The 57,010-nt window shown below is 70.4% G+C and carries 56 protein-coding genes and 1 pseudogene (1 of these 57 cut by a window edge); 33 read left to right on the top strand and 24 right to left on the bottom strand.

Annotated elements, in window-relative coordinates; all coding sequences use genetic code 11:
• Positions 1-238: the end of an FAD-dependent oxidoreductase gene (locus tag ABZ079_RS23645; protein WP_356941430.1), read on the top strand. 995 nt of this gene lie to the left of the window's left edge; the window shows 238 of its 1,233 coding nt (coding positions 996-1,233); its start codon lies beyond the left edge, outside the window; it ends in the stop codon at positions 236-238.
• 327 nt (positions 239-565) lie between these two features.
• Here the strand turns inward: ABZ079_RS23645 and ABZ079_RS23640 are convergent, their stop codons facing one another.
• Positions 566-1,375, bottom strand: a complete 810-nt coding sequence (locus tag ABZ079_RS23640) for an SGNH/GDSL hydrolase family protein (RefSeq protein WP_356941429.1) — start codon at positions 1,373-1,375, stop codon at positions 566-568.
• 380 nt (positions 1,376-1,755) lie between these two features.
• Between ABZ079_RS23640 and rpmG the strand changes: the two genes are divergently transcribed.
• Together rpmG and ykgO are read left to right on the top strand one after the other, a co-directional pair.
• Positions 1,756-1,920, top strand: a complete 165-nt coding sequence (gene rpmG, locus ABZ079_RS23635; RefSeq protein ID WP_356941428.1) for a 50S ribosomal protein L33 — start codon at positions 1,756-1,758, stop codon at positions 1,918-1,920.
• A 276-nt stretch (positions 1,921-2,196) separates the two neighbouring features.
• Entirely contained in the window at positions 2,197-2,319 is a 123-nt protein-coding gene (gene ykgO / locus ABZ079_RS23630; protein ID WP_054244622.1) for a type B 50S ribosomal protein L36, read from the top strand.
• 238 nt (positions 2,320-2,557) lie between these two features.
• Here the strand turns inward: ykgO and ABZ079_RS23625 are convergent, their stop codons facing one another.
• Complete coding sequence (locus ABZ079_RS23625) at positions 2,558-2,899, bottom strand: DUF3140 domain-containing protein (protein WP_356941427.1); 342 nt, start codon at positions 2,897-2,899, stop codon at positions 2,558-2,560.
• A 243-nt stretch (positions 2,900-3,142) separates the two neighbouring features.
• Between ABZ079_RS23625 and ABZ079_RS23620 the strand changes: the two genes are divergently transcribed.
• A complete protein-coding gene (locus ABZ079_RS23620; protein ID WP_356941426.1) occupies positions 3,143-3,349 on the top strand; it encodes a hypothetical protein in 207 nt (68 codons plus the stop codon).
• Positions 3,350-3,611: 262 nt separating this feature from the next.
• Here ABZ079_RS23620 and ABZ079_RS23615 read toward each other — a convergent pair.
• Positions 3,612-3,822, bottom strand: a pseudogene (locus ABZ079_RS23615) (IS5/IS1182 family transposase); the annotation flags it as partial.
• Positions 3,823-4,048: 226 nt separating this feature from the next.
• Here ABZ079_RS23615 and ABZ079_RS23610 point away from each other — a divergent pair.
• The 4 genes from ABZ079_RS23610 (at position 4,049) to ABZ079_RS23595 (ending at position 6,467) form a co-directional block, all read left to right on the top strand.
• Entirely contained in the window at positions 4,049-4,252 is a 204-nt protein-coding gene (locus ABZ079_RS23610) for a hypothetical protein (protein ID WP_356941425.1), read from the top strand.
• Between the two features lie 352 nt (positions 4,253-4,604).
• Positions 4,605-5,561 (top strand): hypothetical protein, encoded by a 957-nt coding sequence (locus tag ABZ079_RS23605; RefSeq protein WP_356941424.1) that lies wholly within the window; start codon positions 4,605-4,607, stop codon positions 5,559-5,561.
• A gap of 113 nt (positions 5,562-5,674) precedes the next feature.
• Positions 5,675-5,821, top strand: a complete 147-nt coding sequence (locus tag ABZ079_RS23600; RefSeq protein ID WP_356941423.1) for a hypothetical protein — start codon at positions 5,675-5,677, stop codon at positions 5,819-5,821.
• 358 nt (positions 5,822-6,179) lie between these two features.
• Positions 6,180-6,467 carry a hypothetical protein gene (locus ABZ079_RS23595; RefSeq protein ID WP_356941582.1) on the top strand — a complete coding sequence of 96 codons (288 nt, stop codon included), beginning with the start codon at positions 6,180-6,182 and terminating at the stop codon, positions 6,465-6,467.
• 78 nt (positions 6,468-6,545) lie between these two features.
• On the opposite strand, the gene ABZ079_RS23590 is transcribed toward ABZ079_RS23595, so the two are convergent.
• From ABZ079_RS23590 to ABZ079_RS23580, 3 genes are all read right to left on the bottom strand, one after another.
• On the bottom strand, positions 6,546-6,770 hold the full coding sequence (locus ABZ079_RS23590; protein WP_356941422.1) for a hypothetical protein: 225 nt from the start codon (positions 6,768-6,770) through the stop codon (positions 6,546-6,548).
• A 320-nt stretch (positions 6,771-7,090) separates the two neighbouring features.
• Entirely contained in the window at positions 7,091-8,284 is a 1,194-nt protein-coding gene (locus ABZ079_RS23585) for an acyl-CoA dehydrogenase family protein (RefSeq protein WP_356941421.1), read from the bottom strand.
• Positions 8,285-8,469: 185 nt separating this feature from the next.
• Complete coding sequence (locus ABZ079_RS23580) at positions 8,470-8,721, bottom strand: hypothetical protein (protein ID WP_356941420.1); 252 nt, start codon at positions 8,719-8,721, stop codon at positions 8,470-8,472.
• A 329-nt stretch (positions 8,722-9,050) separates the two neighbouring features.
• Here ABZ079_RS23580 and ABZ079_RS23575 point away from each other — a divergent pair, with 329 nt between their 5' ends.
• The 15 genes from ABZ079_RS23575 to ABZ079_RS23505 all read left to right on the top strand — a co-directional run bounded on the left by ABZ079_RS23575 (position 9,051) and on the right by ABZ079_RS23505 (position 26,578).
• Complete coding sequence (locus tag ABZ079_RS23575; RefSeq protein WP_356941419.1) at positions 9,051-9,653, top strand: lytic transglycosylase domain-containing protein; 603 nt, start codon at positions 9,051-9,053, stop codon at positions 9,651-9,653.
• Positions 9,654-10,174: 521 nt separating this feature from the next.
• A complete protein-coding gene (locus ABZ079_RS23570; RefSeq protein ID WP_356941418.1) occupies positions 10,175-12,046 on the top strand; it encodes a hypothetical protein in 1,872 nt (623 codons plus the stop codon).
• Complete coding sequence (locus tag ABZ079_RS23565) at positions 12,043-13,326, top strand: CHAT domain-containing protein (RefSeq protein ID WP_356941417.1); 1,284 nt, start codon at positions 12,043-12,045, stop codon at positions 13,324-13,326. Before ABZ079_RS23570 ends, ABZ079_RS23565 begins: the two co-directional genes overlap by 4 nt.
• 30 nt (positions 13,327-13,356) lie before the next feature.
• Positions 13,357-14,157 (top strand): hypothetical protein, encoded by an 801-nt coding sequence (locus ABZ079_RS23560; RefSeq protein ID WP_356941416.1) that lies wholly within the window; start codon positions 13,357-13,359, stop codon positions 14,155-14,157.
• 216 nt (positions 14,158-14,373) lie between these two features.
• Complete coding sequence (locus tag ABZ079_RS23555; protein ID WP_356941415.1) at positions 14,374-14,943, top strand: carboxymuconolactone decarboxylase family protein; 570 nt, start codon at positions 14,374-14,376, stop codon at positions 14,941-14,943.
• Between the two features lie 4 nt (positions 14,944-14,947).
• Positions 14,948-15,814 carry an RNA polymerase sigma-70 factor gene (locus ABZ079_RS23550; protein ID WP_356941414.1) on the top strand — a complete coding sequence of 289 codons (867 nt, stop codon included), beginning with the start codon at positions 14,948-14,950 and terminating at the stop codon, positions 15,812-15,814.
• A 913-nt stretch (positions 15,815-16,727) separates the two neighbouring features.
• Positions 16,728-17,759, top strand: a complete 1,032-nt coding sequence (locus ABZ079_RS23545) for a ParB/RepB/Spo0J family partition protein (protein ID WP_356941413.1) — start codon at positions 16,728-16,730, stop codon at positions 17,757-17,759.
• A 314-nt stretch (positions 17,760-18,073) separates the two neighbouring features.
• Positions 18,074-19,228, top strand: coding sequence for an inositol-3-phosphate synthase (locus ABZ079_RS23540; RefSeq protein WP_356941412.1), 1,155 nt, complete (start codon positions 18,074-18,076; stop codon positions 19,226-19,228).
• Entirely contained in the window at positions 19,225-20,175 is a 951-nt protein-coding gene (locus ABZ079_RS23535) for an SCO3242 family prenyltransferase (RefSeq protein ID WP_356941411.1), read from the top strand. The genes ABZ079_RS23540 and ABZ079_RS23535 overlap by 4 nt, the downstream gene beginning before the upstream one ends.
• Positions 20,172-21,134 carry a sugar phosphate isomerase/epimerase family protein gene (locus tag ABZ079_RS23530; RefSeq protein ID WP_356941410.1) on the top strand — a complete coding sequence of 321 codons (963 nt, stop codon included), beginning with the start codon at positions 20,172-20,174 and terminating at the stop codon, positions 21,132-21,134. The genes ABZ079_RS23535 and ABZ079_RS23530 overlap by 4 nt, the downstream gene beginning before the upstream one ends.
• 10 nt (positions 21,135-21,144) lie before the next feature.
• Entirely contained in the window at positions 21,145-21,765 is a 621-nt protein-coding gene (locus ABZ079_RS23525) for an EboA domain-containing protein (RefSeq protein WP_356941409.1), read from the top strand.
• Positions 21,765-22,613, top strand: coding sequence for a TatD family hydrolase (locus ABZ079_RS23520; protein WP_356941408.1), 849 nt, complete (start codon positions 21,765-21,767; stop codon positions 22,611-22,613). Before ABZ079_RS23525 ends, ABZ079_RS23520 begins: the two co-directional genes overlap by 1 nt.
• Before the next feature lie 3 nt (positions 22,614-22,616).
• A complete protein-coding gene (eboE, locus tag ABZ079_RS23515; protein WP_356941407.1) occupies positions 22,617-23,786 on the top strand; it encodes a metabolite traffic protein EboE in 1,170 nt (389 codons plus the stop codon).
• Positions 23,783-25,165: a nucleotide pyrophosphatase/phosphodiesterase family protein gene (locus ABZ079_RS23510; RefSeq protein ID WP_356941406.1), complete on the top strand. Its 1,383-nt coding sequence runs from the start codon at positions 23,783-23,785 to the stop codon at positions 25,163-25,165. Before eboE ends, ABZ079_RS23510 begins: the two co-directional genes overlap by 4 nt.
• Positions 25,166-25,453: 288 nt before the next feature.
• On the top strand, positions 25,454-26,578 hold the full coding sequence (locus ABZ079_RS23505) for a ScyD/ScyE family protein (RefSeq protein WP_356941405.1): 1,125 nt from the start codon (positions 25,454-25,456) through the stop codon (positions 26,576-26,578).
• 252 nt (positions 26,579-26,830) lie between these two features.
• Here ABZ079_RS23505 and ABZ079_RS23500 read toward each other — a convergent pair whose 3' ends face one another.
• From ABZ079_RS23500 to ABZ079_RS23430, 15 genes are all read right to left on the bottom strand, one after another.
• A complete protein-coding gene (locus ABZ079_RS23500; RefSeq protein WP_356941404.1) occupies positions 26,831-27,904 on the bottom strand; it encodes a methyltransferase in 1,074 nt (357 codons plus the stop codon).
• A gap of 102 nt (positions 27,905-28,006) precedes the next feature.
• On the bottom strand, positions 28,007-28,549 hold the full coding sequence (locus ABZ079_RS23495; RefSeq protein WP_356941575.1) for a TetR/AcrR family transcriptional regulator: 543 nt from the start codon (positions 28,547-28,549) through the stop codon (positions 28,007-28,009).
• 71 nt (positions 28,550-28,620) lie between these two features.
• On the bottom strand, positions 28,621-30,189 hold the full coding sequence (locus tag ABZ079_RS23490; protein WP_356941403.1) for an FAD-dependent monooxygenase: 1,569 nt from the start codon (positions 30,187-30,189) through the stop codon (positions 28,621-28,623).
• A 35-nt stretch (positions 30,190-30,224) separates the two neighbouring features.
• A complete protein-coding gene (locus ABZ079_RS23485; RefSeq protein ID WP_356941402.1) occupies positions 30,225-30,752 on the bottom strand; it encodes an ACT domain-containing protein in 528 nt (175 codons plus the stop codon).
• Positions 30,752-31,366 (bottom strand): NADPH-dependent FMN reductase, encoded by a 615-nt coding sequence (locus ABZ079_RS23480; RefSeq protein ID WP_356941401.1) that lies wholly within the window; start codon positions 31,364-31,366, stop codon positions 30,752-30,754. The genes ABZ079_RS23485 and ABZ079_RS23480 overlap by 1 nt, the downstream gene beginning before the upstream one ends.
• Positions 31,363-33,249 carry an FAD-dependent monooxygenase gene (locus tag ABZ079_RS23475; protein ID WP_356941400.1) on the bottom strand — a complete coding sequence of 629 codons (1,887 nt, stop codon included), beginning with the start codon at positions 33,247-33,249 and terminating at the stop codon, positions 31,363-31,365. Before ABZ079_RS23475 ends, ABZ079_RS23480 begins: the two co-directional genes overlap by 4 nt.
• A complete protein-coding gene (locus ABZ079_RS23470; RefSeq protein WP_356941399.1) occupies positions 33,242-34,207 on the bottom strand; it encodes a PQQ-binding-like beta-propeller repeat protein in 966 nt (321 codons plus the stop codon). The genes ABZ079_RS23475 and ABZ079_RS23470 overlap by 8 nt, the downstream gene beginning before the upstream one ends.
• Entirely contained in the window at positions 34,177-35,454 is a 1,278-nt protein-coding gene (locus tag ABZ079_RS23465; RefSeq protein ID WP_356941398.1) for a hypothetical protein, read from the bottom strand. The genes ABZ079_RS23470 and ABZ079_RS23465 overlap by 31 nt, the downstream gene beginning before the upstream one ends.
• On the bottom strand, positions 35,451-35,942 hold the full coding sequence (locus ABZ079_RS23460) for a hypothetical protein (protein WP_356941397.1): 492 nt from the start codon (positions 35,940-35,942) through the stop codon (positions 35,451-35,453). The genes ABZ079_RS23465 and ABZ079_RS23460 overlap by 4 nt, the downstream gene beginning before the upstream one ends.
• A gap of 31 nt (positions 35,943-35,973) precedes the next feature.
• Positions 35,974-37,254, bottom strand: a complete 1,281-nt coding sequence (locus ABZ079_RS23455; protein WP_356941396.1) for an AMP-binding protein — start codon at positions 37,252-37,254, stop codon at positions 35,974-35,976.
• Positions 37,251-38,021 carry an amidohydrolase family protein gene (locus ABZ079_RS23450; RefSeq protein WP_356941395.1) on the bottom strand — a complete coding sequence of 257 codons (771 nt, stop codon included), beginning with the start codon at positions 38,019-38,021 and terminating at the stop codon, positions 37,251-37,253. The genes ABZ079_RS23455 and ABZ079_RS23450 overlap by 4 nt, the downstream gene beginning before the upstream one ends.
• The gene (locus ABZ079_RS23445; protein ID WP_356941394.1) at positions 38,011-39,285 is read right to left on the bottom strand and encodes a 3-dehydroquinate synthase II; all 1,275 of its coding nucleotides are present in this window, start codon (positions 39,283-39,285) and stop codon (positions 38,011-38,013) included. Before ABZ079_RS23445 ends, ABZ079_RS23450 begins: the two co-directional genes overlap by 11 nt.
• 43 nt (positions 39,286-39,328) lie before the next feature.
• Positions 39,329-40,159 (bottom strand): 2-amino-3,7-dideoxy-D-threo-hept-6-ulosonate synthase, encoded by an 831-nt coding sequence (locus ABZ079_RS23440; RefSeq protein WP_356941393.1) that lies wholly within the window; start codon positions 40,157-40,159, stop codon positions 39,329-39,331.
• A 115-nt stretch (positions 40,160-40,274) separates the two neighbouring features.
• The gene (locus ABZ079_RS23435; protein ID WP_356941392.1) at positions 40,275-41,690 is read right to left on the bottom strand and encodes an AMP-binding protein; all 1,416 of its coding nucleotides are present in this window, start codon (positions 41,688-41,690) and stop codon (positions 40,275-40,277) included.
• A gap of 142 nt (positions 41,691-41,832) precedes the next feature.
• Entirely contained in the window at positions 41,833-42,261 is a 429-nt protein-coding gene (locus tag ABZ079_RS23430; RefSeq protein WP_356941391.1) for a nitroreductase/quinone reductase family protein, read from the bottom strand.
• A 321-nt stretch (positions 42,262-42,582) separates the two neighbouring features.
• Between ABZ079_RS23430 and ABZ079_RS23425 the strand changes: the two genes are divergently transcribed.
• From ABZ079_RS23425 to ABZ079_RS23410, 4 genes are all read left to right on the top strand, one after another.
• Positions 42,583-44,109, top strand: coding sequence for an MFS transporter (locus ABZ079_RS23425; protein ID WP_356941574.1), 1,527 nt, complete (start codon positions 42,583-42,585; stop codon positions 44,107-44,109).
• Positions 44,110-44,182: 73 nt separating this feature from the next.
• The gene (locus tag ABZ079_RS23420; RefSeq protein ID WP_356941390.1) at positions 44,183-45,790 is read left to right on the top strand and encodes an FAD-dependent monooxygenase; all 1,608 of its coding nucleotides are present in this window, start codon (positions 44,183-44,185) and stop codon (positions 45,788-45,790) included.
• A 72-nt stretch (positions 45,791-45,862) separates the two neighbouring features.
• On the top strand, positions 45,863-46,702 hold the full coding sequence (locus ABZ079_RS23415) for an SAM-dependent methyltransferase (protein ID WP_356941389.1): 840 nt from the start codon (positions 45,863-45,865) through the stop codon (positions 46,700-46,702).
• A 38-nt stretch (positions 46,703-46,740) separates the two neighbouring features.
• Positions 46,741-48,078, top strand: a complete 1,338-nt coding sequence (locus ABZ079_RS23410; RefSeq protein ID WP_356941388.1) for a carotenoid oxygenase family protein — start codon at positions 46,741-46,743, stop codon at positions 48,076-48,078.
• Positions 48,079-48,233: 155 nt separating this feature from the next.
• On the opposite strand, the gene ABZ079_RS23405 is transcribed toward ABZ079_RS23410, so the two are convergent.
• Both ABZ079_RS23405 and ABZ079_RS23400 read right to left on the bottom strand, forming a co-directional pair.
• Complete coding sequence (locus ABZ079_RS23405) at positions 48,234-49,313, bottom strand: helix-turn-helix domain-containing protein (RefSeq protein WP_356941387.1); 1,080 nt, start codon at positions 49,311-49,313, stop codon at positions 48,234-48,236.
• Positions 49,314-49,371: 58 nt separating this feature from the next.
• Complete coding sequence (locus tag ABZ079_RS23400; RefSeq protein WP_356941386.1) at positions 49,372-50,121, bottom strand: VOC family protein; 750 nt, start codon at positions 50,119-50,121, stop codon at positions 49,372-49,374.
• Positions 50,122-50,409: 288 nt separating this feature from the next.
• Between ABZ079_RS23400 and ABZ079_RS23395 the strand changes: the two genes are divergently transcribed.
• Positions 50,410-50,814 (top strand): hypothetical protein, encoded by a 405-nt coding sequence (locus tag ABZ079_RS23395; RefSeq protein ID WP_356941385.1) that lies wholly within the window; start codon positions 50,410-50,412, stop codon positions 50,812-50,814.
• A 287-nt stretch (positions 50,815-51,101) separates the two neighbouring features.
• Here the strand turns inward: ABZ079_RS23395 and ABZ079_RS23390 are convergent, their stop codons facing one another.
• On the bottom strand, positions 51,102-52,949 hold the full coding sequence (locus ABZ079_RS23390) for an acyl-CoA dehydrogenase (protein ID WP_356941384.1): 1,848 nt from the start codon (positions 52,947-52,949) through the stop codon (positions 51,102-51,104).
• Between the two features lie 493 nt (positions 52,950-53,442).
• Between ABZ079_RS23390 and ABZ079_RS23385 the strand changes: the two genes are divergently transcribed.
• The 5 genes from ABZ079_RS23385 to ABZ079_RS23365 form a co-directional block, all read left to right on the top strand.
• Entirely contained in the window at positions 53,443-54,153 is a 711-nt protein-coding gene (locus tag ABZ079_RS23385; protein WP_356941383.1) for a ScbR family autoregulator-binding transcription factor, read from the top strand.
• A 153-nt stretch (positions 54,154-54,306) separates the two neighbouring features.
• Positions 54,307-55,545, top strand: coding sequence for a cytochrome P450 (locus tag ABZ079_RS23380; RefSeq protein WP_356941382.1), 1,239 nt, complete (start codon positions 54,307-54,309; stop codon positions 55,543-55,545).
• Positions 55,546-55,739: 194 nt separating this feature from the next.
• Positions 55,740-56,375 carry a ScbR family autoregulator-binding transcription factor gene (locus ABZ079_RS23375; RefSeq protein ID WP_356941381.1) on the top strand — a complete coding sequence of 212 codons (636 nt, stop codon included), beginning with the start codon at positions 55,740-55,742 and terminating at the stop codon, positions 56,373-56,375.
• A gap of 75 nt (positions 56,376-56,450) precedes the next feature.
• Positions 56,451-56,693 carry an acyl-CoA carboxylase subunit epsilon gene (locus tag ABZ079_RS23370; protein ID WP_356941380.1) on the top strand — a complete coding sequence of 81 codons (243 nt, stop codon included), beginning with the start codon at positions 56,451-56,453 and terminating at the stop codon, positions 56,691-56,693.
• Positions 56,694-56,810: 117 nt separating this feature from the next.
• A partial coding sequence (locus ABZ079_RS23365) for a carboxyl transferase domain-containing protein (RefSeq protein ID WP_356941379.1) occupies positions 56,811-57,010 on the top strand: 200 nt, incomplete at its 3' end.

Here is a 57,010-nt window from a genome sequence, read left to right as displayed (position 1 = left end):
GCGCGGTGTGCAGCGCCGCCGCGGTCCCACCACGGTCACCACACAGGCGCTCCAGCGGATGGCCCACGCCCGCTTCATCGCACCCGTCCTGCAGGGCCGTTCACCCTTCGGCAGCGCCGAACGGGCCGAGCGCGTCGCCCGCCTGTTCACCGGCTCACGATGGACGCGCCGCCTCCCCGCGTACTTCATCGCGTACGGCGCACTCCGGGAACGTCCCCCCGACGCCGCCGTCCGATAGGTACGGCCGTGCACCGGGTGCGTGAACCGACCGGTACCGCCTGGCCACTGCCCGTCGGCGCGCGGCGCCCCCCGTCGTGGGTGAGGGCGTAGAGCCCGACCGGCGCGCTCGGGCAGGTGGGGCGGCCCGGACATGGCCCTGGCGGCTTGAGCGTTCCGATGGTGCCGGACAGGCCGCTGACGCCGTCGGCTTCCCTGCTGCCGATGAGGCCGGGCACCAGCGCGTCGGCGGCCGGATCGCCTTCCTGGTTCGCCCTGCGGCTCGGCTTCCCTGTGCATGGGCGGCACCCAGCCGCTCTGCCCGGCACCCAGCCGCTCTGCCCGTCCGTCACCAGGCCGTGTCGGCGAGGAGGGGAAGGTAGCCGAGGGACTGCCCGGATGCCGTCGGATGGTACGACTCGGTGAGGTTCAGCCAGTCGACGCTGCGCAGCCAGGGGCTGGATGAACAGATCTCGTGCCCGGTGAAGGCGGTCCGCACGTCGGCGAACGTGAACCCGTGCTCGGCGGCGCGCTTGGCGATCACGCTGTTGAGATGGTCCACGGCCTCGTTGAGCGCGGCCCTCTCCGTGTCGTGCAGGCCACCCCGGCAGGCGCCGTGGAGCTGGTAGAAGTGCGGATAGCCGAGCACCACGACGCGGGCGGCGGGTGCCTTGGTTCTGATGGCTGAGTAGAGACGGTCGAGGTTGGCCGGGAGAGCCCCGTCCATGACGGAGTGCGCGCGGGTGACGGCGGACTTGCAGGCGGTGGTGCCCGGTAGTACGCACGTCGCCATGACACCCGCGTAGCCCGAGTCGCTGCCGCCGACGCTGATGCTGACCAGGTCGGTACGGGGACTGAGCGGGCCGAGCTGCTTTGCCAGGACATCGCTGGTCCCAGCGCCGTTGCACGCGGTGAAGCTGAACGACGAGGCATGGGCCGCGGCCCACAGGACGGGGTACGCCCGGCGGCTGCGCAGGCAGCCCGTCCCGGAGGAGACGTAGCTGCCGGCTCCTACACCGGCCGAGTAGGAGTCGCCGAGGGCCACATAGTCCAATGCGGCTCTGCTGGGCGCCGCCGGCGCCCTCGTGGGACCGGCGAACGCGCAGGCGGCCGCGAGCAGGAAGGCGGACGCGGACGAGGCTATTCGGGACCGTCTCATACCTCTGCTATAGCGCGGACGGATCGCTCCCACCCGCCGCGGCCGTCCGCCCTGCTCAGCCGTCTTGACGAACCGCTGAGTAACCGCCTCTGGTGAAGCGGCCCCTACCGGAAGGGACGCCGACTGCGCAGAGGGCGCGGCGGCGTGCCGTGCCCTCGTCGGCGTTCACCCGGTGAGCCGTCACCCGTCCGGCAGGGGACCGCCTTCAGCCGGGTCCAGCCCAGCGTCTGCTTCACCGTTCACCGACACGATGGTCGAAGTGCCGCTGGAGGTGGGACCGCCCGAACGGCCATGACGGAACCGGGAATGGCGCGGCACCCCGCCTTGTTCGTAGCGATGACATGCCCCGGGCAAGACAGGGTGTGTGAAGGGAGAACCTCATGGCCCGCAATGCCGTGCGTCCCGTCGTCAGGCTGAAGTCGACGGCAGGGACCGGCGTCACCTACGTGACCCGGAAGAACCGTCTGAGCGACCCCGACCGGCTCGTGCTGCGCAAGTACGACCCGGTCGCCGGCAAGCACGTCCCCTTTCGCGAGGAACGCTGAACCACGACGCCGCCCTCCGAAAGAACCCGCAACCAGGAGGCAAGCCCCCTGAGGCCTGACATCCACCCGGCATCCCGGCCGGTCGTCTTCCGCGACCGTGCGGCCGGCACGCTCTTCCTGATCCACGGGTACCGCGCGGGTCGTGGACACCGCCGGCCGTATCGAACGCTTCCAGCGCCGCTACGACCGCCGTCCCGCCACGTCTCGCGGCTGACCGGAATCCGCACCCGAGGACGCTGACCGGAATCCGCACCTGAGTACGAGGAGAACCCACCCATGAAGGTGCGCAAGTCGTTGCGCTCGCTGAAGTCAAAGCCCGGCGCCCAGGTGGTGCGCCGCCGAGGCGTGGTCTTCGTGGTCAACAAGAAGAACCCCCGCTTCAAGGCACGCCAGGGCTGACGCCCGGCGCCGAGAAGACAACCGGCCCGGTCCTGCTGCCCGCGGACCGGGCCGGGCCGTGCGGGTCCAGCGTGCCGCGGGGGCACTGTGCCGGCCGGCAACCGGTCGACGGCGCCGGCCGCCCGCGTTGTGGCTGCCGGAGCACTCCGCTCACCTGTATCGCGCCGGTGGTGCCGTCACCGCCCGTCGGCCACGCGTGCACCTGCCGCCTGGCAGCGGCGCGAGCACGGCTGTGTACTCAGTTGCCGGCAAGGGGGTCGTGACCCCAGTTCATCAGCGAGTGCCGCCACCGCGTGTCGCGTACGTCTCCCGACGGGCGCTGTGCGAGGTGGCGGCGGATGTATCCGTTGACCTTGCGCATGTGGGCGTAGTCCGAGTCCGAGAGGTCGCCCTTCTTCTTGCGCAGGATCTCGACGATGGTGCGACCCGAGGCGTGTCCGGTCGACTCGCCGCCGTCCTTGTGCTGCCCCGCCGCCTGTGACTCGTCGGTCGCCAGCCATTCCTCCAGGGCGGACGGTGTCATGTTGACCAGTTCGCGGAAGGTGTCCCGGATCGCGCGCTGCTCGTCGTCGGTCGTCACATCGGCCACTGTCTCTGCCTCTTCCTTCCGGGTGTCGACGCCCCTTCCACCCTGAGGGAGGCCCGTGTGCCCCGCACTCCGGGAGAAGTGACGAGCGGATGGCCGGCCACCTCGGCGGATCAGGGCCGCCTGGCAGGCGCGCGGCCCGCCCCGGAGCAGGTTTCCCGAGCGACGACCCGACGGCTGGACCCGTACGGCTGCCCTCTGAGTGCGCCACAACCGGCCCGGGGAGAGGGTGGCGCTATGCCCCAGGTGATCGTGTACCCGCCCGCGGAGGACGGTGGCCGCCGCGTCCGCGTCGGCCACTCGTTCGCAGGGATGGCATACACGATCATCGACATCGTCGAGTTCCTGCGGGCAGCCGGTCTGGAGGACGTCGAACCGGATGACGTGTCGAGCGCCGGCTGGATCGAGTGGCGCGGCGGCGGCCCGGAGGCCTGGGAGCACTGAGCGCCATGGACGGGGGCGGTGCGTCTACCTGTTCGCTGATCCGGGAGGACGCGATGCCGTGGCGGTCGAGCCGCTGGCCGATGAAACCTTCTTAGTCCACGACCTCGGCCCGCCGTGGGGCGGAGCGGGTGCAGCCGGTCGACGTTCATTGAGCGCCCCCGGCCGACGACGGTAGCGAACGCATCGAACCGGAGCCGCCCGCAGCGCACTGAGGCCTCGTCCGACGGGTGGCTCGGCCCACGAACAGGTTCTGTCTCTTCGGTCAGCGGCGGTCGGTTCGTGTGGCCAAGCCGCGCCACTGCTCGAGGCGGTTGATGCACCGCTCGACGGTGTTCCGCTGCTTCCGGCCGGGTCCTCGGTCTCCGACGTCCTCTCCGCGGAACACGGATGCCTGCCATCACGGCCTCGAAGGCCGGTGCGACCCCCGCCTGGCTGGCGGTGATGACGAGGGCCAGGGGCCGTGCACATGAGCGGCCGACTCCCTGAGAACCGCCTCCGCCGGCCGGGGCTGACGGTGACAATGGACGTCGATGCACCCCGACACCCGCCCCAGGTCCGGACTGTGACCAACCACCGTGTCCGCTCGGCTCCAACTGGTCACCGACCCCGTCCGCGGCATCGGATACTCGACTACGTCCATGATCGGCAATGCGCCAGGCGATTGCCGTACCGCACCAGCCTCGGAAGGCAGATCTCAGCGTGTTCCAGGAAACCCCGATCTTCAACCGCCTCGTCGCAGAACGCGGTGACGTCCCCGCCCAGGTCCGTGGCGAAGCCGACCGCCTGCGCCATCAGCTGGCGCAGGTCCTGCCCTCCGCGCCCTGGCCTGTCGCCGGCGTGCCCCGGCAGCAGGCTCACTTGGCCGGCGGGAACCTCCCCTCAGTCGGCGGTCAGCACGGGTAGGTCCAAGCCTGCGGGCTGCCTCGGTGGTCGGCGCCTGCGTTCGCTCGCACTCACCTCCTGCTCCGGGGCCGGACGGAGGACGGCCCGGCCCGTCGGTTCACATCCTGAGTGGACTGCGAGCCGTCCTTGGCGCCCGGAGCGGAGATCGTGCGGGTCCCTGGCGCAGGAGGCCCGAGCCTGCCTTGCGCGCACCCCACCGGGTGTGCCCCGTCGCCGGGCAACCAGCCGCTTCCGCCCGCATGCTCTCCCAGTCATCTCACTGTACGAGCGGGTAACCGCGGGCGAGTCGTCTAATCAGTAACGATCTTGGCGTAAACCTTGTGTGCCGTCCTGCCCCCTCTAGCCTCCCGACATGGGATTTCTTTCGAGTCGCCGCAAAAAGTCACGCCTTGCCCCGGAGCTGGACGACCAGGACCTGGGCAAGCTTCTGAAGTCGCTGATGGCGACCACGAAGACCGGGATGATCGCGACGACGGACCTGTGCGTGGCGCAGATCTCCCGTCTCCTGCACCAGCACCAGGGAGACTGGGACCGCCGGACGCACCGGATGGGCGTACTGGCGGACTACCTGGCCGAAACACATCTGTCACGGTCCTGGGCCGCCCGCGAGCCGCGCAACGCCGACGCACTCGAGCTCCACGCCTGGACGCAGGTCGCGCGCGCCCGCCGCCAGGGATCCCTCGAAGAGGCGGCCGGGGTGGTGGACATGTGCCTTCGGGCAGCCGAGATCGCCCCGGACGACCCCACACCCTGGGTGATTCTCCTGGAGGTTGCCCGCCTGGAGGGCTGGGAGCGGTCGCAGGTGTTCGGAGTGTGGAACGAGGTGCTCGCGCGCGACCGTTGGAACCGCGAGGCCTACATGAGCATGCTGGGCTATCTCAGCCCGGAAGAGGCGGGATCACGCGTTCAGGTACTGGATTTCGTGGACTCCCTGGGGCTGCGCATGCCCGCGAACGTGCCCTGCGCGGCCACAGAACTCACCGCTCAGGTCTTCCAGTACCACTGCCTCATCGGCCGGGGCGGAGTCGAAGCACTGGTGGCGCGGAACCACTGGTCCCAGACGATGGCCACGCAGGCTCTCGACCGCGTGGCCCACACGTGGGTCCAGCCGGGCTTCCTCCGCCATGCCAAGGCTCTCGCCGACCTCAACATCCTCGCCTACGCGCTGATGGCCGCCGACCGGCGCCGGGACGCCGCCGCGGTCTTCGAGGTACTCGGAGGCGTGGTCACCCCGTGGCCCTGGCAGGTCGGCGGCGACCCTCTGACCGAGTTCGACCAAGCACACCGGAGAGCCGCGCCCGGCATGTGACACGCCCGGTACCGCAGGACGTCACCCCTGCGCGAGCCGGCCGCGCCCTGGCGTGAAGCGTCCCCGGCGCCGTGAGTGGACAGCGTGATCACGCCGGCGTCAGCATCCCAGCGATGGAGATCGCCGACCCGGCACCAGCGGAGCGTCGTGTCCGGCAGGCCTTCTCGCTCGGCCAGGAAGCCGACTTCCGTGAAGGTGCCGACGATGCCCCCGAGGCCGGCGCATCCTGGGGCCCGAGCGGACCATACGTGCCACCGTGATACGCACGCTGCCGGTCAGCGGGCCGGTCCGCGACGGGGAGACGACCGGACTGGAACCCAAGGGTTCACGTATCACCGGACGGGCGCACCTCGCCCATGGAACGAGCACCATCCGGTACGTCTGCGGTGCTGTCACCTCGAACAACCTCCGCGGTTGTACGGGGAGCAAACAGGGCGGAATTCGGTCGCCCGGCTGCGGCAGGCGACTCGGCCACGCCGGATCCCGCGCTCAACGAAGCAGCCGAGGAGCCGACCCTCCAGCGCGCCGGAAGGTGTCCGGCGAGGCGCCGTCCGCACAGGAGGCCGAGCAGCGGAGCGGCAGGGGGACCGACGAGTCCCCCCCGGGGGGGCGTCCCCGGTGACCGAGACGCAGCCTCATTTCCAGGATCGGTCAACGCGTGCCGGGTCCGGGGAGGGGCATGCGCAGTACACCAGAGAGAGTTACCGCGGCATCGAAGGGATCGACACTGTGTTGTCCATCGTCTCAGCGGTTCTGTTCTTCATCGCGTTTCTGATCAATGCGGCTGACATCTCGACCAATCAGACGTTCACCTCCACGAACATCATGCTCCTCGGTCTCACCCTGCTTGCGCTGCACCTCGCAGGGGTGGGAGGCGGCTGGTCGGCTCGGGGCCGCAGACGCTGAGGACCGCACTACAGGGGCCGCTCCGCACCCCGGGGCCCGTGCGATCGCTACCGGGGTGCGGTGGTCTGTCCCCGCCTGTCAGGGCGGTGCGCATGGTCCGCAGGCGCCGGTGTGCCGCACATTGCTGTGGTAGCCGTTCCAGCCGACGAAGAGCGCGGTGAGTACCGAGAAACCGATCGCCTGACGAGCCGCCCCGGTCAGCACCATCAGCCCGGTGACGGCCGTGAAGAGCACCGCCAGGCCGGCCAGGGCGGGCACCCGGTGGCGCATGCGGTGGAGCCGCTGTGCCACGAGGTCGCGCATGGCCCGACGCTCCTGCGGAGCGGTAGGTACCTCGCCGTGCGCAGCTTGAGATCAAGTGACACGAGATCGTACGCCGAGCCACCGGCGGCATGTATCTCCCTGCGTCGCTGGACGAGCAGGACGCCGATCGCTCCGAGGGACATGACCGCCGTGCGCACCAGGACCGACAGAGCCGATCGCCCCGGGAACAGCAGCACGCCGCAGTACGCCCAGCGCACCGATCCGTGCACGGAACCGGTGGATTCCGCAGGCGAGTCGGGAGCCCCTCCTACCCGCCCACGGCCTGCGTTCCCCCCCGTCCGGCTCCGTGCCCGCGGCGGTCAGACGAAGGCGCTCTGCCCGGTGATCGCCTTTCCGACGATCAGCGTGTTCATCTCCCTGGTGCCTTCGAAGGAGTAGATGGCTTCCGCGTCCGCGAAAAAGCGCGCGACCTCGTAGTCGAGGACTATGCCGTTGCCCCCGAAGATCTCCCGGGCCCAGGCCACGACCTCGCGCATGCGGCCGGTGACGTGGGCCTTGGCCAGTGACGAGTGTTCGTCCCGGAACACCCCGGCGTCCTGCAACCGGGCGAGTTGCAGCAGCATGCCCCAGCTCGACGTGATGTTGCCCAGGCTCTTCACCAGGAGGTCCTGCACGAGCTGGAAACCCGCGAGCGGTCGGCCGAACTGCTGCCTCTCCGTGGCGTAGCGCAGGGCCAGTTCGTACGCACCGATCATGACGCCGAGGGCCTGCCAGGCGACACCACTGCGCGTGGCGCGCAGGATCTCGGCGACATCGCGGAAGGAGGACACGTTCTGCAGCCGGTCGGTTTCCGGCACCTCAACGCTGTCGAGTGTGATGTCCGCGTTCTCGACGATGCGCAGCGACGTCTTGTTGGCTATCTTCTCGGCCTTGAATCCAGGTGTGTCCCTGCCGACGACGAACCCCTTGACCTGATCGTCGGCGACATCCCGGGCCCAGACGACGACGTGGTCGGCGAAGGTCGCGTTGCCTATCCAGCGTTTGGCGCCGTTGAGCACCCATGTGTCGCCGTCGCGCCGGGCCGTTGTGCGCATGCCGGCCGCGATGTCGGAACCGTCGAGCGGCTCCGTGAGCGCGAACGCCCCGATGGTGTCCATCTTTGCCATACCGGGCAGCCAGCGGTCGCGCTGGTCCTGGTCGCCTCCGAGGTGGATCGCGTACATGGCGAGTCCGTTGTGGACGCCGAAGAAGGTGGCAACCGAAGCGTCGACGCGGCTCATCTCCATCGCCATCATGCCCGTCAGCACATGGCTGGCAGCGGGACCGTGGTCGCCATAGCCCTCGTACGGCAGCCCGGCCAGTCCGCTCTCCCGGAAACGGGTGATCAGCTCCCTGGGAAACGTTCCGTCGGCCCAGTGCCCGGCCACCAGGGGCTGAACCTCCTCACGCATGAACGTCCGTGTCTTGAGCAGGACTTTGCGCTCCTCCTCTGTCAAGGCGGCCTCGAAGTCGTAGAAGTCGGCGGCGTTCTGTTGTTCCGTGGGAGAAGTCATGGGGCCCTTCTTCCACGCGTGCGGCGTGCGATGCGTGGGCCGGAAGGAGCTCTGTCCGCAGGACCCCGGATGCGCCCGTCGGCCTGCGAGCCCCACCCGGGCATTCCCCTGCCGTACAAGCCCGCACCGTGCCGTACAAGCCCGCACCGTGCGTACAAGCCCGCACCGTGCCGGCCGTCGCCCCGCTAGATCCGCTCGATGTGCGTGGTCGCCATGCCCTCGGCCCGGTCCGCAGGGTGGTGCGTCCCGGCCTCCCAGAGGCACCAGGTCGACCACAGCAGAAGGACGAGGAAGACGGCGAGCAGCCCCAGCAGCAGCACGGATTGCCGTGCCGACCCGTCGCCCCGGACCATGCTGAGCAACAGGCAGAAGGTCCAGGCGGCCACACCGCCTGCGTACACGGCCCTGAGCCGTCGCAGCTGACTTGTCGGCCTCATCGTCATCCTTCCGAGCAGTCGCGTCACGCGTTTCCCTGCCGATACCCGCGCCACACGACTTCACCGCACGCGATCGCCGCCGCCACGGTTGCGGGCGCGCCGTACCGGCAGACGGAAGAAGGTGTGCGCACCGACACCGAGCGGGGCGCGGGCGTGTCGGCCCCAGGGCCGCACGACCATCAACCGAACGTGTTGCCGTCGCGTGCACGCCGGGCAGGTACCGGGCACGGCGGAGTGAGGCTCCCTCGCGCGGGCACGCGCACCCCACGGTGGACGCCCGTGCGGGCCACCGCACCGGCAGGTGGCGATCAGGGAGGCTGGGGCAAGGGATGACCGAGGAAGCGACCGCGGCGTCAGGGGAACGGCCGGGGCCGGCCGACCACGGCAGCGTCCGGACCCCGCCGTTGCGGCCGGGCGCGTACGATCCGGCCGACTACGCCGCGTCCGTGGTGCGCAGCGCCGAGGAGACGGGGGTGTCACCGCTGCTGCTGATGGCGGTGCTCCACAACGAGGCGTACAAGCCGCACCATCCGCTGCTGGAGCGGCTGTGGCAGTGGTGGAAGCCCGATGCGTCCTTCGGCGTCGCCAACATGCACCGGGCGACGTTCGAGCAGGTGCGGCGGGCGCACAGCCTGGCCGGCCGGTGGCAGGACCTGCGTGACGACCCCGCGTTCGCCGTCCACGTGGCGGCCCTGCACCTGAGGGACCTCGACCGGAACCTGCCCGAGCGGCACACACGCCGCTACACCCGGGACGAACTCCTCGCCCTGGGCTACAACGCGGGTGAGCGCAACATGCGGGCCTTCGCCCGTGGCGTTCCCCCGGGGCCCATGGCCCGTTCCTACCTCCGCCGCCTCCGGGCCAACCGGCGCCGGGCGGCCGAGGCTCTGCCGGCCACCGGCAGACCGCACCCGTGCCGCCCACCGTGGTGACGACCGTCGTGGACGGCCGCCCGACGGCGGTGACCGCGGAAGACGACGGGAACCTTACGGATGTGGGCACTTGAGGATGCAACGGGTGCCCTTCGGCCTCGGTCAGGCGAACGATGTCGCCGCCGGTGGCGTCGAAGGCCGTCCCCGTGCTCCCACCGGCGACCTCGTCCCCTGTTGCTCGCTCTGCCATGTGCCCCGGCCGGCGACCCGCACCGACACAACAGAGCCGCCGGCCGGCTGAGCGCTCAGGGCCACACCGGCCGGCGTTCGAGCGGGGGCCGTCCGGCCTGGCGCGCGGGGGCAGGACGGCTGTGCATCGAACCAGGCCGGAGGCACGTGAGGCGGCACAGGACGGGGCGGCACAACCCGGCATCGCTGGCCGCGACGTGTCCCGACCGAGCGCGGCCGGCGGAGCCGCGCGGGGCCATCATGGAGGTGCGGCAGAGCGGCCGCCGGGAGCAGCTGGATCGAGATGGGGCAAAGCCGTCCCCTGCCCGCGACTCCGGCGGCATGATGTACCGGTGCACGCTCCCCAGCCCGGCCGTTTCCTCACGCCCGCCCTGCTTCCGGCACTGCTCGTCGTCTGCTATCTGACGGCTCTGCCCCTCGGCCTGGCCGACGGGCCGGCCGCTTCAACGGACGTGCTGCAACATCGCCTTGCGACGCTGAGCGGTCTGCAGTGGACCGGCCTCGTCGTGCTGATCCTCACGGCGACGCTCTTCCTGAGCCATTGCGCACCGGCCCTGACCCGTCTGGTGGAAGGCGACCGCTGGTGGGGGAGCGTGTCCCGGCTGCTGAGGGCACGTCAGCGCTGGCGCCGGGAGATCGCGAGACGTCGTCTGACGAGTCAGTTCGAACAGGCCCGCGCCACCTCGGACCCCGAGCTGCTCATCGAGGTGCGGAGCATGTCCGCATGGCTGAGTGAACGCTACCCGATGAACGACGGACTGCTCAGACCCACGGCGCTCGGCAACGCCCTGGCGGCAGCGCACGAACAGATCGAGGACGTCTACGGCCTTGATGTGAGGCTTGCCTGGCCCCGCTTGTACCAGGTGCTGGGCAAGCGCATGCGGACCGAGGCGGACGCCAGAAGCGGACTGCTGCACATGTACGTCTCGTTCTTCGTCTTCAGCCTTCCGGCAGCCGCGGCCTCGTTGATCGCCTGGCCGCGCTCGACCGTGGCCGCCATGGTGTTATGGCTGGCGCCCCTCGGCATAGCGGCGATGGCGTATCCCAGCGCGGTCCGCGCGGCGGTGGCCTACGGGAGTTCGCTCCGGGTCGCCTTCGACCTGCACCGCTTCGACCTCTACGAGGCGCTGCACCTGCCGGCCCCGGCCAATCAGGAGAGAGAGCGGGTCACCAACGCAGCCCTGTCGTCACAATGGCGGCACAGCGCCCTCCGCTCCCACGACCTCTCCTATCCACAGCAGAGTCGGCCCACCGCGGGTGCTGACCACTCCGTCCGGCCGACAGGAACGCCGACCACGTCAGAGGGCGAGGAGACACCCGCACCGGCACCGGGCGAGGAGACGTTGACACCCGCACCGGACGGGTCCCGGACCGACCGGAGGCCCTCCGGTGGCTGGGCCGGCGACGTCGGGGCGACTCGGCCGGGCGAACACGCTCCCACGGACGTGGCCGGTGAGAAACTGCTGAAGGCCGGGGCCTCCGGGGCAGGGGTCCTGGCGACGGTGGGAGCGATGGCCACCGCGGCCGCCACCCCCATGGCAGGCAGTCTGCTGCTCACCGGAGTCGGCGCGATCGGGGCCGCGGCGGTGTTCGCGGCGACCGAGGTGCTGCGCCGCCGGAGTCAGCGTGAGGCGCTGCCCGCGTCGGCCGAGGAGGCACAGCCGCCGACGCTCGACTACGACCATCCTTCATCGCACCCGGCACCTCTCGTCCAGGTGGGGGAGAGCATCAGGGAAGCGCTGTCCCCGTCTCCGCCCAAGGCCTTCCGGGGCGGCCTGGCGGTCACTCTGGAGCAGGCGGACAGCGTAGAACGGGTGGATGACGAGCCGGAGTGGCATATCCGGCAAGGGCGGGAGGCCACCGTCGTCATCTGCGTCGGACTCGGCGCCGAACACCAGCAGCGGCCGGAGCGCCTGTTGAGCGGAGCGGAGGGTGTCGCGGACGAACTGCTGGTGGTGTCCGGGCAGTCGGCCGATGTGGTGGACCTCGACCTCACCGTCGACGCGCCGTTCATGACGGTACGCCCGGCGCGTCACTCGGTGCGCGCCCAGGTCGCGGGGGGACAGGCCTGGTTCCGCTCGACCGTCTCGGCGGTGGAGGCCGGTACCTACGACATCCGGGTGGCGGTCTACTCGTCCGGAGGTCTGGTGCAGGCGCTGCCCCTCTCCATCGTGGTCGACGAAGTACCTCCGGCGGGACGATGAAGCGGCAGTCGTCGGCACCCAACGTCACGATCCGGGCCCTCAGTGGCGCGGATGGCTATCGGCTGGAACTCAAGGGTGCCGGAGATCCCGAACCGTTGCCGCTGCCGATCCACGATCCGTCGATCCTGCGTATGTTGCGCGCCCGCTTCGGCAATGATCTGGAGCGGGCCAAGAACGCATGGCAGAGAGCCGGCACGCTTCCTCTCCAGCAGGCGGGCCCGGCGCTGGCCCACCTCGCGAAGTCGGGCAAACTCCTGCTCTCACGCGCGCTGATCAGGGCGCAGGAGTCCGTCTGGGAGCTCGACCGGGCGATGAGGCGCTGGTGCCCGTCGCTCCACCAGGCATCAGGACGCATACCCGTGCTGCACGTCGAGCCGGGCGTCGCCCAGTTCCTGCCCTGGGAACTCATACCGCTGTTCGGCTTGTTCCGGGACGACCGGGCGGAGAACATGGACGGCCTGAAACAGGCAGCGGGCTCCTTCCCCGGCTTCAGTGCCGTCGTCGAACGTGCGCTCGTCGACGAGACCTCCGCGCAAAGCCGGTGGCTGTCCACGCAAGACGACCGGCTGACATTGCGCTTCCTGTGGCACGCGGACTATCCCGGCGCGAGCGGGGAGCTCGCCTTCTTCCGGACCCGGAACTCCATCCGGCTGGAGGGGCCTTGCCCCACCCCTGGAGACCCCCTGCCCGGGCCCGACACGATCGCCCGTTATCTGGCGGACCCCGGGCTCGGACTGGACGGCAGCCGAGTGGAACACCCCCATCAGATCATGCACTTCTCCTGCCACTGCGTGGCGCGAGCGGGCGACTTCGGCGCCGACGAGGGGGAGTTCGCCCTTCATCTGGCGTCGGAGGACGGCGATTCCGTCGAGATCCCCGTCGAGGACATTCTGGGAAAGCTGATTCTGGAGTGGAAGGAGAGGCGCCACCGCCCCCTCGAGAAGCCCCTCGTCTTTCTCAACGCCTGCTCGACCGGTGTCTACGATCCGTGGACACTGGCCTCCGTCATCGAGCCCTTCCACAAGAACGAGAACCGCGGGGTCATCGCCACCGCGGCCCATCTTCCCGACCGGCACGCCCACGCGTTCTCCCGCCGGTTCTACTTCGAGCTGTTGAACGGCAGGACCGTCGGAGAAGCCCTCTACGAGGCGAAGTGGGACTTGCTCAACGCCAGAAAGAACCCGATGGGGCTCCTCTACTCCCTGTACGGCATGTCGGCCCTCCAGGTGGCACCGCTGCCGAGCCGTACGTACACCGATGCATCACCAGCCCACACCTGACCGCCGTACCACCACCGAGGGGACGACATCATGAGCAGCTCCTTGCCGGACGCCTTCTGGCACGAGATCCGTGAACGGTGCAACCGACTGCCCGTCTGGCTTCCCGGCACTCCCATGGCACTCGGCGACGTGGGCGCCTTCCCTTCCCACAACTGGACGAAGTTCACCACGCTCGAGAACCTCACCATCGAGGCGAAGCCCGACACCGTGGGCGTCGAGGGTGACATCGAGTACGCCTCGAGCGACGGTGTGACGCAGTCGGTCGGTCTGACCCGCTCGGGTGTGACCACCGTGGCCGTCGAGGCGCAAGGAGACGTGAGCTACACCTTCACCCGCAAGGGAGCCTTCGTGCTGCGTACGCGGGACGCGACCGTGCACCGGCTCGCCGATCTCGACGCCGTGGAGCGGCGCGTGCTGGACCTCCATCAGCAGGGGAAATGGCAGCCCGACTGGGTGGTCGTCACCGAGGTACTCGTCGGCGGCCCTAGCCTGGTCCTGGTCTCGGCCGGACGCACGGGCGAGGCGACCGTCCGGCTGCGCGGCCAGGCGGCGATCGATCCCACCACCGCGGTGGCCCTGAGGCCCTCGTTCACGGTGGAGAGCCGGCAGGGTCTGGCCGCATCCTTCGCCAGCACCGCTCCCACCCCGCTGATGTGGCGCGGATACCGGGTTCACGACCCGTTGTTCCGCAAGGCGAAGTTCAGCGAGCAACGGGGCACGGAGAAGTCCGAGAAGGGCCCCGCACCCGCCTACACGTCTCCATCCGCCTACTGGGCGGAGATCGAGTACCCGGAGGACTTGGAGACGGAGTCCGCTGGCCCCGCAGTCTGAGAGACACGCGTCCGTCGGGCGCAACGTCATCGAGAGGTGCTCCGAACAGGGCCACTGAGGCCCAAGGCCCGGCGCGTTCCTTCCCGCACAGGGGTTGCCGCGGTGTGGTGGCCGCTCCCGGCGTCAGGGCAGGCCTCGACGCCGATGTCACACTCGCGGCCCTTGCGGTGTCTTCATGTCGAACAGGCCAACAGGCCACCGGATGAGGAGAACACCATGACCCCGCGCATACCCAAGGCAACGCTGCCCACCGAGCTGAAGGAGAACCTGGTCAGGCAACTCGGTGCCGTGCCGGAGCCCGTAGAGGTGGCCTTCAACCAGCCAGACGTCGCCACCTCCAGCCTGGAGTTCTCCGGGAAGGCGGCCCAGTGGAACGCTTGCGACGAGGGCCTCAAGACGTTCGCGCACATGACCGTCGCGGCGCAGGTCGGCTGCAGCTGGTGCCTGGACATCAACTACTTCGCCGCGCTGAACCAGAACCTGGATCTGAACAAGGCCAGCCAGGTGCCGAACTGGCGGAACTCGGATGTGTTCACATCGCTGGAGCGGGACGTGATGGAGTACGCCGAGGCCATGACGAACACCCCGACGACCGTCACCGACGAGCTGTCGGCGAGCCTGCTTGCCCGGCTCGGTCCGGCCGCCCTGGTCGAACTCACCGTGTTCATCGGCTTCGCCAACCTCTCCACCCGGGTCAACACGGCCCATGGCGTCACCTCGCAGGGCTACTCCGACGCCTGCGAGATCCCGCTGGCCAAGCGTCCCGAGACGCCCGTCGTAGCGTGACGTCATGACCGATGATCCGTTCATCGCCCATCGCAGCCTGCTGTTCACCGTCGCCTACGAGATGCTCGGGTCGGCGGCCGACGCGGAGGACGTGCTTCAGGAGTCCTGGCTGCGGTGGGCCGACGTCGACCACACGCAGGTACGCGACCCGCGGGGATACCTCGTCCGGGTCGTCACACGGCAAGCACTCAACCGCCTGCGGACACTGTCCCGCAGCCGCGAGGAGTACGTGGGGGAGTGGCTGCCGGAACCGCTGCTGACCAGCCCCGATGTCGCCGAGGACATCGAACTCGCCGAGAGCGTCTCGATCGCGATGCTCACCGTGCTGGAAACCCTCGGGCCCACGGAGCGCGCGGTGTTCGTGCTCCGCGAGGTCTTCGACATGCCCTACGGCGAGATCGCCGAGGCCATCGGGAAGTCCGCGGCCACCGTGCGGCAGATCGCGCGGCGGGCACGCGAGCATGTGGCGGCCCGCCGGCCGCGCATCCACGTGAGCCGCTCCGAGCAGCAGGCCGTGGTCGAGCGGTTCCTCCGGGCCCTGCGCACCGGGAAACTGCAGGAGCTCCTGGAGATCATGGCGCCCGACGTGGTCCTGGTCACCGACGGCGGTGGGCTCGTGACCGCCGCTCTGGCACCGGTCCACGGGGCCCGAACCGTCGCGGAGATCCTCGCACGCGCCCCTCGTGTGGTGACCGCGTTCCGGACCACGACCGTCTGGCTCAACGGCGCACCCGCCGGCCGCATCGAGTTCGACGGTGAGCCGGCCGCGGTGAGCCTCGAAGTGGAGAACGGGCGGGTCACCCGGATCTACGTGGTCCGCAACCCGCACAAGCTGACCCGCCTCGATGAACTGGCCGAACTCGCCAGGTAACCCCACCCACCGCCGGCGGCAAGTCGTCGCTGGGGGTTCCGGGCGGCTGCGGCCGCCCCACAACCCCCAACGACGACTTGCCCTGGCACTCACCTCATCCGCCACCACGCCCAGCCGGTCGTGCTCAGCGTGCCAGCGGCTCGCCGCCCGCACCGAGCGACCCAGCCGATCACACGGTGGCCGATTTTCTCATGCTGTCGCACCCGTCAGTCGTAGTCGTATCCGGAGCGGCGGCAACACGAACCGCGGCCCGTCGAGAGCCGTTCGGAGAAGTCCTTCGCGTCGCTGACCGAGGAGCGGAAAGCGTGTTCGCCGATCGGTTGCGCAACCAAGAAATGTAATCCCTGAGCCCACTGGAGTTTTCCCTTAGCCGGTTCACGCCATCTTCGCGTACACGGAGTCGGCGTCGGCCATGGATGAGGAAGAGAAGTACGCAAGGCCGGGCGCCGGGGCAAGAAGTACCAAGGGATGGCGCACCACGTGGTGCCGGCCCGCGTCGCGGACACCGCCGCCGTACCTCTCCGCCCCTGACCGTGTGACCGGACGGGACCGGCCCTGTGGCGGTCGGCTTGTACAACCGGTTCTCCCAGATGGCGGCACGTGCCGGCGCCGCGCCCATCCATGACCGTCTCGATCCGTCGAGCCGGTTCGGGGCGGGCCGCCGGGTCCGGCCATCCCACAGACCTCACCTCCCTTGCGGCCGTCGGAACGCCCGCCGTTTTCGGGATGCGAACTCGTGGCTCATCGCCATTAAGACATGTCCCGGCCCGTCTAAATACGGCTGGCGGAAACGAGTTATGGCGCCATCGGGGCCGCACCGGGCTTCCATCCAGACCCGAGTGGACGTCAACCACCGGTGTGCAGAGTGTGCGGCAACGGATTCCGGTTCCGGATCGCTGTCAGGAGGTGCGGGTTGTCGCTGGCCGAGCAGTTGACGTACCCGGCTGTCGATCTCGACGAGATCGAGTTGTCGTCCGTCTGGGTCGAGTCCCGCCCGATCACCCGCGTACCGATCGGCTCGCTTCTCTTCGACGACTCCCCCCGGCTGGACGGGGAGGACCACGACCATGTACGGGTGCTCGCCGAGGCCGGGGACTGCCTGCCGCCCATCATCGTGCACCGCCCCACACTGCGCGTCATCGACGGCGCCCACCGGATCCGTGCGGCCCTGCTCAACGGCCGTACCGAGATCGACGCGCGGCTGCTGGACTGCGACGCCGCCGCCGCCTTCCTCCTGTCCGTCAGAGCCAACGTCACCCACGGTCTGCCACTCTCCCGTGCCGACCGGGCGGCCGCGGCGGCACGCGTCCTCCTGACCCACCCGCAGTGGTCGGACCGCGCGATCGCCACCGCCACCGGGATCTCCGACAAGACCGTCTCCCGGATCCGTTCGCAGTCCTCCGCAGCGGACACCGCGCAGTCCGGAGCGAGGCTCGGCCAGGACGGCCGGGTGCGCCCCCTGGACAGCGGTCAGCGCCGCCGCCGCGCCGCCGCGATCTTCCTCGACCGGCCCGACGCCGGTCTGCGCGAGGTCGCCCGCGCCACCGGGCTCTCCCCGGCCACGGTGCGGGACGTGCGCCTGCGCATCGACCGCGGCGAGGACCCCGTCCCGGGCCGCTATCGCAACGTGACGGGCGCAGAACGTACTTCCGCTGTCGCGAACCGGCAGCGCACGCCCGCCGCCGCCCGCGTCGACGGCGAGGCCGTCCTGGTGGACCGGCAGAAGCTGCTCGCCAAGCTCAGCGAAGACCCCTCCCTGCGGCTCAGCGAATCGGGCCGGCGCGCCCTGCGCTGGCTGCGCCAGTACTCCGTCGACGGCAACGGCATCGAGACCCTCCAGCGCGGACTGCCCGGCCACTGGGTCGCCGAGGTCGCCGACCTGGCCCGCAGCTGCGCGGCCGCCTGGAGCGAGCTGGCCGAGCAGCTGCAGCAGTGCCCCGAGTAGTGCCCCGAAACAGCGCCCCCTCCCCACGACGTACGAGCACATCGCACGCGCATCCCGGGGCACCGGACGCACCGCCACCGCTTCCGCCGCCCAGTAGACGAGGAGCGGCACACGTCGGGGCTACGGCCTGTTCCTCCCACCGGGACACCGCACCACCGGTCCGGCCGCGGGCCGGGCCCGCTTCACCGTTCCGCCCACTCCACCTGCCGACTCCACCCGCCGACGCCGGACACCGGCGAGCGGTCCGCCCCGGACCGCTGCCCCGTCCTCGGCACCCCCGCTTGCCAGAACCGACGCACATCAGGAGGACTTCCGTGTCCGAGCTTGCCCAGACGCCCGGTACCCGTACCAGACCTGAGAGCGGGCCCGGCACGGGCGTGTGGCTCATCGGGGCCCGCGGATCCGTCGCCACGACCGCGATCGCCGGCTGCGCCGCGCTCGCGGCGGGGCTGCGCGCGACGACGGGGATGGTCACCGAGACCGGGCCCTTCGCCGCCGCCGGGCTACCCGCCCTGTCCTCCCTCGTCTTCGGCGGCCACGACACCGTCGACTGGCCGCTGCCCAAGCGCGCCGAAGCACTCGCCGAACAGGGCGTCCTGCCGCACGGACTCCCGCAAGCGGTGCTCGGCGAACTCGTCACCGCCGACCAGGAGATCCGCAGCGGCGGACCGGTGCCCGGCGACACCCGCTCCGACGAGGAGCTGATCGCGGCCTTCGCCGCCGACATCGAGGACTTCACCCTCCGCACCGGGGTGGCCCGGACCGTTGTGGTGAACGTCGCCTCCACCGAGCCCGCGCCGGCCGCGGGTGATGCCCGGCTGCCCGCCAGCACGCTGTACGCGGCGGCTGCCCTGCGCGCGGGTTGCCCGTACGTGAACTTCACCCCGTCGACCGGCGTACGTCACCCGGCCCTGGAGGAACTGTCCCGGTCGGCGGGGGTGCCGTACGCGGGCAGGGACGGAAAGACCGGGCAGACGCTGCTGCGGGCGGTGCTCGCGCCCATGTTCCGGCAGCGGGCCCTGGACGTACGGGCCTGGTCCGGCACCAACCTGCTCGGCGGCGGCGACGGGGCGGCGCTCGCCGACTCCGCAGCCGCCGCGGCGAAGAACGCGGGCAAGAACCGGGTCCTGGAGGACAGCCTCGGCGTGCTGCCCGAGGGCGAGGTGCACATCGACGACGTGCCTGTGCTCGGCGAGTGGAAGACCGCCTGGGACCATGTGGCGTTCGACGGCTTTCTCGGCACGCGGATGATCCTGCAGACCATCTGGCAGGGCTGCGACTCGGCACTGGCGGCACCGCTCGTGCTCGACCTGGCCCGGCTCACCGCCCGCGCCCATGAAGCGGGGATCGCCGGGAGCCTTCCGGAGCTGGGCTTCTACTTCAAGGACCCGGACGGCGAGTCCTCGGCGCTGGCCGAGCAGTACGACGCCCTCCTCGGCTTTGCCGCGCGACTGGGGGAGTCCCGGTGAGTACCGCCCGTGACTGGGCGGAACTCCTGCGGGCCTCGGCCCTGCTCACCGTTCCCGGCGACGCACTGGCCGGGGCCGCGGTGACCGGACTGCGCCCCGGTGCCCGCACCGCCCTCGCGGCCGGTGCCTCCCTGTGCCTGTACGAGGCGGGCATGGCACTCAACGACTGGGCGGACCGGGAGGAGGACGCCGTCGAGCGGCCGCACCGCCCCATCCCCTCGGGCCGTATCGCCCCCGCACAGGCATTGACGGCGGCGGCCGGGCTGACCGCCGCCGGGATCGGCCTCGCCCTCGCCGCGTGCCGTCCCGCCGCGCTCTGCGCCACCGCCCTCGCCGGCACCGTCTGGGCGTACGACCTGCGGCTGAAGCACACCCCGGCGGGCCCGGCGACGATGGCCGCGGCCCGCGCCCTCGACCTGCTGCTCGGCGCCGTGGCCACCGCCGGCTCCCGTGCGGCCGAACGGAGTCCGGCGACCGCCGTCGGTACCGGCAGGGCGGTACGCCGCTCACTGCTGCCCGCCGCCGCGCTCGGCGCCCACACCTATGCGGTCACCACCGTCTCCCGTACCGAGACCCAGGGCGGTTCGCCGGCCCGGCCGCTCGCCGCGCTCGCCACGGCAGTCGTCCTCGCCGCGCTCGCCCGTGGCCGGCAGGGCAGCGGCCCGCTCAGTGCGGAACGCTGGACCGAGCCGCCCCGCTCACCGCGCGAGTTCGCCCAGACCGCGCTCGCCGGCGCCTATGTGGCCACCGCCGCCAAGCCGTTCTGGCACGCCACACTCAACCCGTCACCGCCGCTGACCCAGCGGGCAGTCGGCGGCGGCATCCGCGCGCTGATCCCGCTCCAGGCGGCCCTCGCGGCGCGCTCCGGTGCGCTCGCCTCCGCCGGGCTGCTCATGGGACTCGTCCCCGTGGCCCGCCGACTGGCCCGGAAGGTGAGCCCCACATGAGCATCCGTCTCGGCTACGGCACGAACGGCCTGACCGACCTGCGGCTCGACGACGCCCTCGGCGTCCTGGCCGACCTCGGTTACGAGGGCGTCGGACTGACCCTCGACCACATGCACCTCGATCCGCTCGGCCCCGGTCTCGCCGGCCGCGTCGCCCGGCTCGCCGACCGGCTCGGTGCGCTCGGCCTGGGCGTCACGGTCGAGACCGGCGCCCGTTATGTGCTCGACCCCCGCCGCAAACACGGCCCGAGCCTGCTCGACCCGGATACCGGGGCGCGGGCGGCGCGGACCGCGCTGCTGGTCACCGCGGTGAAGGTGGCCGCGGACCTGGGCGCCCACGCGGTGCACTGCTTCAGCGGCATCCGGCCCGCGAGCGTCGGCGAGGACGCCGCCTGGGAGCTGCTGGGCGACTCGCTGGACCCGGTCCTGGACGCGGCGACGGAGGCCGGAGTTCCGCTGGCCGTCGAGCCGGAGCCCGGCCATCTACTGGAGTCGCTCGCCGACTTCCACCGGCTGCGCACACGGCTCGGCGACCACCCGCTGCTCGGCCTCACCCTCGACATCGGCCACTGCCAGTGCCTGGAGCCACTGCCCCCGGCCGACTGCGTGCGGGCAGCCGCGCCCTGGCTGCGGCACGTGCAGATCGAGGACATGCGGCGCGGTGTACACGAACACCTGCCCTTCGGCGACGGCGAGATCGACTTCCCGCCCGTGCTCGCCGCGCTCGACGCCACGGGGTACCAGGGGCTGACCGTGGTCGAACTGCCCCGCCACTCCCACGCCGGGCCCGAACTCGCCCGGACCTCCATGGAGTTCCTGCGCGCACAGCTCACCGCGGTCGAGGAGAAGCGGCCCGGCGGCCACGGCCCGCCCACCACCGAGCGAACGCCACCGCACCCGGCCCGCCCCGACGCGGCCACCTCCGCGCCCACCCCCGTCTCCCCGGCACCGTCCGCGTAAGGAAGTCCGCATGCTGATCACCCGAGAGGAACTGCTGGCCCGCCTCCGTCCCGAGGGAGCCGCCTGGCTCGACGCCGCGCTCGCCGACGCGCGCGACGCCGCGCACCCCGACCCGGCCGCACCGCCGCGCCGGGGAGTACCGGCCTGGGAACTGCGGTTCGCGTCGGCCGGCCGGGAGTGCGGCTTCCCGGAGGCGGCGGAGGCGGCCCGGGTGCTGCTGCTGCACACGGCCCGCCCCGAGGCGACCGCCGTGACCCGGCTCTACCAGCGCGGGACCGGTGCCGAACGCCGCGCCGTCCTGCTGGCCCTGCCCCACCTCCCGCTCACTCCGGACGCGGGCGTACCGCTGATCGAGGACGCCCTGCGCACCAACGACACCCGGCTCGTCGCCGCGGCCGTGGGACCCTACGCCGCCGCACACCTGGACGCCCACGCCTGGCGCCACGCCGTCCTCAAGTGCCTGTTCACCGGGGTGCCCCTGGCCGCCGTTGCCGACCTCGCGGACCGGGCCCGCGGCGATGCCGAACTCGCTCGCATGCTCATGGACTTCGCCGCGGAACGAACCGCCGCGGGGCGGCCCGTCCCCGACGACCTGCACCACCTACTCGCCCTGACCGCCAAGGAAGCCTGATGCGCATCTTCGACCCGCACATCCACATGACCTCGCGCACCACCGACGACTACCAGGCGATGTACGCGGCCGGGGTGCGCGCACTGGTCGAACCCGCCTTCTGGCTCGGTCAGCCGCGCACCTCGCCGGAGACCTTCCGCGACTACTTCGACGCGCTGCTCGGCTGGGAGCCGTTCCGGGCCGCGCAGTACGGGATCGCGCACCACTGCACCATCGCCCTCAACCCCAAGGAGGCCAACGACCCGCGCTGTGTGCCCGTCCTCGACGACCTGCCGCGCTACCTGGCCAAGGACGGCGTGGTCGCGGTCGGCGAGATCGGCTACGACTCGATGACACCGGCCGAGGACACCGCACTGGCCGCGCAGCTCGAACTCGCCGCCGAGCACGGGCTGCCGGCCCTGGTGCACACCCCGCACCGCGACAAGCTCGTGGGACTGCGCCGCACCCTCGACGTCGTCGCCGAGTCCGGATTGCCCGTCGACCGGGTCCTGGTCGACCACCTCAACGAGACCACGGTCAAGGAGGCCAAGGACTCCGGCGCCTGGCTCGGCTTCTCCGTCTACCCGGACACCAAGATGGACGAGCACCGCATGGTCGCCGTCCTGAAGGAGTACGGGCCCGAGCGGGTGCTGGTCAACTCCGCCGCGGACTGGGGCAAGAGTGACCCGCTGAAGACCCGCGCGGTCGGTGACGCGATGCTCGCCGCGGGCTTCGGCGAGGACGACGTGGACCGGGTGCTGTGGCGCAACCCCGTCGCCTTCTACGGGCTCAGCGGCCGGCTCGTCCTGGACGTCGCGAGGCCCGAGACGCTGCACGAGGGCAACTCCATCCTGCGCGGGGGCGAATGAGCCGTGCGCTTCCGGCACCCCGACGGCTCGACCGTTCACCTCGCGTACTGCACCAACGTCCACCCGGCCGAGACCCTCGACGGTGTCGTCGACCAGCTGACCGCCCACTGCGAACCGGTCCGCCGCCGCCTGGGCACCGAACGCCTGGGCATAGGACTGTGGCTGGCCCGCGACGCGGTCCGCGCCCTGAGCGCCGACCCCGCCGCACCGCGGCGGCTCCGCACCGAACTGGACCGGCGCGGCCTCGAGGTGGTCACCCTCAACGGCTTTCCCTACCAGGGCTTCGGTGCCGAGGAGGTCAAGTACCGGGTCTACAAGCCCGACTGGACCGAGCCGGAACGCCTGGAGTACACCGCCGACCTGGCCCGGCTGCTCGCCCGTCTGCTGCCCGACGACGTCCTCGAGGGCACCATCTCCACCCTGCCGCTGGCCTGGCGCACCGGCTTCGACGAGGCCGCGGCCGAGTCGGCGCACATCGCGCTGACCGAGCTGGCGAGACGGCTGGACCAGCTGGAGGAGACCTCCGGCCGCTCGATCCGCCTCGCCCTGGAGCCGGAGCCCGGCTGCGCCGTCGAGACCACCACCGACGCGCTCGCCCCGCTCGCCGCCCTGCCCGGTCACCGCATCGGCCTGTGCCTGGACACCTGCCACCTCGCGACCAGCTTCGAGGAGCCCGCAGTGGCACTGGACGGCCTGGAGCGGGCGGGCATCCCAGTGCCCAAGGTGCAGCTCTCCGCCGCCCTGCACGCCGAGACCCCTCGGGACCCGGCGGTCCGCGCGGCGCTCGCCGCCTTCGACGAGCCGCGTTTCCTGCACCAGACCCGTGCCAGGGTGGACGGGGTCCTGCACGGCACCGACGACCTCGGCCCGGCACTGGCCGGCAGCGCGCTGCCGGACACGGTGCCCTGGCGGGCCCACTTCCACGTACCGTTGCACGCCCCGCCCGCACCGCCGCTGACCTCCACCCTGGACGTGCTGCGCGAGACGCTCGCCGCTCTGGTCGGCGGGCCCGTGCCGCGCAGCCGTCACTTCGAGGTCGAGACCTACACCTGGCAGGCCCTGCCGGTCGAGGCACGTCCGGCCACCGATGCCCAGCTGGCCGACGGCATCGCCGCCGAACTCCGCCTTGCACGTGACCTGTTGACCGGCCTCGGACTCAAGGAGCAGCCGTGACGAAGACCCCGACACCCCTGCTCGTCCTGAACGTGGTGGGACTGACCCCCACGCTGCTGGGTCACATGCCCCGTCTGAAGGAACTCGGGGGCCGCGGCTCGTACGCCGAACTCGGCACCGTGCTGCCGGCCGTCACCTGTGCCGCCCAGTCCACCTTCCTGACCGGCACGATGCCCGCCGAGCACGGCATCGTCGGCAACGGCTGGTACTTCCGCGACCTCGGTGAGGTCCTGCTGTGGCGCCAGCACAACGGACTCGTGGAGGGCGACAAGCTCTGGGACGCCGCCCGCCGCCTGCACCCCGGCTACACGGTCGCGAACGTCTGCTGGTGGTACGCGATGGGCGCGGACACCGACTGGACGGTCACCCCGCGCCCCATCTACTACGCCGACGGCCGCAAGGAACCCGACTTCTACACCCGGCCCGTCGCCCTGCACGACGAACTCCAGGGCGGGCTGGGCCCGTTCCCGCTGTTCAACTTCTGGGGGCCCACCGCCGACCTGGTGTCCAGCAAGTGGATCATCAACGCCACCCGGTACCTCAACCGCACCCGGCACCCCGACCTGACGCTGTGCTACGTGCCGCACCTCGACTACGACCTCCAGCGTTTCGGCCCCGAGGACCCGCGCTCGCTGAAGGCCGCCGCCGATCTGGACGCGGCACTCGGTCCACTCCTGGACGAAGCCGCCGCCGAGGACCGCACGGTGGTCGTCCTCTCCGAGTACGGCATCACCCGGGTCAGCAGGCCCGTCGACGTCAACCGGGCCCTGCGCCGTGCCGGTTACCTGGAGGTGCACACCCAGGACGGCATGGAGTACCTGGACACCATGGCCTCGCGCGCCTTCGCGGTCGCCGATCACCAGCTCGCGCATGTGTACGTCCGGCGGCCCGAGGACCTGCCCGGTGTGCGGGAGGTACTCGAAGGCATCGACGGTGTCGGTGAACTCCTCGACGGCAAGGGCAAGAAGGAGCACGGCCTGGACCACCCGCGCTCCGGTGAGCTGGTCGCGGTCGCGGAGCCGGACGCCTGGTTCACGTACTACTACTGGCTGGACGACGCCCGCGCCCCGGACTTCGCGCGGCTCGTGGAGATCCACCGCAAGCCCGGTTACGATCCCGCCGAGCTGTTCATGGACCCGCTCGACCCCTATGTGAAGGTCAAGGCGGCCAAGGCGCTCGCCCGCAAGAAGCTCGGCATGCGCTACCGGCTGGCCGTCGTGCCGCTGGAACCCTCACCGGTGCGCGGCAGCCACGGCAGGCTTCCCGACCGCCCCGAGGACGGACCGGTCCTGCTCTGCTCCCGCCCCGGCGAGGTCTTCGGGCAACTCGCCGCCACGGAGGTGAAGTCGCTGTTGCTGCGGCTGGCGGGAATCGGCTGACGGGCCTGATTTCACCGAAAGACCGGATTCCGTGCCCCGGTGCGACAACGACCACGGCAATGCGGCCGTGCGTTCCGGTGTGCAATTGCGGAATTCCGATGTCGCACACGATGTCGCGGCCAACTCCGTTCAAGTTCGAGGGGTTTTCCGCGGAGGACGAATGAGGTTTCCGGCGTCTATGGTGACGCCGGTTGGATTCGCCCCCGACTGCGGGGGCGTGCCAAGTTGAGGAGAGACATGTTAAGAACACGCAAGTCTTGGGCGGGGGCCTTCCTGGCAGCGGCAGTCGTGGGCAGCCTCACGGCCACCGTGATCCCGAGCCAGGCCACGCCCCAGGCGGCGTCCGGCACCCACGCGCTGAAGATCTCGCCGACCCCCGAGGTCCTGGCGACCGGTCTGCACAACCCGCGTTCCGTCCGGATCCAGGCCGACGGCTCACTGCTGGTCGCCGAGGCCGGCACCAGCTCCGAGACGTGCACGGTGCCGAACACCCAGTGCCTCGGCTTCACCGGCTCCGTCTACCGGGTGAAGGGCACCAAGAAGGGCCGTGTCGTCACGGGTCTGCCGTCGGAGACGGAGGTCCGGGCCAACGGTGAGAAGGCGATCATGGGAGCGACCCAGGCCCAGGCCGCCTGGGACGGAACCTACCGTGTGGTCAGCGGTCTGAGCGGCAACCTCGACACCCGTGCGACGCTCGGCCCGGGCAGCGACCCGCTCGGCTCGCTGACGGTCGCCAAGGGCAAGATGCTGGGCGACCTGGTCAAGCACGAGGTCGAGCACGACCCGGACTCCGTGACCGGCAACGGCCAGGTCTATTCCAACCCGTGGTACTTCGCCCGGGACGGCCGGGACTACCTGGTCGTCGACGCCGGTGCCAACGACCTGATCCGGGTGCACCCCGACGGCACCACCGAGACCGAGGCCGTCTTCCCGAACAACCTCCTGCCGACCCCGCCGGCCGTGTCCTCGGCCGTCAAGTCCTCGCTGGTCCGTCCGCTGACCCCGGCCGGACAGACGCAGGCGGTACCGACCGGCATCGTGCGCGGCTGGGACGGCGCGTTCTACATCTCCGACCTGAGCAGCATGCAGCCGAACCTGAGCCGCATCTGGCGCTACGTGCCCGGCGGCAAGCCGACCGTCTTCGCCACCGGTCTGACGAACACCATCGACCTCCGGGTGGCCCCCAACGGCGACCTGATCGCGCTGTCCTACGCCACCGGCTACTCGTCGACCGGCCTGCTGCCGGGCGGCCTGACCCGGATCGACAGGCACACCGGTGCCCTCACGCCGATCGACACCGGCGGCCGCCTGGCCCAGCCCACGGGCCTGGAGGTCTCCTCGAACGGTGACGTCTACGTCACCAACAACACGACCACCAGCAACGGCGAGCTGCTGAAGTTCCCGGCCTCCTGACCGGTTCACCAGCACACCAGCACCACCCGTGTCCGGTGGACGACCGCCCTCGAGGCGGACGTCCACCGGCGCGGCCGTCAGCGGCGTTCGCCGACAACACACAAGCCGGCGGGCGCCGCTGACGTACACCGGGCACAGCGAGAGCCCACCGCCGCGCGCCCGGCACAAGCCGGCCGAGGGGCGGCCCCGTACGGGACCGCCCCTCGAGAGCGGTTGTGCGCCTGGTCAGCGCCGGACGGGCACGTCGCCGGCTCAGTCCCGCTTCGTCGCGCACATGACGACGCGGGTGATGATGGCGTCCGCCGGTATGTCGGCGGGATCCTTGGCGACCACCTTCGTGACCTCGAACCCGCACTCCTCCAGCCAGCTCCGGTACGTGGACAGCTTCTGCAGGCCGCCGCGTCCCATCACACAGCCGAGGATGTAGGCCGGGAAGAAGTCGGCCTGGTAGTCGTCGGTGTCCGTGATGTCCTCGGGATACACCGGCGCCAGGACGACGATCTGCCCACCGGGTTCCAGGGCCTGGTGGGCGTTCCTGAAGATGGTGAGGACCTCGTCCTTGTCGTACATGTCCACGAAGTGCTTGAGCAGCAGCACGTCGAAGCCCCCCGGGAGGGCCTCCAGGACGTCACCGCCCACGAACGAGCAGTGCTCCGCGACGCCCTGGGCCTCGAAGTTGCGCAGGCACTCGGCCTCCAGGGCGGGCCGGTCGAAGGTGGTCACCCGCAGACCGGGGGACTGCTTCGACCGGTAGGTCATGATCGCGCCGAGCCCGTTGCCGCCCAGCACGTCGAGCACCCTCGCCCCGGCCGGAACGTCGAAGCTCCGGAAGAACCAGGGATAGACGCTGGCGGTCTCGCTCTGCGCCAGCGGCCCCCACGCGGCGCGCACCTCCGGGACATGGGCCGCGGCCTCGAACATCGTGCCCTCGAAGCCGTAGAGCTCCTTCAGGCCGACGGCGCTGCCGCTGCGCACGCTGTCGGCGAGGTAGTACAGCTGCCGCAGCATGCCCGTCTTGATCATGCCCATGAAGGTGAGGACACGCTGGAGGTCTGCCTCGGGGACGTCCGCGAGCGCATCGAGGGTGTATCCGCCGGTGGCTTCGTCCCGGGCGACGAAGCCCTCCTTCACCAGCAGGAGCAGCAACTGCTCCACGGCATCCGGCTTGGCGCCGACGGCCGCGCCGAGGTCGGCCGCGGTCTGGCCGGCCTCCTTGCGCAGCGCCTCGACGATGCCCAGCTCGAAGCAGGCGTAGAGGTTCATGAACCGCGAGGGTCCCACCATGTACTCGCGCATCCGGGCGAGTGAGGCTTCAGGGCTTGTCACAGCAATACCTTCCGATCGGCATACCGGGCGGGCGCCCCGCCCCAGTGCTCCCGAGCCCGAGTATCGGCACGGGTGGTGGAGTTGCGGTGGAGCCGGTGCGGATCACCCGGGCGCCTGCGCCCCCAGCCCTGCCAGCAAGGTGTCCACGACACGCTCCGGCAGGTCGGGGCAGAGGGCCTCGGGTGGCATGAGGACGCTACGGACCAGGACAGGACTGATCAGGAGGTCGTTGAGGAGGGTCACGTCCACGTCGGACCGGATCTCCCCGTCGGCGACACCGCGCCGCAGCACGGCGAGGGCCGACCGCTGCCATGGCTCGATCACCTCCGAGGTGTAGACCTCCCAGAGCCTCGGCAGCGTCTTGAGGTGTGTCAGCACGTCAAGGACGAGAAGCGGAGCGCGATGTGCGGTGTGGTGCCGCCGCACGTTCTCCAGCACGGCGACCAGATCGTCGCGCACCGAGGTGCCGGGCATCGGCACAGGGTCCGGCGCCATGCTGCGTATGACGTCGACGCAGAGGGACTCCTTCGTCGCCCACCTGCGGTAGACGGTGGCCTTGCCGACACCGGCGGTGCGCGCTATCCGCTCGACGGAGAGATCACCGATCGTCACCCCGTCGTCCACGAGACGGACCACGGCCGCCATGATGGCCCGGTCCGCCGCCTTGCTGCGCGGCCGCCCACGCACCGCCGAGGGTTGGCCCGCCGGGCCCGCGGTCATGCGCCGTGGAGGCCGGCCAGAGCGTCGGCCAGCCGCGCGGCGGGGTCCGGGCCGGCCGCTTCCGCACGCCAGCCGATGAACCCGTCGGGGCGGACCAGTACGGCGCTCCGCGGCCCCATGCGGTACGTCTTCAGGAAGTCGCCCTCCGGGCAGTGCAGAGAGTCGTCGGCCCCGATCCGGTAGGCGGCCAGGGACACCCCGGTGCCGGCCGCCGGGATTGTCCCGGCGGCCCGGATCCAGTCACCCCCGTCCGGGCCGGTGAGCAGGGTGAATCCGGGCCCGAAGAGATCCAGGACGGAGATCGGGGTCCCGTCTCGCCGTAGTGTCACGTGTGGTGCCCGGGTGCCGGGCCGCGCACTGGGGTGGAAGGGGTCCTCCGCGATGTCCGGCCGTGAGGCGGGGTCGTGGGCCGCCGCCGGGTAGGTGTAGCCGAGCTGTACCGTCGCCCGGTCCGCCGCCTGGGCGGTCTGCCCCAGCCGGGCGAGCGTCTGATGCACGGTGAAGTCCGCCACGGGCCGCCGTTCCGTGTCGTAGGAGTCCAGCAAGGCCTCTTTCGCCGCCCCGCGCAGCACGGCTGCCAGCTTCCAGGCGAGGTTGTGCGCGTCCTGGACCCCGGTGTTGCCGCCGAAGCCGCCTGTCGGCGGCATCGCGTGGGCCGCGTCCCCGACGAGGAACACCCTGCCGGAGCGGAACCGGTCGGCGACCAGCGCCGCGCTCTCCCACGCCATGGCGCTGTGCACGTCCACCTCCAGCCCGGGCATGCCGGCCGCGACGCGCACCAGGTGCCGGACGCGCTCGTGCAGCGCCTGCGGGCTGTCGTCCGTGGTGCCGTCGTAGGGGAAGCCGATCTGCCACAGCCGGGAGTCGCGATTGCCGCGGGCGAAGAGGAACGCACCTGCCCGCTTGACGATCACCGCCATGGCGCGGCGCCCGCGCAGCACCGGTGTCAGGTCCGCGTCGAAGATCGCGCTGACGGAGCGGCCCATCGCCCCGGGCCCATGGCGGTCGATGCCGAGCCGTCCGCGGACCGGGCTGCGGATGCCGTCCGCCGCCAGCAGATAGTCGCACTCCACGGTCCACGTCTCGCCGGTGTCTCGACGCCGGAGGGTGGCCGTGACCCGGTCGGCGTCCTGCTCGAAGCTCACCAGCGTGGTCCCGAACCGGATGTCCGCGCCCAGCTCCACGGCGCGGTCGACCAGTAGCGGCTCCAGCAACTGCTGGTCGCACAGCCGCATTCCGGTGGGGCTGATCGCCAGCGTCTCGTCCTGGTGGTCCCCGGTGGGCTCGTAGTGCTCGTCGGCCAGAGTGTCCGCCACGACGAACCCTATGGGGCCGGGGTCGCCGGCTTCGCGCACTCGCTCCTCCAGGCCCACGGAGCGGAAGAGCTCCATGGAACGCGCGGTCACCAGCCGGGCACGGGGATGCACGGACGTCCCAGGGTGCTGCTCGACCAGCAGGCAGTCGACGCCCTGGGCGGCGAGGAAGAGAGCCGACGACAGGCCGCTGAGACTGCCGCCCACCACCAGCACGGACACACGTGACGTACGGCTGGGGGCCTGAGCCATGGGAGAACCTCCACCAGGTGATCGGATGCCTCGGGTCATGCTTCGGTCAGACGATAACGTGGTTGCCTGGCAGAGGAGTTGACGCCATCGCGACCGAGGCCGAAAGCGAGGGCGAGAGCCTGGGCGGCCGCGGCGGCCCGGTGCCGCGGGGTGACCGCCGTGATCCGGGTGTCGGTCACCGACACGAAGTGGACCGGAACCCCGCCCTGGGCGAGCGCCTCGAAGAACTGGGCGATGATCCGGGTGTGCGTGGCCAGGGCGGCACCGGACAGGGTCACGGTTCCGATCCCGGCGTCGTGGCTCAGCGCGGTGTACCCGATGGCGGTCCGGGCCCGGCCCAGGGCGGTGACCACGGCGAGCGTGTCGGATTCGGGCACGACCAGGGTGAACTGGCGCAGCCCCGGCGCCGGGCAGCCGTGCCGGATGGGGTCCGGCCGGATCCAGGCGTCCGCGCAGCACCGGAAAACCGCCGCCACCGCGGCGGGCCGGTCCGGCACGCCGTCCAGGGTGACCTTCACGACCCCGGTGTCGTAATGGGCGCCGCGGACGATGGGCTGCTCCATCAGCCCACCGCCTGCCGGGGGAGGGGAGGGGACGCGTTGTGAGCCGCCCGGCGGATCCGGGCGAACTCGAACAGCTCGGCCCCCAGCGTCTCCAGCTGCCCGACGACCTTGGCGCTGAGCCCGCCGGGCGTGCCGAGCCGTTCTGCACGGTCGTGCTCCGTACTGACGGCCACCCCCAGAGGGGTGGGCCAGCCTCGCAGCGCGTGCACGATCTGGCGCAGGCCGTGCAGGGTGGCCGCGGCGCCCTGCGCGCCCGCGCCGACCCCGATGCAGCCGACCGCCCGCTGCTCCAGGTAGGGCCGGCTGTCCTGGCGCAGGCCCTCGAGGTAGTCCAGGGCGTTCTTGACCAGCCCGGAGACCCCGCCGTGGTAGGCGGGGGAAGCGACGAGCAGCGCGTCGGACCCGGCCACCGCGGCGAGCATCCGGGACACCGCCGGTGGGGGAGCGGCGGACGGGTCGTAGGGCGGCAGGCGCAGCCGCTCTCCCGTGAAGAACTCCACCTCGGCGCCGAGCGCCGTGGCCACCGAGGCCGCGCACCGCAGCGCGGCCTCGGTGGTGGAGGCTCCGGAAGGCGAGCCGAGGCTGCCGCCGATCGCCACCATGCGGACGGTCATGACTTGACCCCGACCGCGAGGCCGTCGCCCAGCGGCAGGAGCGTGGTGAACAGGGACGGCTCGGCGAGCATCTCGTCGAGCATCTCGCCCACCGCGCGACCCATCGGTTCGTCGCCGTAGCCGTTCAGGCAGGCCCCGTTCCAGAACACGTTGTCGGCGACGAACAGACCACCGTCGCGCAGCCGCGGCACCGCCTCGCGGAGCACCGTCGGATACAGCCGCTTGTCGACGTCGCACAGGACGAGGTCGAAGTCGCCCTCGACGGACCGGAAGCTCTTCACGGCGTCCCCGATCAGGAACTCCACGCGGTCCGCCACCCCCGCCTTCTCGACGAACTCGCGGGCGCGCTCGGCGAGCGTCTCGTCGGACTCGGTGTAGTAGACCTTGCCCTCGGGGCCGACGGCACGGGCCAGCCAGATGGTGGAGAACCCGATCGCCGAGCCGAACTCGAAGACGCGGCGGGAGCGGGACATCGTCGCGAGCTGCCACAGCAGACGGCCGGAGAGCGGGCCGATGATCGGCACCTGGTGCTGCCAGGCGTACATCCCCATCTCGGTCATGACGGGATCGTTCTTCGGGGTCTTGCGCCAGGCCCAGTTGAGGATCTCGTCGTAGCGGAAGCCGAAGTTGTAGATCCGGTCCGGGATCGCGGCGGACCCACTCTGCGCCGCACCGGCGGCCGGCGCGGCGGCCGGCGTCTGCCATGCCTCGGGCCCGAGCGCCATGGAACGGAACATCTGCTGCAGACCCGCGGCCACGGCCTCGGCCGCCGGACCGCCCGAGCCGTTCGTGTCCGGAGCGGCCGCCTGGGTCTGGAACTTGGCGATGTTCTCGACCAGCGGCCTGCGCTCCTGCTCGAACTCCCGCAGCGACGCCGCCGACAGGTCGTCGGCGTCCAGCGCCCGCAGTGCCGTCCGGGCGGCGGACGCGGCGTCGTACAGGGCCAGGTTCATGTTCTGGCCGCCGAACGTCGTCAGGCTGTGCGCGGTGCTGCCGATGAGCATCACGCCGTCGGCGACCCAGGTGTCGGCGATGTGGCCCGGGAAGGAGTGGTGCCGGACGTCCTCCCAGCCGCGGATGCCCGCGAGGGAGGGCTCCAGTCGCGGCTCCACGGACAGGATCCGTTCCCGCAGCGCGTCGAAGCCCTCCTCCCGCACCTCCTCGAACGAACCGCTGCGGATGCCCCACAGCACGCTCACCTCGTCGGGCGAGTACGCGGCCAGGCCCAGGTAACGGTTGCCGTCCGAGCGGTAGTTGCTGAGTACGGAGGGCCAGCCCTCGGGACGCGGGGCCAGGAAGGTGATCGCCTCGTAGTCCCAGGTGGTCGGCTGGACGGTGATACCGGCCAGGGCGCGGGTCGGCGAACCCTCACCGTCCGCCGCCACGACGAGGCGGCACTCCACGACCTGCTCCTCGCTCCCGTCGCCCGTGGTGAACGCCACGCCGTTCAGGGCGCCGTAGGCGTCCTTGAGCAGCGTGGTCACCGTCGCCCCGTCGAACAGGCGGAAGCCGGCGTGCCGTCCCAGCTCGTCCAGGAACACGTGCTGCATGGTGCGGTAGGGCACCCCCAGCCCGTAGGGGTAGGGGCTGTCGTCGAGGTCCGCGTAGCGCAGGGCGGCGATCCGCGGCCCGTTGACGTAGTAGTCGTAGCCGTCGAGCTTGTGCGTGGCCGCTTCGATCGCCTCACGGACGCCGAGCCGGTCGAGCGCCTTGATGGCACCGGGCTGGATCAGCATGGTCTGCCGCTTGCCCGTGCGGTCGGTCTCCCGGTCGACGACGGCGATCTCCCGGCCCGCGTCGATGAGAGCCTTGGCCAGGGCCAGTCCGTGCGGGCCGGCGCCGATGACGCAGACGTCCACCTTTGCCGCGATGTGGTCAGGCATGTGCGTGGTTCCTCACGTGTGGTGTGTGCCGCAGGAAATACAGCTGTTCATCGGCCGAGCCGGCCGCGATGTCGGATCCTGAACGGTCCGTCCTCAGAACCGTGTGGCCGGCCCGGTGACGGCCGAGTTCGCGGCCCTGGAGATCGAGGAGGTACAGGTGGTGGTCGGCCGAGGCCACGGCGATGGTGCTGTCGTCCACCGCGGTGCTCTTGACCCACGACCCCGTGGTGAACCGCCACTCCTCCGCGAGCCGCGCCGAGTAGGCGCGCAGTGTGCCGTCGACGCAGGCCACCAGAACGCCCGGACCGAAGGCCGTCACCTCCCGCACGGCGGGGGTCGACGCCCGGTGGACGAGCACGCCGTCGTCGTCCAGGAGCAGCAGCGAACCCTCGGCGGTCCCCGCCACGAAGCCCTCGCTCACGGCGGCGCACCCGTAGACCGGCAGATCCTGTGCATAGCGCCACAGCACCTCTCCGGAGTCCGCCGAGCGGCAGGTCACCGACCCCTCCATGCTGGAGGTGACGACCAGCCCCCGGGCGCAGGTGATGTTCCAGCCGGAGTCGCCGTCGTGCCGCCAGCGCGTCGCCAGCCCCTCGTCGAGCCGGGCCACCGAGCCGTTGCGGCCGACCGACAGCCAGCCGTCCTCGCACCGGGCCAGCCGCCAGCCGCCCAGTCCCGGGTACCGGCCGGCGATGGCGCCCGACGGGCCGGCCAGCGCCAGCTCACCCGACTCCAGGGACACCAGCCAGCCCTCGGCGTGGGCGGCCAGATCGGAGACGGGACAGCCGAGACCCACCCGGTGCTCGGGCCGGTCCACGCCCCACCGGCCCAGGACCAGCTCGCCGGCCGACGTCGCGGCGGCCACCCGGTCGCCGTCGAGCAGCACCGAGGTGACCCAGGCGCCGAGGTCCCAGCTGCCCAGGAGGGTCAGCTCCGTACGACGTGTGTGAGTTTCCAATTCTTGAAGCCCCCTCCCCGCTTGGTGAGTTCGTTGAAGTCGAAGGTCAGCTCCACGTCCATCGACAGGTCCCGGGACCGCAGCCCCTCCTCCGCCTCCCGCCGGATGCGCGCGCACTCGGCGTCACTCTGGTGATCGCGTTCGACCTCGAGGCTCAGCACCGCCCGGCCGTCGTCCTCGAGCCGGATGCAGTAGCCGAGCAGCCCGCGGATCGCGAACACCAGCTCCTCCACCTGGTACGGCCGGACCGTGCGGCCGGCGACGACGAGTTCGTCGGAGACCCGGCCCAGCACGCGCACCACCGGGAGATCGAGCCCGCACGGACAGGCGCCGGGTTCCCGCCGCACCAGGTCGCCGGTGCGGTAGCGCAGCAGCGGGCGGGCGTCCGCGGTCAGCGTGGTGACCACCAGCTCGCCTTCGTCGGCGTCCGTGATCCGGCCGGTCCGCGGGTCCAGCCATTCGAAGTGGTACATGTGCTCCAGCAGATGCATCCGCTTCTCGGGGCAGGACGTGCAGCAGGTGCCGAGTTCGGAGGACCCGTAGGAGTTGATGTAGACCTCGGCGCCCCACAGACGTTCGAGCATGCCCCGCATGGGCTCGGTGAGCAGCTCGCCCAGCAGCAGGATCTTCCCGATGCCGAAGTCCCGCGGCTCCAGACCGCGGTTCTTCAGCTCGGAGTACAGGTGCAGGCACAGGCCAGGCGTGGTCAGGACCGTGGTGATGCCCGTCTGTCCGCAGATACGGACGATCTGGTCCCAGCCCGACACCCCGCGGGTGAAGGGGAAGGCACGGACGCTGAAGACCTCCATGGCCTCCAGCCCGTAGACCATCGCGTCGGCGACCGGGGCGATGTCGGAGGGGACCATCAGGATCGCCTTGTCGACCCGAGGCTCCAGGATCCCGCGCCAGTTCAGCAGCAGTCCCTGGGTGTTGGTCTCGATGTCCCGCCTGGTCTTGGGCGTCGGCGTCGGAGTGCCGGTGGTGCCGGAGGACTCGTAGTAGCGGACGGTGTGCTCCAGCGGCACGGACAGGATGCTCAGGCCGGCCTGGCGGAGGTCGTCCTTGTCCGTGTAGGGCAGCCGCTCCAGCAGCCCGAAGTCGGCCTCGCTCAGCTCCGACGGCTCGAACGAGGACAGAACGGGTGCGTAGAAGGGGGAGTCCGCCGCCTTCCGCAGGGTGGTTCGCAGCAGCTCCAGCCGGTCGGCGGAGGGCGGAGCGGGAGCCGCCGGGCGGACGGCCGCCGTCATCCCTCCTCCTCGTTCCTGGTGAACGTCCACGAGCAGCCGCCCGACTTCAGCGTGCAGGAGCTGCTGAGGTTCTGCTTGGCCGCGATCGCGGACTGGAGCTTCGTGCAGTACTCCCGGCACGGGTCGTCAAAGGTCAGTTCGATGCCCAGCTGGGCGGCACCGCGCCGGTAGGAGAGGATCCCGCAGTTGTCGATGTCCACCTTGGAATGCTCGGCGGACTTCTGGACGACCGTCACGTCCGAGCCCCAGCACTCGCCGAGGATGCGGGCCAGGTTCTCGGTGAAGGGCACCGCCCCCTCGGTCTTGTACCGGTCCGACTGCTTGGCCGTGGCCTCCGCGGAGAAGTCGATCCACTGGTCGATCGCGCCATAGCCGTAGTTGGAGACCATGTAGCGTTCCATGCCGGCCTGGGCACGGAAGTACATCGCCTTCCACATCTCGGCCTTGGCCTCGGCGGACATGCCCGGCTGAGCCGTCTTGTCTTCCACGTCAGTCCTTTCCTGGCCCTGTGACGGGCGGTTATCGGGAGCCGGTGTACTCCAGGCCGCGCCCTTCGGCTCGTCCCAGGTGGAGGTAGACCGGCTTGAACATCGCTTCCTGTTCGGCCCGGCGGTCGAGGGTCATCTGGGTGCCGGGCGGCACCACGCGGATGTCGGCCCGCAGTCCCAGCCGCTCGGCCAGCTCCGCGGTGAGGGCATCGGTGCGCCGGCCCAGCTCCGCGGTCCCCGAGTCGGTGCCCTCCAGGCTCAGCCGCAGCACGTTCCCGTCCAGCGCACCGGTCCAGAACACCGGCTCGCACCCGAGGAGCGCCCCGTACACGGTGTCCTCGACGTCGATCGGAAAGAGCTCTCGGTCCCCGACCCGGAACCGGTCCGCCGCGCGGCCGTGCACCCGGACCTGCGGCCGTGCCGATCCACAGGAGCAGGCGGACTCGGACACGGTGACGACGTCACCCATGCGGTAGCGCACGATCGGCATGGCCTGCCGGTGGAAGGAGGTGACCACGAGTTCCCCCGTGCCGTACGCCGAGCAGGTGCCGGCGGCCTCGTCGAGCACTTCGAAGTGGAAGCGGTCGGACCACAGGTGCAGGGTGCCGAACGTGCACGCCCCGCCCAGCGTCGTGGTCTCGGTGGAGCCGTAGTCCGGGAAGAGCCGGATCGACCAGAGCTCCTCGAGGAACCGCTGCTTGGCCGGGCTGAGCATCTCCCCGTTGACGACGGCGGCGCGCAGCGCGGGGAAGTCGGTGCCCGGGCGCAGACCGTCGGCCAGCGCCCTGCGGGCGAACAGCATCAGCTCCACGGGCATGCAGTACGCCACGCTCACCCGGTAGTCGCGCAGCAGCCGGAGCACCCTGCTGTACGGCATCAGCTCCGTGCGGTTGCCGGCCGGGACGACGGCCGCTCCGGCCCGCTGCGCCGCTCCGTGCATCTGGTGGGCGGTGGACAGCATGGAGTACGGCGTCTTGACCAGAACGACGTCCTCGGGGCCGAGACCGACGCCGTTGAGCAGCATTCGGTCGAGCCACTCGTCGATGTCCTGCGCGGTGAAGAGCGAGGACGTCGGCTGTCCGGTGGTGCCGCTGGACTCGTGGACCACCGCCACCTCGCGCCAGTCGACGGCGAGCAGCCCGTCCGGGTAACCCCTGCGCAGGTCGTCCTTGGTCATGAACGGCAGCCGTGCGAAGACCTCCTCCGACCACGGCTGCGGAACGGTGCCCGCGGCCGACCACTTGGCGCGCAGGAACGGAGAGTGGCGGTAGGCGCGGGTGACGACCTCCCGCAGCCGCTCGGACTCGCTCATTGCCTTGCTCCCCTCATGAGGCGTCGCATGTTCTCGCCGAGGACCAGCGGGAGTTCCGGCTCCGCCACCGCCAGGGCGAGCTTGGTCAGCTCGACCCTCGGGTGCTGGATGGGGAACTCCGAGCCGAACACCACCCGTTCGGGGCCGAGCACGGCGACCGCTTCCTTGATGACGTGGTCGAACCCGCCGGAGGTCTCGAAGACAACGTTCTCGGCGTCCCGGATCTCCTGGGCGGCCAGCAGGTCGAAGTTGCCCCGGCCGGCGTGCCCCAGCAGGAAGTTCACCTCCGGGTTCCGGCGGGCCAGCCGCGCGTACTGCTCGACCGACAGGGCGCCGTTGCCGATGCAGTGCGAGTACACGGGCAGGGACTCGCTCCGGGCGAGGTCGACGTACGACTGGACCCGCGGATCCAGATGGCCCACGCCGTGCACCCCCGGGGCGAACTTGATCCCGGCGCATTCACGGATCAGCTCCAGGTCGGACTCGTCGGCCGCCCGGTGCGGGTTGGCGAAGTAGAACACCGCCAGGCTGTCCTCGTCCCGTACGGCGTCCAGCAGATCGGCGTTGTCGGCGTCGACGTCCCGGCCCGGGCCTTCCGTGACGATCGTGCGCGACAGCTCCTCGGGCGGGACGACACCGCCGGCGACCAGGTAGGCCGCCGAGATGCCGGTCTCCGCCATCGTCGTCAGCAGGCGGGGCAGGAGCGCCCGGTTGGCGTGGGCGTGGGCGTCGGTGACCTCGATGCCGCCCCAGGCGTCACTGTTCAATGATCAGCTCATCCACCTTGACACCGACGTGGCGGCCCGGAGCCGTGGTGTACCCGAACACCTTGTCGCCGGGCTTGAGTTCGGTGATGTTCTTCGGGAGGGAGTCGGTGCCGAAGACCCGGACGTGCCAGTCCTCCTGCATGATCGTGGTCACGACCGTCCCGTCGGGGGCCTGGGCCCTGATCTGCAGCATGGGCCGCCGTTCGATCTTGACCCGGCCGACCGTGACCGGGCGGGCGGTGCCGTCGGTCTTCACGGCCAGCACCTCCATGCCGGCCCGCAGGTCGGACAGGTACCAGGTCTGGTTGCCCGGGGCCAGGACGTACATCTGAAGGCTGCCGGCGTTGACCCGGAACGGCCGGGTCGGCATGTAAGGCAGCGGGTGGGTCTCGCTGGTGGCGAGGATCCCGCCGTTGGAGAAGCAGCCGAGGAGCACGCCCTCGTCCAGGCCCAGGTAGGAGGTGAAGTCCAGGCAGGCACGGTCGCCCATGCCGACATGCCGCGTCTCCAGCACGGTGAGTTCGGTCAGCTCCTGGCCGTGGGCGCGCTCGGCAGCGACGACGACCTCGCCGAGGGCGTGGATCGCGGTCAGGTCGGTCACCTTCGTCAGCACGCCGTTGGCGCCGATCTCCAGGACACCGAAGACCACGTTGGCCTCCACGCTGTCCCGGACGCCCATGACGACGTCGGTGCCGTGGTTCTGGGCGTCCGCCAGCACGATCTCCAGCGGGATCTTGGTGTCGTCCTTGAACGTCACCAGCAGCAGCCGCACCGCCCGGGTCATCTCCACGGCCCGCTGGAGCGAGGCCGGGTCGACCACGTCGACCACCGCGCCCACCGTGATGCCGATGCGCTCCTTGTTCTCCGTGTACCAGTTGCTCGCCACGACGTCCGCGTCGAGCAGCAGCACGTCGTAGGTCTCGCGGATGCGGGCGAGCTTCTCCTCGGACGGCACGCCGGAGAAGATCTTCACCTTGCGCAGTCCGTCCGGAACCTGGCCGAGCTGCTTCTCGTCCACGACCACCGCGCCCTCGGGGTGCACCCGGCGTACGGCCTGGTAGAGCTCGTCGAGGTTGGGGCTGTCGGCGACGTGGCGGAAGTCGTGCCATGTGTAGCGCTTGGCGGTGGAGGAGGTCCCGTTCGAGGGGGTGGCGGCGTCCTTGTCCCGGACCTCGGCCCGCGGGGCGGGCTTCGCGTCGGCGGACGGGCGCTGCTTGCCGGCCGGCACGGTGGTCTTGGTCCTGGCGTTCAGTACGTCGGTCATCTTCGCCTTCATGTGTGTGGTGGTGGGGGCCGGAATGCAGGGATCAGACGGCACGCGCGAGCGTCGCCGACACGGCCACGCGGTCCTGGTACTGCTCATACGCCTCGGCAGCGGACAGACCCTCGTGGATGATCTTCGTCAGATGCCGGGTCAGCGTCGTCGGGTCGCTGTGCTCGAAGATGTTGCGGCCGATGGACACACCGGCGGCGCCCGCCTCGAGAGCCTCGTGCACGGTGGTGAAGAGCCGCGCGACATCGCCGTACGCGGCGCCGCCGGCGATCAGGACCGGCGCCGGGCACGCCTCGACGACCTCCGCGAAGGACTTCGGGTCGCCGGTGTAGTGGCACTTGACCAGGTCGGCGCCCAACTCCGCCGCCATCCGCGCGGCATGGCCCACTTTGGCGGGGTCGAACTCGTCCTGGGGGTTGGAGCCGCGCACATACACCATGGCCATCAGCGGAATGCCCCACGCGTCGCATTCGGCCGCGATACGAGCGGTGTCCACGATCTGCTCGGGCTCGGTCTCCGAGCCCGCGTTGATGTGCACGCTGACCGCGTCGGCACCGAGCCGCGCCGCCTCCGGCACGGTACACACGGCAACCTTGCGGTTGACGTGCCGGCCCAGCGTGGTCGACGCGCTCATGTGGATGATCAGGGAGGTCGACGGGTGCAGCCGCGGCGCGCAGGTCTGCACCAGGCCCTTGTGCAGCACCACCGCGTCCGCGCCTCCCGCGGAGACCTGTCCCACGGTGGTCGCGATGTCGCGCAGCCCCGTGCCGGCGCCGTCGCTCATGCCGTGGTCCATCGGTACGACCAGCGAGCGCCCCTGATCCGATATCAGGCGGCGCAGCCGGAGCTTCTTTCCTTCGCTCACTGCTGGCTTCCCCTCACTTCGCTTGTGTTGGGTCGTGGGGTCGGCGCACCGGCACATACCCTGTGCGTGCCGGAGGGCCGGTGTCGTCCGGGCGGACGACGGGGCCGCACCCGTGTCATGCGGTGCCGGCCGCGGAGGTGCGCGTGGTCGCGGGGTCGAAGCGGCGTTCGACCGGCAGGAACTTGCCGGAGGGTGAGGCGGGGATGGTGTCGACGACCGACACCTCGACGCTGCAGCCCTCACCGAAGACCGGAGCCACCCGGTGCGTCACACGGTCGCCGACGTCCACGCCCGCGCCCGGCAGCGGCTCGACCAGGACGGACACCCGGTCCACGGCCTCCTGCACCAGCCGGAACCGCTTCACGCCGGCGATGTTCTCGAACAGCTCCATGAACACGCCCTGCGGCACCGGATGCAGGTCCCGCCCGCTACGGCGGTACAGCAGAGTGTTCTCCCGGCCCAGCAGCTCCCCCACGACCGGAAGGCTCCGGCCGCACGCGCACGGGTCCTTGCCGAGGGAGATCAGGTCACCGAGCCGATAGCGGACGATCGGCAGCGTACGGTGCCAGAAACTGCTGATCACGATGGAGCCCACCTGTCCTGCGGGCACCGGCCGGCCCTGCTCGTCGAGGACCTCGATGAGGGCGCAGTCGGTGTTCAGGTGCATGGAGCCCTGCTCGCACGTCCAGGCCAGATAGCCGGTGTCGGTCGATCCGTACAGGTCGAAGACGCGCACCCCGTCGAACGCCGCTGCGGCCCGGCTCACCAGGTCCTTGTCCAGCGTCGCGCCGGTGTTGATGAGCGCGAGGGGCCGCCAGGAGAAGCCGGGGTTGGCCTCCTTGTACTCGATGAGCATGCGCAGCGTCGAGCCGAAACAGGTCAGGATGTGCGGGGCGAACTCCTCGAGCGACGCCGCCGTCTCCTCGACCGTCACCGGCCTGCCGTCCCGCAGCACCGGAATCATCTGGAAGTACTCCGGCGGCAGGTGGCGCTGCATCTTGTAGCCGATCATGTGCGCGCCGGTCACGATGATCGCCGCCGAGCGCAGCGGGCCGTCGGGACGGACTGCGGCCAGCACCGCCCGCATCAGACGGAAGTACTGGGCCCTGATGTGGGCCTGTTCGGCCCGGTCGTAGACGAAGTGGCCCGGCTTGCCGGAGGTGCCGGCGGTGCTGACCACCAGGAGATCGTCCGAGTCGTTGAACGGCTCGTCGGCCCTGGACCGGTCATCCAGATACGTGCTGACCGCCTGGTGCGGGATGTCCGGGCGGGTCCGGACGACGTCGAAGTTCTCCAGCAGCACGGCCTTGTCCATGAAGGGCAGGCCGTGCCACCGGTCAGGGGAGGAGAGCAGTTCCCCCGTCGGTACGCCGCGCAGCAGATTGCTGAAATAGGGCGATCGGCTGCGGGCGTATTCGAGCTGTGTGTGCAGCAGGTGACGCTGCCGGGTGGCGAGCTGCTGTTCCGTCAGCCGCTCGTTTTCTTCGAGAAAGTTGTAGACCCCCAGAATGGAGGACTGTCCCGCGATCATTCTGTCACGTATGACGTCCACAGGTTGCGCCCTTCCGGTGCTCGCGTACTCCTCATTATTGGGAGTCGAGCCGGGCCGGGCTTCTGCACAACGTGGAAGTAGAACCGGGGGTCTTGCGGATCTGGGAAGCGCGGTGGTTCGGTCAGTTCGTGATGCGCTCCAGTATGACGACGGGGAAGACCCGGGACGTCAGCTTCTCGTACTCCCGGTACACCGGGAAGAGTTCTACGTGCCGCGCGTACAGCCGGTCCCGTTCCGCACCCGTGGCGATCGTGGCACGGGCACGGAACGTCTCGGGACCGAGCTCCACGGTCGCTTCCCGGTGGGCGCGGAGGTTGTGGTACCAGTCCGGATGGGTGGGCACACCCCCCTTCGCGCCGACCACCACCAGCCGGCCGCCGTCCGTGCTGTGGCCGAGGGGACTCGTCCGCGGCTTGCCGGTCCGGGCACCGGTCGTCGTCAGCAGCAGCAGACCCGCGCCGTTGGCATCGGGTCCCTTGAGGTGCCGGTTCGCGCGGTACTCCTCGATGATCGGGATGTTGTACTCGGGGCGACTGCCGAACGTGCTCAACTCTCTACTCCTCCAGTGGGGGGATGACAGGTCCGGCAGACATCATTCCGCTTCTCGTTCACCGGCGCGCGGGGTTACCGGCAGGGCTGCACACACGAGAAGGACACCCAACCGCTCTGCTGCATTGGGAAATTGCGCCGCGGCCGACGCCACATCAGGCTGAGGCGAGAAGAGAAGACGACCGTGCGGCGTACCGGAGATCCGGGGCCCGACCGAGCGAGGATTCCGTTGGTCGAAAACAGTGTTCAGCCCAAGGCGGGGACTCCCGGAAAAGAACCAATTCGCCACCTGCTGACCCCGGTATGGGGATTCATCGTGGCGATGACGGTCTCCGCGCTTGACTCCACCATAGCCGGGACCGTCACCCCGACAATCGTCGCGGATTTCGGCGGTGTGAGCCTCTCCGCGTGGGTGTTCGGCAGTTACATGCTGGCGCTGACAGCTCTGCTGCCCCTGTACGGCAGACTGTCCGACCACTTCGGCAGGAAGCCGACGATCTATGTCGGCATCGCCATTTTCCTTGTGGGTTCCGTCTGGTGCGGTGCCTCCAGCGGAATGGTGGAACTGATCATCGCCCGGGCGGTGCAGGGACTCGGGGCGGCGGCGCTGTTCCCCATCGGCATGGCCGCGATCGGTCTGCACTTCCCGCCCCGGCTGCGCAGCCGCCTGCAGGGCATCTTCGCCTCGGTGTTCGGACTCAGCAGCCTCCTGGGCCCGCTGGCGGGCAGCGCCCTGGGCGAGTACGTCGGCTGGCGCTACGCCTTCTACATCAACCCCCCGCTGCTGCTGCTCTCCGCCTGGCTGATCCACCGCAACTACGACGACGTGAAGACCGAGGCGAGCGGGCAGAAGCTCGACCTGCCGGGGGCCGTCCTGATCACCCTGTCCACGGCCGGCGTGCTCTTCGGCGTCTACCGGCTCGGGGAACAGCGCGAGTGGGCCGATCCGCTGATGTGGCCCTTCCTGGTGGGGGGCGTCGCCGCCTTCTTCCTCTTCCTGTGGGTCGAGCGGCGGGCCGAGGTACCGATCATCCCGCTCAGCCTCTTCTCCAACCGGGCCCTGACCGCCGCGTTCGCGGTGAACTTCATCATCGGCCTGGTGATGTACAGCGCGATCTTCTTCGTGCCCGTCTTCGCCCAGGGCGTCACCGGCGGCTCGATCGGCAAGGCCGGGCTGACCCTGTTCCCCTTCCAGGTCGCCAGCATCGTGGGCAGCCTGTTCGCCGGACGGATGGTCTTCAAGGCCGGCATCCGCGCCATGGGCGTGCTGTCCATGGCGCTGCTGTGCGGCGGATTCCTCCTGCTGGCGACCATGGACACCGGGACGTCCGGCTGGCAGGCCGGGGCGTTCACCCTGGTGATCGGGGCGGGTACCGGTGTGGGTCTGCCGGTGCTGATGATCGCGGTCCAGTCGGCGCTGCCGCCGCACCTGATGGGTGTCGGCTCGTCGCTCACCCAGCTCTTCCGGGAGTTCGGCGGAGTCGTCGGGGTGAGTCTGCTCGGAGTGCTGCAGTACTACCTGTTCGTCAACAAGACCAACGGTCTGGACGGACCCGCCGAACGATTGGTGACCGAAGCGGGCCCGCGAGGAGTGAGCGAGATGCTCTTCTCCGACCGGTCGGGCTTCCCCGCCCAGCTCGTCGAGACCCTCCGGGACGGACTGAGCACCGCCTTGTCCACGGTCTTCCTGGCGACCGCGGCCATCTGTTTCGTCGGCGTCGTGAGCAGCGTCAAGCTCGTCAAGCGGCTGAACCGGCCGGGCCCGCCCTCAGGCCCCGGTGGCCCGGGCGGCCGCCCCGCGGGCGCACCCGTACCCGGCGCCGTCGAGGGCGGCCCCGCAGCCGGCTGACGCCGGCCCCGTTTCTGCCCGTACGACCGGCCCCGGCTACTGCCCGGACGACTGGAAGAGGAAGAGAACTCCCATGCCCTCCCACCACGTGCCCGTCCTGATCGTAGGCGGCGGCACCGTCGGCCTCGCCACGGCCGTCTTCCTCGGCCACCACGGTATTCCCGCGACCGTCGTGGAGCGACGGCCGGGCCCGCTCGACCACCCGCGTGCGCTCGGCATCAACGAACGCACGCTGGAACTGCTGCGTGAGGTCGGCCTGCACAAGGCGGTGGAGGAGGCCTGCGGCCTGCTGCCCACCGCCGCATGGCGAGGTTCGGTCAACACCCTCGCGGAGTCGGCGTTCCCGCCGCTCGGCGGTTCGCTGGACTTCCGCACCCCGACGATCGCCGAGGTCTCTCCGGCCGAGGTGCTCGGCACCTGCCCACAGGACCGGCTCGACGCGGTTCTGCTGCCGGCGGCCCGTGAGCGCGGCGCGACCATCCGCTTCGGGGCGTCCGTCACCTCCGTCACGTCGGGGCCCGACGGGGCCACGGTGACGCTCGCCGACGGCAGTGTGCTGCACGCGGACCATGTGATCGCCGCGGACGGAGCGTCGAGTACCGTGCGGGAGGCCCTCGGCATCGGCACCCAGGGCCCGGGGACGCTCGGCGTGCCCAAGATGAACATCGTCTTCCGGGCAGAGCTGTACGAACGGTTCGGCAGCGTCCCTTTCATGACCGACATCACCTCACCCGGCGCGTGGGCCGTCCTGATCGCCGTCGACGGCACGGATCGGTGGATGCTGCACGTCGACTGCGACCCCGCCGCCGGCACCCACCCGGACGACTTCACCCCGGAGCGGTGTGCCGCCCTGGTCCGCGGCGCGCTGGGCACCGACGACGTTCCCGTCGAGATTCTGAGCGTCGCCTCCTGGCGGCTGACCGCCCGCGTCGCCGAACGCCTGCGGGACGGCCGCGTCTTCCTCGTCGGTGACGCCGCCCACACCATCCCCCCGCTCGGCGCCTTCGGCATGAACACAGGTGTCGCCGACGGTCACAACCTGGCCTGGAAGCTCGCCGCGGTGATCCGCGGCGACGCCGAGGAGGCGCTGCTCGACACCTACCACGCCGAGCGCCACCCGGTCGCCGAGTTCACGCTGCGCCAGGCGATGGCGCGGCTGAAGAACCCGGCACTGCACTGGAATCCGTTCGCCGCCGCGGAACGCCGGAAGGCGGGCGCGGTCGCCACCCCTATCGTGCACCTCGGCTACCGCTACGACTCCACGGCCGTCATCGAGGCCGACCTGAAGCTTCCCTCCACCGAGGACGTCCGCCAGAACCTGGACGGCTCGCCGGGCTCCCGGATGCCGCACCTGTGGGTGGAGCGCGACGGGGAGCGCCTGTCGACGCTCGACCTGCCGGGTTCCCGCTTCACCCTGCTGACCGGACCCTCCGGGGACGGCTGGTACGAGGCCGGTGAGGCGCTGGCGGCCCCCCGCAGCGCCGGCCTGAACGTGTACCGGATGGGAGGGGAGGGGCTGGAGGTGCCCGAGGGCCGCTGGCTCGCCCTCGCCGGAACGGGCCCCGAGGGAGCGCTGCTGGTCCGGCCGGACGGGTTCGTGGCCTGGCGTGCCACGGGACCGGCCGAGGACCCCAAGCACGTGCTCGGCGAGGTACTGGACCGGATCCTCGGACGTCTCTGAGCCTGCACCCCACCGGCCCGCACTCGTTCACGCCATCGAAGACAGCCAAGCCCATCCCAGAGAGGACATGCCGTGGAAGCGGTTTCCTTCACCGCGCAGTGGACGGCCGCCGCGCGTGCCATCGAATCGGAACGCGCGGACAGCCTGTTCACCGATCCGTTCGCCCGCGCACTCGCGGGTGAGAGCGGGTTCCGCCTGCTGGAACGTTACGCCAGTCCGGTCACCGTCGAGTACCTGGCGCTGCGGACCGCCTACCTCGACCGGCAGGTGGTCCGGGCCGCCACCGAACACGGCATCCGCCAGGTGGTGTTCGTCGCCGCCGGAATGGACACCCGCGCCTACCGGCTTGCGTGGCCCGACGGGACCACACTCTACGAACTGGATCACGCCGCACTCCTCAAGACCAAGGAGGAAGTGCTCGCGGAGCACGCGCCCAGCGCCGGCACGACCCGTGTCACGGTGCCCGTGGACCTCGCCGGTTCCTGGGAGGGTGCGCTGAAGGACGCCGGCCTGCACACCGGGTCGGCGACGCTCTGGGTGGTCGAAGGCCTGCTGTACTACCTGCCCGAGGAGGCGGCCCGCCGGCTGCTGCACACGGTCGCACGGCTGTCCGGGCCCGGCAGCATGTTCTGCGGTGACCTGGTGAGCAGGGCGGCGCTGGACAACCCGGTGGCCCGCCCCTTCCTGCGGGCACTGGCCGATGACGGTGCGCCCTGGTTGTTCGGCACCGACGAGCCCGAAGAACTGCTCGCGGAGTGCGGCTGGAGCGTGGGGGAGGTTCTGCAGCCCGGCGAGGACGGGTCCGGCCGCTGGCCCTACCTGGTGCTTCCCCGCCACGTGACCGAGGTTCCCCGGAACTTCCTGCTCACCGCCACGCTCGCCGCGTCGGGGAATGCGCCTGACGCGCGCTGAGCGGCGAACCTCAGCTCGGAGAAAGGAACACGACTCCCATGGCCAACCGTTTCCTGGAAGGGAACATCGGCCCGGTCTCCGAGGAGATCACCGCCTACGATCTCCCGGTGACCGGCCGGATCCCGCCGGAGCTCAGCGGCCGCTACCTGCGCAACGGCCCCAACCCACTGGGCATAGAGGACCCGGAGGCCTATCACTGGTTCACCGGCGACGGCATGGTGCACGGCGTGCGGCTGCGCGACGGCAGGGCCGAGTGGTACCGGAACCGCTGGGTGCGCTCGCGGAGCGTCGCCCAGAAGCTGGGTGAGCCGTGGCCCGCGGGCCCCGTGTTCGCGGACCGGGACGCCGCGCCCAACACCCATGTCATCGGCCACGCCGGACGGACCCTCGCCCTGGTCGAGGCCGGTATCCGGCCCTACGAACTCGGCTATGAGCTGGAGACGCTCGGCCCGTGCGACTTCGACGGAGGGCTGCCGGGCGGCTACACGGCGCACACCAAGCGCGACGCCGTCACCGGTGAGCTGCACGCCGTGGCCTACTACGCCGGCTGGGACCACGTGCAGTACGTCGTCATCGACGCCGGGGGCACCGTCACCCGCACCGTGAACGTCCCGGTCGAGGACGGGCCGATGATGCACGACTTCGCCCTGACGCAGCGCTACGCGGTGCTCTACGATCTGCCGATCACCTACAACGCCGGCCTCGCCCGCACCGGGGCCCGGCTGCCGTACGCCTGGAACCACGACCACCAGGCCCGTATCGGACTGCTGCCCCGCGACGGCACGGCCGATGACGTCCGCTGGTTCGAACTCGAACCCTGCTGGGTCTTCCACACCCTCAACGCCTACGACGAGGGCGACACGGTGGTGGTCGACCTGACCAGATTCCCGCGGATGCTGCAGAAGGGGGGACTCGACGGCAACTCCGCCCCGGTACTGGATCGCTGGACCATCGATCTGCCGTCCGGCAAGGTCCTTCAGGAGACGCTCGACGACCAGAACCAGGAGTTTCCCCGGGTCGACGAGCGCGTCGTCTCCCTCAGACACCGTTACGGCTACACCGTCGCCTCCGACGCGGTCTTCGACACCGGCTCGGGCGAGGTCATGTTCAAGCGCGACTACACGACCTCCACCACGGAACGCCGGACGTTCCCGGTCGGGTCAGCGATCGCCGAGGCGGTGTTCGTCCCGGCGGGACCCGGCGCGGCCGAGGACCACGGCTATGTCATGGCCTATGTCTTCGACCCGGAGCGAGCAGCGACCGATCTGCTGATCCTCTCGGCGCAGGATTTCACCGGAGAGCCGGTCGCGAGGATCCACCTGCCCGCCCGGGTGCCGCCGGGCTTCCACGGCAGCTGGGTGCCCGACGTGGACTGAGGCCTCGCTGCTGCCGCCCGCACCCGGCGAGCACCGCCGGGCTTCCTCGACACCGTCGCCGACGCCACCGGCACCGGTCTGCGACGAGGCAGGGCGTTCGACCGATGGCCGACGAACGGGTCGGCAGCCTCGTGGTGAGGCTGCCGACCCGTTCGTCATGTGCCGGCGGGCAGGTTGCGCGCCGTGAGGGCCAGGGTGAACGATTGGATGCCCCGGGTCCGGACCGGATTGATCCCGGTCAGTTGCTCGATCTTCTCCATGCGGTACGTCAGCGTCCGGCGGGCGACGTTCAGCCGGCGGGCGGTGCGGGTCCGGTCCAGATCCATCGAGTACAGCGTGCGCAGCGTTTCGATCAGGTCCGGGTGCTGCCGCAACGGGTCGATGAGCCCCGCCATCTCCTCCTGATAGGAGCGGTCGCGCAGCATGGCCATCTCACTGATGATCTCGCTCTCCTCGACCACCGGACTGGCCAGCTCCGCGGCCGCGGCGAGCGACTCCACGACGATGGCCCGCTGGGCCGCGTCGTCCAGCTTCTCCCGGTCGGCGACGACCGAACCGACCGGCAGCCGCACGGGGAGGTCCGCCTGCCGCAGTCGTTCCAGGACCCGCCCGCCGATCACCGCGGGAGTCTCGGGCGAGCGCAAGGGGACCAGTACGCAGATGTGCTGGTCGACCTGACAGCACAGTCCGGCGTCGTCCGCCGCGAGGGCCGCCGCGCCCAGGGCGACGGTGGCGGGCCCGGGCGCGGTCCCGCCGAGCAGGCCGAAGGCCATCACCAGGTAGCGGTCGGCCGGCTCGTGGTGGGCGGCCGCGGCGAGCTCGTCGTTGACGGATCCGCTCACCATCATGTCGGCCAGTACCCGCCGGGGCAGGCCGAGTCCGGTCTGTTTGAGGGTGTGGGAATAGGCGGCGGCGACTTCCGTCGTGATGCCCGAGACGGTCCGGGTGATCCAGTGGGTCAAGGCCGCGAGTTCCCGCTGTTCGCCGGGCAGGGCCCGGGCCCAGTACTCGGCGAGCAGCGTGGAACTGCCCAGGTCCCAGGCCTGGAGGAGCGGGCTGATACGCACCCCGTGCTCGGCGAGCCGTACGGCGGGTTCCGTACACCGCATCAGATCGCCGTCGGTGATGTCCTGCTTGCCGCGGAACAGCTCGATCGCCCGGTCCAACGCCTGCGGCAACGCGCGGGGCGTCAGTTCGGGAACGGCGTCGCACACCGCCTCACACGGGCTGAGCAATGGGCGCAATTTGGTCCATACGACGGCGGCAACCTGCTCCGACTGCGTCGCGAGCCTGTCAAGCAGATCCGTTTGTTTGTGGCTCATTGCTTTCGTGATCCCCCGTTGAATTCCGCATGACTTGTATCTCCGAGCCGCTGAAGCCGATGCTGAACGTCGTGCCGGGCCCGGCGATCTCCACACTCGAGAAGCCGACCGGATCCCCCTGTCGCATCCGGATGAATCCGTCGGACAACTCCATGACGGCCTCCCGGCTGCCGACCGTGATCCGGTCCTGAGGCACCCGGTACAGCTCGGCGTAGCGATCCACCTCGGACTGCAGATCCGAGGCGTTGAGGCAGATTCCCCGCAGGGCCAGATCGCCCGGCACCTTGGGCAGTTCGCCGTCGTAGGCGATGACCCATGGAGTGAGGTGGTACTGCCCGAAGAAGAGTGACGAGAAATTGATCCTGGTGCCGTCCGGCTGAGGAACCCATGTGGTGATGGGTCCGCAGTTCCTCACGCCTTCGGGCAGTCCGGACTTGAAGGAGGACAGATCCTCCTCGGTGCGCAGCGTCACGGAGAAGATCCCGCCGCCGCGCGAGTCCACGTAGTCGACGAACTTCTGGCCGAACGGAGCCCGTTGCGCCTCCTCCCGGTCGTGGACCGCCATCACCTCGATGAAGCCGCTGTCCAGGACGGCCACCCGTCCGGTGATTCCGGGAATGGTGTTGGTCGGGGTCTCGAACCGGACCCCTAGGGAATGTTCCACTCGCTCTACGGCGTCATCGAGATCTCCGAGGGCAAATGTGACGTGATCGAGGAACACGCTCTTCCGTCTCCAGTGTCTAGGCGCGCACGGGACGACGGCGGGCGAGGGGCGAACGTGCAAGCTTACTACCCCCGTCGACTGTTAAATATACTTTACGGATGACCTTTAGAGAGGCACTCAAGGAGCGCTACATTTTTCAAAAGTCGGCCTTCGCGCAGGCTTGAGCGCCTCAGGGAGGGACAGAGGTCCAGGGTGGTGAACAACGACAACTCAGGGCGGTTATCGCCCCGTCCGGTGAGCGGGCTGGCCGATCGTCTCAACGAGCTCTTCGCTACCGTCACGTACGTGGACGAGCGCGGGCGGCGCCGCGCGTACTCCACCCCGCAGGTGGCCAAGGCGATCAGCGGCGACCCGCGGTGCGGCACCACGGTGTCCCGTGTGTATCTCGCCACCTTGCGCTCCGGCAGCAACACCAACCCGACCATCGCGGTAGTCAGGGCCATCGCGAGGTTCTTCGACGAGCACCGGGGGTTCGACCGCCGGCCGGTGACGGCCGCGTTCCTCCTCGGTGAGGACGAGGATGACGAGGACAGGGAACTGCGGCGCAGACTCGCCGACCACCAGGTGCGGGCGATCGCCATGCGCGCCGGGGACATGAGCCCGGCCCAGCGCCGTCAGGTGCTGCGCATGCTCGACGTGCTCCATGAGACGACGGCGGGAGACGGGGCCGTCGTAGACCTTCCGCAGTGATGAAACTGTCGCCGTTCATCGGCAGCCTCTCGGTGTCCAGCAGTCGTCGGTCCGCGGCCATCGCCTCGACGGCGCCCGCGGTGGGCTTGAACTCGTCCTTTCGGCCCACGCGCCCTGGGGCAGAAAGGCGGAGAAGGTGTGCGCTCCCGAGATGACGGCGGGGTCGCGGCGGCTGGTGTGTGTCCCGCCGCCGCCGTCGTGACCCACAGGGTCATGACGGCGTAACAGCACCGCTGCGCCGCTGAGCCGTGACGCCGTGGAAGGGATGATTGCAAGACCGGATGGATTCAGGACGCGGAGGCCGCGTATTCGGTGACGCCCGCGTAGTCGGCGAGGTAGACGCCGGCGCTGTTGGCGATGGGCACACCCGCCAGGTACTCGTCGGGCAGGTCGAAGGCGTCGACCAGTGTCGTCAGGTGCGGGGCGAGGTCGTCCATCATCTCGTCCACGACGAACGGCAGCTCGCGGACCTGCTCGGCGCTCAGGTACCCGTCGGCCAGCAGATCTCCGGTGCGGCCGGCCAGCTGATCCAGCAGGAACAGCACGCAGAGTCGCTCCATCAGCTTTCGTGCCTCGGGATCCGCTGCCTGCTCGGCCGCCGCGATGAAGGCATCGGCCGCCCGGAGCACGGCGTGCACGCAGACCATCTCCAGAGCCGCCGAGGACGACTTGTTCCAGCGGGCCACCGGGTTCTTGGAGGGGCCGCGGCGCAGAGCGACACGGGCCCGTGCCTGCCAGACGGCCTCGGACCGGGCGAGCAGCTCGCGCAGATGCCGGGGATCGGTCAGCGCCTCCGGTCCCGCCGGCTGCGTCTCACCGGAGGCGGCCTCGTGGCCGAACAGCATCTCCGCCGCCGCCTTGGCCCAGATCGCCAGGTTGTCGCCCTCGGCGGTGATGGTCCCCTCGGTGTACTGGGGGAGCCCGATCAGACCGTTGACCGCGAACAGGCCCTGAGCGCCGCACCGTTCGCGCGCCTCGATGGTGATGGAGCGGGCCTGCCAGGTGATCCATCCCTTCGCGATGGCCACCTCACGCTCCATGTCGTCGCGGTTGTCGTCGGTGTGTGCGGCCCAGTCGGCGAGCACCGAGCGGTGCAGGAACGTCATCGCGTACGCCGAGGCCAGTGACTTCAGTAGCCGGCCGTGGTGACTGCGGTGGCTGTTGACCGGTATGCGCTCGCCCGCCCTGGGCCCGGCCACCTCGCGGTGTTCGCCGTAGCGTACGGCGATGGCGAGCGAGGCCCGGGCGGCGCCGACGGCCGCGCCGCTCATACACAGCTTGCCCATGGTGACCCGGCCGATGGAGCGCAGGAACCGCTTGCGCCGGTTGCCCACGTTGCTGACAAGGGATCCGTCCCCGCCGTACCGGCCGTGCTCCGCCTCCAGCAAGGCCTCGCGGGGGAGCCGTACCCGGTCGAACCCGGTGAGACAGTGGTCGACGGGCGCGCCGGGACGCAGCGGCAGTCGGCGTACCCGGATGCCCGGCAGCAGGCCGCGCTCGTCGCTCAGCGGCGTCAGGAACAGGAAGACGCCCTGGTCCTGGCCGTCCATGACGAGTCGGGCGGCGACCACGGCCGTCTTGGGGCCGCCGGTCGTGCTGGTGTTGGGCATGAACTTCTCGGCGCCGGGGTGGGGCGTGCTGAGGACGAATTCCCCCGTCTCCCGGTCGAGTTCGGCGGTGGTCTCCAGTGCCGAACTGTCGTTGCCATGGTCCAGTTCGGTGCACAGGAACGTGCCGACGCGGCGCATCGACGTGAAGTCGGACAGGTCCCGGTCGCCGGTCTCGTGGTCGAGGAGACTGCCCAGGAAGAGGTTGTAGTGAATGCTCGCCACCGTGCACAGGCCCCCGCCGCCGTCCACGATCGCCGCCCACTCGTGCAGGCTCGCCAGCAGGCTCGGGTCCCTGGCGAGGCCCTCCGCGTCTCCGGCGATGTCGTTCACCAGCCGTAGCCACTCGTAGAACTGGGCCGCCTGTTCGGCGGGGGAGCGGTCAGGGTGATGACGGAACGTTGCGTTGCAGATCAGCCCGCGCCACCTGCGGTGGACTCTCTCCCGCTCGTCGCCCTGGCCGAAGAGGAGCCTGGCCAGTTCGCCGGCGGGGGTTGTTTCGGTCTCTGCCGTGGCGCTCACCGCCATGGGCTCCCTCGCGAACGGCGCCTCTTGTCCGGGTCGCGCGTGATCACCCGCGGGACGCGTGCCGGGCTGGACTGTCAGAAGGGCCATGACCTTCTCTCCCCCGTTGTCGCAGATCCGAAGCTGGATGTGCAGGACCCAAAAGATACGGACCCACCGGTTTTCTCATCAAGCCCAGTAGAGGTAAATCACAACCCCCGGGAAGGCTGCCCTCGAGGGCGCTCCGAGGGGATCACGAGCGGAATTTCCCATTCCCCCCATCCGTTCGAGAGTGACCTTGCGGGTAGTATCACTGAGCGAACCAGAAAAATACCAAGCGGAAGGTTTCATTCCCGTGAAGTGTGCACTGACCCAAGCCCCATAACTGGCAAAATGGGGGATAGATGGGCACTGAACGCCCCGATGGTTGATAGTTCGACCAGGGGGTGGTGGGATGCAAACCTGTCGGTTGATTTTTTGAACGCAGAGTCGGATGAACAGCGCGGAGGGTTGGGCCGTGGCACTTCAGGAACGGGCCATCAGGACGAGGCGGGCCATCCTCGTCGCAGCCGCCGCGGTGTTCGCCGAGGTGGGGTACGAGGCGGCGACGATCTCCGAGATCCTGCACCGGGCCGACGTCACCAAGGGCGCCCTGTACTTCCACTTCGCCTCGAAGGAGGAGCTGGCACAGGCGGTCCTGGCCGGGCAGCTCAGCGCGGTCCCGGCCGCGCCACAGCAGGAGTTGAAACTCCAGCAGGGCCTGGACGAGGCGTTCCTGATCGCTCACCTGCTCGCGTCGGGTGACCCCGTCGTGCAGGGCAGCATACGACTGACGGTGGATCAGGGAGCTCCGAACGACGGCCTGGACCGGCGGGTGCCGATGAGCGCATGGCTCGACTACAACGTCGAGATCCTCGGCAAGGCCAAGGACAGCGGAGAAGTGCTGCCGCACGTCGACGTGACGGCCGCGGCCCGGATGCTCGTCGGAGCGTTCACCGGCGTACAGGTACTGTCCAAGATCATGACAAACCACGCCGATCTCCAGGAACGGGTGTCGGACCTGTATCGGCACCTGATGGCGAGCATCGCGGTCCCGGCGGTGCTCATGCAGCTCGACACGGCCGCGGACCGGGGGGCCCGGGTGTACGAGGCCGCGCTGAAGCTGCGGGAGGCGGGCGAACCGGGCGAGACCGAACTGGCCGCCGAAGAGATCGGCGCCACCGGCTGACGTCCCGACCGGACGTCGGCCGCACAGCACGACAATTGCACAGTCGTCGGGGGCGTTGATTCCGTACGCCCTCGGAGGGGAGGGCGGGGGCCCATCCCCTGGGCATGGCACGACGCAAACGTGTGCACGACCGAGACCCGGGGAGAAATGACGATGAAGACGACTTCCTGCCCTTACGCCCTGGACGTGGCAGGGCGTGATCTGGCGGGTGAGGCGGCGATGCTACGGGCTCAGGGCCCGGCCGTCCAGGTTGAGTTGCCGGGTGGCGTCATCGCCTGGGCCGTGGTCAAGCAGCGCTACGTCGAGCGGTTGCTGACCGACTCGCGTGTCTCCAGGGATGCCCGCCGGCACTGGCCGGCCTTCATCGAGGGGAAGATCACCGAGGACTGGCCGCTGTATCCGTGGGTGGCCAACGAGAACATGCTGTTCACCTATGGCGAAAGCCATGCCCGGCTGCGCCGGCTGGTCAACGGCGCGTTCACCGCGCGGCGCACCGAGGCCATGCGCCCCCGGGTCGCCGAGATCACGGCCGAACTCGTGGACAAGCTGACCGCCCTCCCGGCCGGCACGCCGGTCGATCTGCGGACAGCCTTCGCGGAGCTGCTGCCCATGCGGGTCATCTGCGAACTCTTCGGGATTCCGCAGGGAGAGACCACGGACGCCCTGTGCGTCGCGCTGCACAAGGTCTTCAGCACCACCATCTCCGGACAGGAGATCGAGGCGGCGCGGATGCAGGCGTTCATGCTGCTGGCCGACCACGTGGCGACCAGGCGGGCCGAGCCCGGCGACGACCTGACCTCCTCGCTGATCGAGGCGCGGGACCAGGGCGACCGGCTGAGCGAGGAGGAGCTGTTCGGCACCCTCTTCCTGATGGTCGCGGGCGGGCAGGACACCACGGCCGCCCTGATCGCCAACGCGGTGGGGGCGCTGCTGAGCCACCCCGGCCAGCTGGAGCACGTCCGTGCGGGCCGGGCCACCTGGCAGGACGTGTGCGCCGAGACCATGCGCGTGCACACCCCCGGCGCCTACGCGCCGATGCGGTTCGCCGTGGAAGACATCGATCTGGACGGCGTGGCCATCCGTAAGGGCGAAGCGATCCTGGTCAACTTCGCGGCCGGCGGTCGCGACCCCGAGCGCTACGGCGAGCACGCCGACCGCTTCGACCTGCTGCGCAAGGACCGCGAGAAGAACAGCCTCGGGTTCGGGTACGGCACACACCGCTGCATGGGTGCCCCGCTCGCAGAGTTGGAGGCCACCGGTGCCTTCGCCGCGCTGTTCGAGCGCTTCCCCCGGATGCGGCTGGCCTGCTCCCCGGAGGAACTCCGGCCCATGCAGAGCTTCCTGATGAACTCCTACCGCGAGCTGCCGGTGATCCTGACGCCCGCGGACTGACCCGACGCGACGACCAGCAGGACTCCGACGCCCCGGCCGGGGCGTCGGAGTCCTGCTGTCTTCCGGCGGTCCGGAGGCGGGCAGGGCGCGTATGGAGGTCTGGTGTGGGGTCGTCCGAGGGGAGGCAGAGGCCTTATAAACAAACCAAGCGTGCGGTTTGCTAGGCTCACCGTTCCCAGGCTTAAGGAGGCGTGGTGGTCAAGCAGGACCGAGCGGTGCGGACGCGCCGGGCCCTGGTCCGCGCGGCAGCCGAGGTGTTTGCCGCCGACGGGTACGCCATGGCCTCCCTTTCCGTGATCAGCGAACGCGCCGGGGTGAGTTCCGGCGCGCTGCACTTCCATTTCACCAGCAAGGACGACCTGGCCAAGGAGGTGGAGACCGAGGCGACGGGCTCCGGGCAGCAGCTGGCCGAGGGCTGCCAGAGCACAGCCGGCTCCGCGCTGCAGGCCCTGGTCCGTACGGCGTTCGGCCTGCTGCTCGCCGCCGCCGACGACCCGGTACTCCGGGCCGGATTCAAGCTGAGCGGCGACCCGTCGCGCAAGAGTGACGCGGAACTGCTCAACTGGTGGCGCGGTGTCGTGCGGGAGCTGGTCATGGAGGCGCGGGACGCGGGAGAACTGGCGCAGGGCGTCTCGGCCGACGACGCGACGACGGCGATCGTCGCGGCCACGGTCGGGTTCGCGGTGATCGCCATGACGGAGGCGGAGTGGCCCTCGGCCGAGCGCCTGGCGCGTTTCTGGTCCCTCGTCCTGCCATGGCTGGCGGCGGCTCCCGAGCGCGTGCTCGACCTGGTCACGCATGGTGATCAGCGACCCGACCGCGTCCATTGAACCGAGTCCTTTTCCAGTGCGCCGAAAGCCCCGCTTGAGCGCGATGCCGGACGGTTGCGGAAAAGAGGAGGTGGCATGGGCGACACGGACCGCGGGTGCGACCAGGCGGGAGCGGGCCCGACGGGCAGCGCGCACACCCTGCTCCGGGTGGAGCGGGGCCGGGCCACGGACGCGGAACTGGCCGCGGTCACCGTCGTGCTGTTGTCGCTGCTGGCCGACCACGGCGAAGACACGGGCGCGGGGCGACACCCCGGCGTCCCGCGGTGGCGCCCGGAACGGCTACCCGCCGCCTACCGCTCGCCGTACAGCTGGCGGTAGAGCCGTCATCGCCCATGGTTGATCCGTATACGGCCCGTACCCCTGCCCGCATCAACCGCACAGGCGGTCTGTCGGTGGGCGCCTCCTCCGGGCCTCACCACGTGGGAGGGACACGCCGTGACCATCGTGAATGACATACCCCGCGCCTCGAAGGAGGTGGCCACCGCCCGCGCACGCGTCGCGGAACTGCAGATGGTGCGCGCGGAGGCGCTGGCCGGTCCGAGCGAGAAGGCGACCGAGGCGCAGCACGCCAAGGGCAAGCTGACGGCGCGGGAGCGGATCGAGCTGCTCCTGGACCCGGGATCCTTCCAGGAGGT

Origin of the sequence: Streptomyces sp. NPDC006314 (genome assembly GCF_040613075.1) — a bacterium.
In the GTDB taxonomy this organism is placed as follows: domain Bacteria; phylum Actinomycetota; class Actinomycetes; order Streptomycetales; family Streptomycetaceae; genus Streptomyces.
The sequence above is the reverse complement of the archived record's forward strand: the minus strand, read 5'-3'. Positions and strand labels throughout refer to the sequence as shown.

Excerpts from the sequence above, each read along its gene's own strand:
- ABZ079_RS23495 (WP_356941575.1), bottom strand. The coding sequence starts at position 28,549 with ATGGCGGCCGTGGTCCGTCTCGTGGACGACGGGGTGACGATCGGTGAT.
- ABZ079_RS23370 (WP_356941380.1), top strand. The coding sequence starts at position 56,451 with ATGGGCGACACGGACCGCGGGTGCGACCAGGCGGGAGCGGGCCCGACG.
- ABZ079_RS23380 (WP_356941382.1), top strand. The coding sequence starts at position 54,307 with ATGAAGACGACTTCCTGCCCTTACGCCCTGGACGTGGCAGGGCGTGAT.
- ABZ079_RS23525 (WP_356941409.1), top strand. The coding sequence starts at position 21,145 with ATGCTGATCACCCGAGAGGAACTGCTGGCCCGCCTCCGTCCCGAGGGA.
- ABZ079_RS23640 (WP_356941429.1), bottom strand. The coding sequence starts at position 1,375 with ATGAGACGGTCCCGAATAGCCTCGTCCGCGTCCGCCTTCCTGCTCGCG.
- ABZ079_RS23435 (WP_356941392.1), bottom strand. The coding sequence starts at position 41,690 with ATGATCGCGGGACAGTCCTCCATTCTGGGGGTCTACAACTTTCTCGAA.
- ykgO (WP_054244622.1), top strand. The coding sequence starts at position 2,197 with ATGAAGGTGCGCAAGTCGTTGCGCTCGCTGAAGTCAAAGCCCGGCGCC.
- ABZ079_RS23490 (WP_356941403.1), bottom strand. The coding sequence starts at position 30,189 with ATGGCTCAGGCCCCCAGCCGTACGTCACGTGTGTCCGTGCTGGTGGTG.
- ABZ079_RS23420 (WP_356941390.1), top strand. The coding sequence starts at position 44,183 with ATGCCCTCCCACCACGTGCCCGTCCTGATCGTAGGCGGCGGCACCGTC.
- ABZ079_RS23455 (WP_356941396.1), bottom strand. The coding sequence starts at position 37,254 with ATGAGCGAGTCCGAGCGGCTGCGGGAGGTCGTCACCCGCGCCTACCGC.
- ABZ079_RS23425 (WP_356941574.1), top strand. The coding sequence starts at position 42,583 with ATGACGGTCTCCGCGCTTGACTCCACCATAGCCGGGACCGTCACCCCG.
- ABZ079_RS23585 (WP_356941421.1), bottom strand. The coding sequence starts at position 8,284 with ATGACTTCTCCCACGGAACAACAGAACGCCGCCGACTTCTACGACTTC.
- ABZ079_RS23575 (WP_356941419.1), top strand. The coding sequence starts at position 9,051 with ATGACCGAGGAAGCGACCGCGGCGTCAGGGGAACGGCCGGGGCCGGCC.
- ABZ079_RS23620 (WP_356941426.1), top strand. The coding sequence starts at position 3,143 with ATGCCCCAGGTGATCGTGTACCCGCCCGCGGAGGACGGTGGCCGCCGC.
- ABZ079_RS23465 (WP_356941398.1), bottom strand. The coding sequence starts at position 35,454 with ATGACGGCGGCCGTCCGCCCGGCGGCTCCCGCTCCGCCCTCCGCCGAC.
- ABZ079_RS23580 (WP_356941420.1), bottom strand. The coding sequence starts at position 8,721 with ATGAGGCCGACAAGTCAGCTGCGACGGCTCAGGGCCGTGTACGCAGGC.
- ABZ079_RS23600 (WP_356941423.1), top strand. The coding sequence starts at position 5,675 with ATGGAGATCGCCGACCCGGCACCAGCGGAGCGTCGTGTCCGGCAGGCC.
- ABZ079_RS23590 (WP_356941422.1), bottom strand. The coding sequence starts at position 6,770 with ATGCGCGACCTCGTGGCACAGCGGCTCCACCGCATGCGCCACCGGGTG.
- ABZ079_RS23565 (WP_356941417.1), top strand. The coding sequence starts at position 12,043 with ATGAAGCGGCAGTCGTCGGCACCCAACGTCACGATCCGGGCCCTCAGT.
- ABZ079_RS23555 (WP_356941415.1), top strand. The coding sequence starts at position 14,374 with ATGACCCCGCGCATACCCAAGGCAACGCTGCCCACCGAGCTGAAGGAG.
- ABZ079_RS23480 (WP_356941401.1), bottom strand. The coding sequence starts at position 31,366 with ATGACCGTCCGCATGGTGGCGATCGGCGGCAGCCTCGGCTCGCCTTCC.
- ABZ079_RS23605 (WP_356941424.1), top strand. The coding sequence starts at position 4,605 with ATGGGATTTCTTTCGAGTCGCCGCAAAAAGTCACGCCTTGCCCCGGAG.
- ABZ079_RS23390 (WP_356941384.1), bottom strand. The coding sequence starts at position 52,949 with ATGGCGGTGAGCGCCACGGCAGAGACCGAAACAACCCCCGCCGGCGAA.
- ABZ079_RS23445 (WP_356941394.1), bottom strand. The coding sequence starts at position 39,285 with ATGACCGACGTACTGAACGCCAGGACCAAGACCACCGTGCCGGCCGGC.
- ABZ079_RS23410 (WP_356941388.1), top strand. The coding sequence starts at position 46,741 with ATGGCCAACCGTTTCCTGGAAGGGAACATCGGCCCGGTCTCCGAGGAG.
- ABZ079_RS23520 (WP_356941408.1), top strand. The coding sequence starts at position 21,765 with ATGCGCATCTTCGACCCGCACATCCACATGACCTCGCGCACCACCGAC.
- rpmG (WP_356941428.1), top strand. The coding sequence starts at position 1,756 with ATGGCCCGCAATGCCGTGCGTCCCGTCGTCAGGCTGAAGTCGACGGCA.
- ABZ079_RS23550 (WP_356941414.1), top strand. The coding sequence starts at position 14,948 with ATGACCGATGATCCGTTCATCGCCCATCGCAGCCTGCTGTTCACCGTC.
- ABZ079_RS23485 (WP_356941402.1), bottom strand. The coding sequence starts at position 30,752 with ATGGAGCAGCCCATCGTCCGCGGCGCCCATTACGACACCGGGGTCGTG.
- ABZ079_RS23475 (WP_356941400.1), bottom strand. The coding sequence starts at position 33,249 with ATGCCTGACCACATCGCGGCAAAGGTGGACGTCTGCGTCATCGGCGCC.
- ABZ079_RS23560 (WP_356941416.1), top strand. The coding sequence starts at position 13,357 with ATGAGCAGCTCCTTGCCGGACGCCTTCTGGCACGAGATCCGTGAACGG.
- ABZ079_RS23530 (WP_356941410.1), top strand. The coding sequence starts at position 20,172 with ATGAGCATCCGTCTCGGCTACGGCACGAACGGCCTGACCGACCTGCGG.